Origin of the sequence: Paenibacillus sp. GYB003 (assembly GCF_036577625.1) — a bacterium.
GTDB lineage: Bacteria > Bacillota > Bacilli > Paenibacillales > NBRC-103111 > Paenibacillus_AB.
Window position 1 is genome coordinate 1 of record NZ_JARBDC010000088.1, and the last position, 57671, is coordinate 57671.

Here is a 57671-nt window from a genome sequence, read left to right on the forward strand (position 1 = left end):
CTGGTATCAGAACCAGTCCGTTGCGCTTTCTGAGACGGAAAAACCACATCGTCAGGCAACAGATGCAACAAAAAAAGCGAGTTCTGCGCCCCAACGCAAACCCGCCAGCCATCATCCGTGGAAAGCCCCGGACACCAACAAAAACAAGCGTACCACAAAATCAAGCGCCTTCCAAGAGGCTCTGTATTCCCAGCACAACACCTATCATGAGGCCTTCTGGTGACGGGCGGCCTCCACACTACAAAAAGTGACATTTTTACTGCTCAGTTAAGGTGACATTTTCACAGACGCTTGACATCGCCTCATTCGGTGCGCTTCGGCGCGCATGCGGCGGCGACCGTTCATGCGGCGGCCCGATGCGGCGTTCGCCGACCTGCGGCGCGACGGCCTAAACTCGGCCAAACAGGACAATCGCATGAGAACCGGCCCAGGCCAAGCTCCTATCGTTCCCCGCGTCCGTCCGGCCGCCCTGTCCTGGCGGGCTCGAATTAAACCGGATTACCTCAGGCTGTCGAGAACGAGTTTTTCAGGCAGATCCTCTTCCCGGATATCCGCACACATACAAGGTTGCCGCCTATTGCTGAAGCCGCGGTTTTGCAACAACCGGATTTCCTCCCGTTCTTTCGTTTCCGAATTGAGCCCACGTTCGATTGAACGGGAAAAGCTCCCGGTAAATCGGCTCAGCATCGGCAAAAAGCGCGGTCCGGGCTAAGTTATCGGGATGATTTCCCGTTAAAGTGTCCGAATGCAGGCAACCCGGCAAAATTAGCGGGAGGTTTTCAAGTTGTGGAGAAACTGACTTACAGATTCGCACCCGAAAACGGCGCAAGTTTCCGTATCGCTGCTTTTGCGGAAAGCAGGTTATCCCCACAGCTTCGGGTTGTTGCGAAACCGACTGGCGGATCCGTACCCGTATTTGTCCGCGGAAGGCATCGGAGGCCGCTTCATAAGGAGCGGAAAGCCTCGGCCGCTATTCGACCGCTAGTGACAAACGATTTCGATCATGTTACAATAAGTGCAAACTTTTTTCCGTAAAATTCCATTTGAAGCAATCCCGGAATCGAATATCGAAGGAGCCGCGAGCCTATGGATGAACTCGTACGGTTAAAGCAAACGCTGCTTGACGCCACGCACGAATTGATATCCGGATGCCGCTTCTGTGTGCAAATCGCTTCCGACTGCGACGACCGAACACCTGTACACTGCGTCAAATATTCCGGCTGCGCCATTCCGGTGCAGATCAATGTCGCGACATGCCTCTCCTGTCAAGAATACAAGAAGAACGTCAAACGAGCGGAAAAGGCGACGGTAGCGACTAGCGGCTAGAAGGCTGTTTGTCGATTCGGCGTGGAAGCGACGATTCGGCCGCATGGCCGGGACGCCCCGCATTCCGTTTTGAAAGCGCTGCCCGCTTACCCGCAACGCGCGATCGCCGACAGCATATGACCGGTCAGCCGTTCTCGCCGATCGTACAAAGTTTCCGCGACGGCTGCAAACCGCTCCCCTTCGACGACGCTTGTTCGAACTCGGCAATTGCAATCGTTCCGCGAACCGGGCGAACGTTTCCTCGGCCTCGGCGGACAAACCGCCCGGCAATTGGCTGCAGTCGGCGAAACCGCGCCACAGCGGCCATGCGCATTCCCGCGGATATCCTTTCGCGATCATTGCACGGATTCCTTGAACAGGATAGTCGCGTTTGACCGGCTGCGCGTCCGGACGCAGCTCCGACGCAAGCGCATACAGCTCGTCGAGCCGCCCGTTCCATCGCCCGACTTCCTCCGCGGACAGCGCTTCCGCCCCCAGGCAGCCCAAAATCGCTTCGCCGATATCGGACATGCCGCACGACGCGCATCCTTGCGCGATCTCCATCATCCCTTTACGCGCCGCCGCGCTCGGCGGTCTCAGATCGATCGAATCGAGCAAGCCCGTCGTTGCCGACGGCCGTTACCCGGTTCAGGGAAACGAGGGCCGGCAGGCGCAGCGTCCCGGGCTTCTGCGAAATTCCCCCAAAAATATGCGCCATTTCGGACTTTCGTTCGTTCTCCGCCATATCGTTAGAACACTAACTATCGCACAAAAAAATCGGACTAAGCTAATTCGATTCCGTCGGGAGATTGCCTTCGTGAAATTCTTCTCCCGGGGCGCCCGCGCGCCCGCGCGGTCCGGCCGAATTCGGCCGCCGGAATCTTTGTTGCTTTGCGGACTTTTCTATGTCAAGATAAAGAATATATATCGCAAGGGGCATAGGACGAAGATGAAACCGTTATTTCGATTGCTCACCGAGCTTTCATCGCGGAAATGGATTTCGCGCCTCACCGGCGCTTTCGCCAAATCGGAGGCTAGCCGCCGGCTCATCCCGTGGTTCGCCAAATCGTACGGCATTCGCATTGACGATGCGGAGAAAGCGATCGCGGAATACCGGACGCTCAACGAATTTTTTACGCGCCGGCTGAAGCCGGGGCTGCGCCCGATCGACGAAAGTCCGGACGCGCTGCTCAGCCCGGTCGACGCGCTCGTTACCGGAATGGGACCGATTCAGGCAGGCGCGATGCTGAACGTCAAAGGACAAGACTACACGGTGGAAGAGCTGCTGAATCGTTCTCCGCGAACGGTCAACTACCGGTGCGGCTTTTATTTCGTCCTTTATTTAAGCCCGACGGACTACCATCGCATCCATTCGCCGGCGACCGGCGCGATCGTCGAGAAGGAGCGCGTCAAAGGCAAGGTGTACCCGGTCAACGATTTCGGCCTGCGGCACATGAAGCGGGTGCTCAGCCGAAACGAACGGCTTATTACGTATATCGACCACGAATGCGGAGAAATCGCCGTCGTCAAAGTCGGCGCGATGAACGTCAGCAGCATCCGCTACGCCGAGCCGCTGCCGGACCGGGTCGAGCGCGGCGGCGACCTCGCCTACTTCGAATTCGGCTCGACCGTCGTGCTGCTGACGGAGAACGGCATTTTCGAGCCGCGCGCGGACTTGGCCGTCGGCAGCAAGGTGAAGATGGGCGAGCGGCTCGGACGGCTGCACGGCAAATAATCGGACGAGCGAAGCGCGAGCGTGCCCGTACGTCGACGAACGGCGATCAGGGCGTGCTTGTATACGGCAACCGTCTATCGGCGACGATCGAGGAAGAAGGCAGACTCTTGGATAAGTAAAAAAAAGCGGCCGGTTCCCTTGGCGGAATCGGTCGTTTTCAACGTTGGTTTCAAGAGCGGGCCAGCCGATCCAGCAGCTCCGCCAGCCGTTCCTTGGCGACCGGCTTGAGCAAATAACCGGCGATGTCCGGACGTTCCCCCTCCTGCGCGTATTTCTGATAAGCCGTTACGAAAACGATGCTCGCCTCCGGGCACCGTTCCCGAAGCAGGCCGGCGCCTTTCACCCCGTCGATTCCGGGCATTTCGATATCGAGAAAAATGAGATCCGGCTTCAGCTCGTCGACCGCCTCCAGCGCCGCGGACACTTGCGCAAAAGCGCCAAGGATCGTCACGCCTCCGATTTCCCGCAGCAAAATGTCCAAGACTTCCGAGGCCATCGCCTCGTCGTCGATCAAAATGGCTCTGCGCACAGGCTCCTCCCCACCAATCGGGATACAAACGTACCGCTTCGCCGATGATCGTACCACGGACCCACTCAACGTTTTCCAAACATGCGGCGGCGCTCCGCGAAACTGCCGCCGCCCGTTCGTATCCCGTACCCGAGCTTCTGTGCGGTTATCGCGCCGTCCGCGGACCGCTCCGTCAACGCGGCTCCAGGCCGAGGTCCTGCCCGAAGGCGAGCTGCTTCAGCCGCTCCACCTTGTCGACGGCGGCCAAGTCGCCCCGATCGATCAAATGCCGCAGCAGACGGTCGTAATAATGTTCCCGGTACGGGTCCAGCTCGATCAGCTTGCGCAGCAGCCGCTCCTTCTCCAAGCCCGACGCTTGCTCCGCCCATTGCTCCAGACACGACAGAAACGCGCCCCGGATGTCCGCTTTTCGGCTTGCCGCCCAATCGTAATGCTCGGTCTCCAAATAATCGCCGCGGTACAGCTCGAGCAGCTTCTCGGCGTCGCCCGGCCCGCCCTCCCGCTTCATCACCGCTTCCAGGCTTGCCAAATCGCTCGCGACGTGCGTCGTCCGCATCCAATACCGTTCGTCGCCGAACGCCACCATATCCGGGTGTCCGGCCGCCTTCAGCGCGCTGCGCAAATTGTACAGCGTCGTATGGAACAGCGCCTGGGCGCGTTCCGGCGGCGTATCCGGCCACAACTGGTCGATAAACTTGTACCGGTAAACGGGAGAGCCGCCGTGGTGCCACAAATAGGCGAACAGCTCCTTCGCCTTCTTGGTCCGCCAAGTAATCAACCGGCCGCCGGCGTCGTACAGCTCCATGCTCCCGAGCACAAACAGCGACAGCCTCCCATCGTTGCCGTCCCCATCGCCTTTGTCATTGCCTTTGTCATTGCCATTGCCGTGCCCGTTTCCGTTTCCGTCCGCGTTCCCGCCGCCGCCGCCGCCCGACCCTCCCCGCTCCCTGTCGGCGCTTCGCTTTGCCGCTTTCGCGTACAGGCCGGCATACCGCGACAGCGTCTTGACGAGCCGGTCGCTCGCGACCGGTTTGAGCAAATACCCGATCGCATTCGTATCGAACGCCTCCACGGCATATTGGTGATGCGCCGTCACATAAACGATTTCGGCATCCGGACAACGGGCGTACAGCGCTTCGGCGGCCTCCAGTCCGTTCGTTCCGGGCATCTCGATATCGAGAAAAATCAAGTCGGGCTGCAGCCCGGCGGCTTGCTCCATCGCCTCGGCGACGAGACGGAATTTGCCGACGACCGTCACCCCTCCGACCTCCCGAAGCTGGATGTCCAGCACGTCGAGCGCGTTTTCTTCATCGTCGATCAAAATCGCTTTCAGCATCGATGTCGGCCCCCTGTAGATGAAGCGTAACTTGCGTCCCTTTGCCGGGCTCGCTGCGAATCGTCAGCTTGCGCCCGCCGCTCATTTGCAGCCGGCGGTTTACGTTGTCGACCCCGATTCCGGAGGAGCCTCCGCTTTCCAGGGCGAGCAGCTTCGGACCGTCCATCCCGACGCCGTCGTCTTCCACGACGATGACCACGCCGCCGTCCCCGCGGCGAACGGCGATGTCGACGGTGCCGCCCTCGGGCTTCGGGCCGATTCCGTGCCGGACCGCGTTTTCGACGATCGGCTGCAGCGTCAGCGGGGGCAGCATGCACCGCGCCTCTTCGTCGACCGCGTAATTTACCCGCAGCCGGTCGCCGAAACGAAGCTGCTCGATCGCCAAGTACGCCCGGACGAGCTCCAGCTCCCGCTCCAGCGGCACGGCGGCGCCATGGAAGACGAACGTGAACTTCGCGCGAAGGTACGTGGTCAAATGATGGACCGTTTCGCGAAGCTTGCCGACGTCCTTGTAGCTGAGGGCGACCAAAGCGTTCAACGTGTTGTACAAAAAGTGCGGCGTAATTTGCGCCTGCAAAAAGTCCAATTCCCTGCGAACGGCTTGCTCGGACGAGCTTTTCATCGCCAGCAGCGACTGCACCCGCGCCTTCAGCTCCGCCAGCTCGAACGGTTTCTGCAAAATGTCGTTCGCCCCGGCCGCAAACGCCGCGACGATGTCGCCCGTCTGCCCCGAAGCCGTCAGCATCAGCACCGGCAGCTCCGCCAGTCCGTGCAGCGTGCGAATATGCCGGCACACATCGAGTCCCGATACCCCCGGCATCATCAGATCGAGCAAAACCAAATCCGGCTTCGGCGCGCCCCGAAGCGCCGCAAGCGCCTCCTCCCCGCCGCCGACGGCCGTATAGGCGCAGTTCAACGACGAAATCGCGTCCATCGCCACTTTCAGGTTGGACGGCTCGTCGTCGACGATCAAAATGCGGAACGGCGCCTCCCGCCCGTCCGGCGCGAAGCCGGAATACACCGGGGAAACCGGTTCGTCGCGGCGCTCGGCCGACGCGGCGGTCTCGGCCGCCCACGTTCGGGCGATCGGCAGCGTGAACGTAAAGCGGGACCCTCGTCCGACCTCCGATTCCATCTCCAGGCGCCCGCCGTGCAGCTCCACCAATTGCTTCGAGATGCTGAGACCGAGCCCGATGCCGTCACGCGAGCCGGCGCTCTCCCCGTCGTCGTATTGAAAGAAAGGCTGGAACAAGCGGTCCATCGCCTCGGGCGGTATCCCTTTGCCCGTATCCGCGACGGTGACGGCCAGCTCGTCTCCCCGGCGCGACGCCGATAAGGTGACCGTGCCTTTATCCGTATATTTCAGCCCGTTTTCCAGCAAATTGTGCAAAATTTGCCGCAGCCGGTTTTCGTCGGCTTGGACGAACGGAAGGGCGCCGGGCAGCTCGTTGACGAGCCGCACGTCCCGTTTGATCGGCGCGATCGACAGCGTCTCGATGACGAATCGGGCCGACATGCCCAGATCGACCGGCTTCGGATCGATCGAAAGCTGCCCGTGCCGAATCCGGTTCATGTCGAGAATGTCGTGCACGAGCCCGGCGAGCCTCCGTCCGATCAGATGGAGCAGCCGAATATTTTCGCGATGCTCCGCGGGCAAAGGCACGGCCATGTTGTCCAGCACCGTCTGCGATAAATTGATGATGCCGTGCAAGGGGGTGCGGAGCTCGTGCGACGTTTTGGCCAAAAACTCGTCCTTCTGGCGGTCGTACGCGATCAGCTGCTCGGAAAGCCGCTCGCTTCGCCGGAACGCCTCTCGCATCCGGTCCGACATGAGAAACGACTGCGAGAATACGAGAAGCAGCGGGGTGACGATCATATAGAACGGGTTGTCCAGGGCCATCTGGTACCGCGTTTGCGCATAAACCCAGCTGACGATCAGGAAAAACACGCCGAGCAAAATATAATGCGCCTGCACCCCGCCGCGCCTGCTGCGGAAAAGGGTCGCGAACATAAAGGCGAAAGCGACGATTTGCAAAAAAATGCCCGGCCAATACAGATCGAGCAAATACTCGTTCGGAACCGCGACGAGCAAAGCGAAAAAGACGTAGGATATCCGGCGCAGCCGCCTGAAAAACGGGCTGCTCCGCTCGCCCAAATACAAATACACGTATGTAACGAAAAACAGGATTATGAAATAGGGCAAAACGAACAGCAGCTTTTGCAGCACCGGAAACGGAAGCGACGGCAAAAAAGCCGACATCACGATTTCGTTGTCGATGCTGAAAAACAGTCCCGTCGCCAGGCAAAACAAGCAAAAACATAACAGATACGGCTCCTTGCGCCACTGCTTGAACATGCCGGCGAAATAAAAGCCGAAGACGAGCAGCGTCGTGATAACGATCGTATCCGCCAGACGGGCGTTGTCGCGTCTGGACAGCACGTCCGGCGTCAAGCCGAACTCCGGCGCCTGCACGAGCCCGCCTTCCATGTAGCGAAAGCTGGCCGTCTGCACGATGATGTCCACGGTTCCCGCTTCCGCTTCGACCGTCCCCAACAACGGCAAATTGCTCGGAACGAACCGGTCCGCCGTCAAATCCGGTTTTCCGTTGCCGCCGACGTCTTGCCCGCCCATATAAACGCGGCTCGACATGCGAATCTTTTTTCCCCTGAAGCTGTAAAGCGCCGGCTCGCTCACCTGCACCCGCAAACGGTACGTGCCCGCCCCGTATCCGCTGGCGGACGGGGAAATGCCTTTCCAGCCGCCCGGAACCCGCGTCAATTTGCGTTCGGCCTGCAGCGGCTCCCCGCCTGCGCGAAAATCGTCCGGGGTCAGCAGCCGATTCTCGTAAAACTCCCACTCCCCGCGCAGCGGAATTATCCCCTGCTCCGCAAAATTCCACTTCCGGGCGTCAAGCACCCCTCCGCGCGCCTCCGGGTACCGGTCGGAAGGGCGAAGCCAGTCGTAAATGAATGCGGACGTAACGACGGCGAATAAACCGATCATGCCGATCAAAACCGCCAGCTGTTTGTTCATGGCTCACCGCCGCCGGACTTCCGCCAATCGAATGTCAGTTCGCCGCCGATTGCGGCGCTCCGTTTGGCGGTTTTTGGCGAAAGCGCGCCTTGTCCGTCCCCCATGCCGTAACCGAACCTGCCCCTCTTCTGCGACTAGACGACTATGCGTTGCGAAACGATGCGTCTCCCTTCCTAGTTTAGGGGATTTCCCCGCGAAAAAACAGGGGGCGCCCATGAAGAAAAACCGAAGCCTTTCGATAAGGTGCGTCATGAACGAAAAGAGCGAGTGCCGGCGGTATCCGAACGCCGTACTCGCTCTTTTTTTCGAAACCATGTACCGTTTTGACGCTCGCAGCGACGGGGCGCGCGGAGCGGACCGCCGTTTCAGACATAGGCCTGCTCGTAAAATTTCCCTTTCACCCGGATGACCAGACTGGCGGCGCCATTGCTTTCGTTCGGCAAATTCGCCGCCAAGCTCGTCGCCGGTCCCGCGCCGCTGCGCAGCTCGATTTTCAGTACGGTCGAATAATTGGACAGCCGGTACGGAACCGCCTGCGCCGCATAAACGGCCGGTCTGGCCCATAGTGCGGCGTCGGACGCCCGCGATTCGACGACCGCCGTCTCCACCTCCTGATAGTCCGCCGAATTGTCGATCGCCGCGGACAAAATCAGGTTGTACTTCGCCTGGAACGATTTCTCGCCCAAATAGAGGCCGCGGGAAAAATCGTCGTACTGACCGGGAACGGGCGTCGGCGTCCACTGCCGGTAGTTCCAGCCCGCTTCCGAAATCGCATAGCGGAACAGCGCCTCCGCGTCTTTCGATCGGGCTCCCGCCTGAATCGCGTACGAATTCGCGATGCGGTGCTCGATGACGCCGCCGTTGTTGCGCAGCTCGATCCGGAATTCGTAGTCGAGCAAATGGATATGGCCGAGTCTCCGAAACGGCGGAACGATATAGGCGCCTTGGCAATGCTCGATTTCGTGGTAGATTGCATTCGTCCGGTTGTACGGAAACTCGCAGGCGATCAGCCGGGGCTGCGCCGTATGCTTGGTGGCGCGGATCGGACCGCTCTCGGCCCGGCAGTTTACGAACGTGGGCCGGATGACCCGGTCCAGCACGATCGAAGCGCTCTCCCGCGTCTGGATCGAGCAATTGACGAACCGCGGATTGTTGATCCGGTACGGCGACCCGCTGCCGATGAAACCGTCGATCTTGATCGGCGTGCTGTCCGGCTCGATCCGGCTTTGCCAGCCCGAAACGAAGCCGTTGGAATGATGGTCCGTGCCGGAGAAGAAGCAATTCGTAACGAACAGGTGGGACAAGCCGAATTGCCCCTCCGTAAGCGCGTCCCCCGTCGGCGGCGCAAAGCCGGTTTCGTCCGGCGGGTTTCCTTCGTCCCCGCCGAGCACCGCCATGCCGATTTTGCCCTGGAACAGGCAGCTGTCGATCGTCGCGTATTCGATCGCTCCGTATTCGCCCGTGGCGGCCAGCCGTCCCGATGCGTCGAGAAACAAGCCCGCTTTCCGCCAATACCCGACGACGGAGACGCGGGTCAGCTTCACGTGATCGGCGTTGTCGATCCACAGCCCGACGTCGAACATGGCGTGCTCGTCCGTAAGCTGCGTCGTAATGTTCCCCATGTCGTCGCGGATCCGGAAGTGGGACAATAATTTAAGGTCCGACAGCTGCGCCCCGTCGGCGTCGCTCTCCAACCGGACCGTGCACGTAAAGGCGGCGAATTCGGCGCGATTGCTCGAAAACGTTTGCGAGCCGTTGCCGTAAAAAGCGAGCACCGTGCCGCTCTCCATGTCCAATATGCTGTGCGGCAGCTCGTTGCGGCGCTGGCCGAAGGCGTACCACGACGAATTGCCCGAGCCGCGGACGAACGTATTGCGGGGAACGGTGATCGTATCGGTCAGCTTGAAGATGCCCGGCGGAAAAAACAGCGTCTTGCCCCGCGCCGCCGCCAGCGCGGCCCGAACCGCCGCCGTGTCGTCGGCCGCTCCGTCGCCTTTGGCGCCGAACCAGTCGACGCGTACGTTGCCGTCATGCAGCCTCTTGAAGCGAGCCCCGGTCCCGGAGACGAGCACGGTGCCGTCATTGTCCGCCGTCGCCGTATCCGCGGCATCGTACCGAAACGGGCCTTCCCGGCCCGGGTCGGTTACGTAGTACAAACAGTCCGGATTCGGGCTTTGCTCCGCCCGCAGCCCGTCGAACGTCACCGCCTTGACGTCGCCCGCTTCCGCGAGCAGCGGGTGGCTCGAAGGCTTGCCGCGGCCGTACACGGAGCCGTGCACGGAATCGGCTGCGGCCCGTTCCCCGCCGTTCGCCGCCCCGCCGATTCGTCCCGTCAGCGCGCCTTCCGCCGCCAGCGCGGCGCCCGCCGCTCCGATCGCGGCGAGCAGCTTGCGCCGGCTGATCGGACGGGCGCCGCCGGCGCCGTCCTCCCGCCCCGCCCGCTCCCCGCGCTCGCTGCCGTTCCCCATTTCCGATTTCATCGCGTTTCCCTCCCGTGGCGATTGTTCATCCGTCGGACAAAACCTTTACTTGTTCTGCTCCTCCCGGACCATCTTCTCGATCTTTTCGTCCGCGTCGCGGAGCGCCGTATTCATGTCGACCTGGCCCGTAAAAAAGCTTTGCATGCCCGCGTTGACGATATTGAACGCCTTTTGGTCGTATTTCGTACGGACGTAAGGATCGGCGACGCGAGTCCCGTAGATGGCGTTCAAATCGATTCCGCTCGCGAGCGGATTGCCTTCGAACAGCGCGTTCCGCACCTCCTTGCTCACAAGCGGCGTCACGAAGCCCATGCGGCCGAGCTCCTTCTGCGCTTCGTCCGACGTGTAGTACAGGATGATGCGGAAAGCCAGCTCCTGATGCTTCGTCGTCTTCGAGATCGCCATCCCGCCGCCGAACAATCCCGTGCCGACGCCCGGCTTGTCTTGGAAAACGGGATACGTCGTAATTCCGAACTTCAGCCCGCTTTGTGCGGCCTGCACGAAATCGGTATCGGTCAGCATGACGATATGCGGATACATCGCCAGCGTCTTGCTCTCGAGAAACGCTTTGCGTCCGTCCCCGTGCTTCGCCCCTTCGGGGAAGTTGCCGGGCACGCCGTAAATGTCGGCGTACGTCTGATAAAGCGTTTTCCAGCCGGGCGTCGAGCCGACGAGCGATTTGCCCGTCTTCGCGTCGATGAACGGCAGCGACAGCTGCTTTTGCATCCGGTTGACGTTCAGCCCGGCGTCCAGTCCGCGGTAAGCGACGCCCTGTTCGCTGCGGGCCAGCTTCTTCGACAGCTCGATCAAGTCCGGCCACGTGCTGTTCGCCTTCGGGTAAGGCACCCCGAACTTGTCGAACAAGTCTTTGTTGTAGTGCAGGACGAACGGCTGAACGACGAACGGGAGCATAAGAAGCTCGTTTTTGCCGACGGAATAGGAGCGGATATCCTGGATGACGTACGGGTCGAACCGGTTCAGGTCGACTTTGTGCTTCTGCACGAGCGGGTCGAGATTCATCGGCAGATCGACGTCGGTAATTTCCTCCAGGTTCGTAATGCCTTGATCGATAATGTCCGGCGGCGACGATGCGAGCAAATCCTGCAGCTTGATGTCGTAGCCGACACGGGTGAACGTGACGTTCGGAAATTTAGGCTTCAGCACTTTGCGGATTCGCTGCTCGAACGCCTCCTCGCTCATCCCGGTGCGGATCCGGATTTCCGCTTTCTCGTCGGAGCCCTGCGTCATATCGAGAGGCGCCTCGGCGGCGGGCTTTCCCGGCTCCGGCTTCGCTTCGTTCGCGGAGCTTCCGCCGCCTTGCGAGCAGCCTGCCGCCAGCGCCGCGATGACGGCGACCGTACATGTCGTTTTGATCAGCTTGTCGTTCATGCAAGCATCCCCCTTTTGTTTCACTTGTTCCACAATACGGAACATTGTTCTCGTATATAAGCGCAGAAAACCGTTCAATACGCCAAATCCCGAAAATCGCGAATGCGATGAAACGTTATCAAATTGCCGTTGTGCGCGCTCGACGCTCTTTCGTCCCCGGAGCGGCTCAGCACGAGCAAATCGTCCCCGTCGATCGCCATGCTCGCGTAATGCCGCGACTGCTTGGGCGACGCTCCCGCGCAGACAAGGCCGGCGAAGCACCAATCCACGCAGTTTTTGGAAAAATGCAATTGCAGCCGGTGCCGCTCGTTGTTCGGCAAATCGTATCGTTCCTTCGGCAGCCGATCCGGCCGCGTCATGCTGTCCGTCGACTGCGACGAAAGCAGCCAATACAGCTTCGTTACGTCGTCGTACACGATATGGAACTTCATCTGCCCGCCGGGACACGGCACGAACGCAACCCGTTTGCCGGACGGAACCGTCTCCAGCATCGTCGTCATGCGGCCTTCTTCATCCTCGACCACCTTGGCGACGGCGGCGAATCCCGTTCCTCCCGTATGCGCTCTCATCCACAGATGGAACGTGCGGCCGTGCGGATCGTACCAGACGTGGTCGGGGTCGACGAACTGCACGACGTTCGTCTCGAGCCAGCCGACCGGGGCGCAATTGATCTGGCCGCGCTTGTGATCCTGCATCTCCGTAAAGAACGGAACGCCGAAATAGTCGAGGTTGGCGGACGGGATCGCCTCGCGGGCGGTCAGCGGCGTGGCGTAAGCCCAGCTGTCCGGCTTCAGCAGATCGGCGTCTTCCCGCGCGCGCATCAGGATCGGTTCCATCAGGCTGACCGGCCAGAAATGGGCCTGATCGCCGTCCCGGATATTTTCCATCACCAAATAAATGCTGCCCTTTGCGTAATGCACGTTGCAGGGCGCTTGATGCCAATCGCCGCTCGACGTCAGCTTGACCGGCTCCGTCCACGTCTCTCCCCCGTCGTCGGAACGCATGATCATGATGTCGACGCAATGGCCGATCACGTAAACCGAATCGCCGGCCAAAAACGGACGCGCGTGCATAAACGGAAACGTTGCGCTGTGCCGCCACGTCTTGCCGCCGTCGTCCGACACGTACACTCTTCCTTGCGTGATATAGCCGTGACGCGAGCCTTTCGGCCCGTCCAGCTGGGGAACGCCCTTCCCGCCCAAGTCGATCGTGGCGAGCAGGCGGCCGCCCGGCAATACGGCGATGCCCGGGCTGAATCCGTAAATTTGGTCCGGATTCGGGGATTCGAATAAAGTTACGTACGAATCGGCAAGCGGCTTGACTTTGAAAGAGCCGCCGTTCTCCGTTCGCACCGTCGTGTTCGTCATTTGCTCTCACCTGCACCGATATATTGTTGGCGGAACCAACCTAATTTCCGTAAAATCGATCGTAAGACTCCTGCCGAATTTTCATCAGCTCCGCAAGCCCCATCCGGTTCAACTCGGCCACGTAATCGTCCCATTCTTCCTCGACTCCGCCTTGGACGATCCATTTCGCCTCCATCTGCCGGACGAACTTGTTGATATCCGCACCGAGGATGCTGACCCGTTTGTTCTGCTCGGGAGTCAGGTACAAGCTCGGATACGTCTCTTCTTCCTTGGCGATATACGGCTTGTAGACTTGGTAAAACCTTTCCCGCAACTGGTCGGTTTCATGGGGAATCACCTTGTCCATCCATTCCTTGGAAATCATCAGCGGAAGCGCCGTCGACGGCGTCACGCTGCCGATCCAATAGACGAGATCGGTCCCCGGCGGCGGATACAGCACTTCGATTTTGCCGTCGTCCCGCTCCTTCAGATGAGTCCCGAACGGCCCCTGCTGAAACTGCAGCACCGACTTCGGCTCGTTCATCTCGTCCACGAGACGGATCGTCGCTTCCGGATGCTTGTTCGCGGAAGTAATCGAGAAAAAGTTCGGGATGATCCGGTTGTCCTGCCTTCTCCACACCCGGTCGCCGTTCGGCCCCCGGAGCGGCGGCATCGGCTCGTAATGCTTCAGCCTTTCCAAATCCAGCTCGAACGTGCCGTTAAACGAAGCCAGCACGCCGACGATCGGCACGTCGTTTTTCGTCTTGGACAGAAGCTGCTTCGTGTCCTGCGTAAACGTCTCCCGGTCGATCAGCCCTTCGCCGTACAACCGGTGCAAATACCGGATCGCTTCCTTATACCGCGGTTCGGTCGCTTCGAATTTCACCTTGCCGTCCTTGACGTACAAATTGGTGACCGCATCGATGACGCCGAATGCGCCGAACAATTCGTAGTAGCCGTTCGTCGTCGCGTTGTAGCGGAACGTGGACGGAATTTCGTCCGGCAGTCCGTTCCCGTTCGGATCGTTCTCCTTAAACGCTTTCAATACCCGGTAAAAATCTTCCGTCGTCTCCGGCATCTTCAGCTGCAGCGCATCGAGCCATGTCCGGTTAATGAGATACGTGTTGCGGTATTCGAAAAATTGTTGTTCCTTGAACCACGGCAGCGAATAAATATGTCCGTCCGGCGCCGTAGCCGTTCTTCGAACCTGCGGATGCTCGGCGAGAATGCGGCTGATGTTCGGCGCATAACGTTCGATCAGCCCTTCGAGCGGAATGAGCGTGCCCTGCGAGCCGTACTTGATGACGTCCTGGGAGCTGAGTCCGACAAAAAACGCGTCGGGCAGCTCGCCGCCGGCCAGCATCAGATTGATTCGGTCTTTGAACCCCTCTACCGGTATCGGATTCCAATCGATGCGGATGTTCGTACGTTCCTCCAGCTGCCTGACGGTCGCCATTTTATCGAGATCGTTGAAGTAAGGCTGCTTGACCATCGGAATCCGCAACGAAATGGGCTTGTCGACGACAGGCAGGCCGGTCGGGCGGAACGTGTCCGCTTCCTTGCCGCCGCCGTCCGGATGCGCGCCCGGTTCGGCTTTGCAGCCGGCAAGCCAAACGAGAGCCGCAACCGCTACGATTTTTTTCATGAACCGTTATCCTCCCCGACTGCTGGATGTTGAACGATCGGCTGCCGCGAAACCGCTTCATCCGCCGGATGCCGCTTCATCGGATGACCGTTCTCGCCCGCACGGGCAGTCGAACGGGAATGGCGTCCCCCCTTTCGAGCAACACCTTAATGCAAAAAAGGGGATGCGTAAATAACCGATTTATGCGGTCCGTTCACCGGAACTTACATCGGGCGCTGACGGTTTTTGACCCGATTTGCCGTTTTTTACATCGCGCCGCAAAAGGCGCGGGAGCCGCTGCGGCAGCGCCGATCGGCAACGGGGACGCGGGCGTCGGTCAGACGTTTTTTTGGTGAAGGGAACGGAATTCCCCCGGCGTCATGCCTTCGATTTCCTTGAATTTGCGAATAAAGCCGGGAACGCTGCCGAAGCCGATTTGGCCTACGACGTGCTGCATGCTGTCCGTTCCTTCCAGCAGCAGCCGCTTCGCTTTTTCCATGCGCACGGAATTGACGTACTGCATAATCGTCTGGCCGGTCTGATCTTTGAAGTAGCGGCTCAAATACGATGGGGACATGCTCAAGTCGTCCGCCAGCGCCTGCACGGAAAACTGAGAGGATGCGTAATGACGCTCAATGTAATCGACGATTTGATCCCGCAGCCGGAAATTCGCGCTTTCCTTCTGCCCGCGAACAATCGAACAAATGTCGGCGCTGATCGTCCGGACCAGCTCGACCAATTCGTCGACCGTCTCGAACTCCGTCAACGACAGCACGTCCGGGTACCGCTTGTGCCGGTCGTCCGGCCGTATGTTCATGTCGTACATAATCGAGAAAATGACGTTGATCAGATCGAAGCAGATGCATTTGGCCGTAAAGAGCGGGACGCCGTCGCCTTTGATCGTGGCGATGATCGCGTCCAGCTGCGTCTCGATTTGCTCCGTATCGCCCTGGACCATGTACAGCTTCAGCCGGTTCCGGTCGCCCGACGGATAGCCGCTCTGCGGAACGTCCGCGCGGGCGACGGCTTCGCCGAAAAATATAATTTCGCCGTGACCTTTGATAAGCCGGTAATCGACCGCGCCGGTCGCCTCGATGTACGATTTGCCGATCTCGTCCGCTCCGGCGTACGGGTTGCCCACGCCGATCGTGGCGTTCAGCCCCCTCGTCCGGGCCACATGAAGGCGAAGATGCGCCAGCTTCTCGCCGAGCGCGCGCTCGTCGGCATTGTCGACTCCGATAATGAAGACGAGCTTGCTGCCGTCCAGGCTGTCCAGCCCGTAGCCCTCGAACCGCGAAGGCGTCTGCCGGGCGCCCGTTTCCGGGCTTGCGTGCCCGACGGCGAGCAGCCGCTCGATGTCCTCCACGACCGAAGCGCCGGTCGAGCCGCGCAAGTCGTCTTTTCTCGAGAATGCGAAAATGGCGACCCGGAACAGACGCTTCGTAAACCGAAGGTCGGCCGCTTCCCCTTTGTCGTTGAACGACCGGATATCGGAAAACTGCCCTTTGAGCAGTCCCGACATCAAATACGATTTCAGCGCCGGCTTGCTGCTGTCGAGCTTGCGATGCAGTTCGTCGTTGCTTTCCGACATGTAGCGGAAAGCGGAACGGATCGACTCCAGCTCGTCCGCATGGCGCGGCGCCCGGTCCAGCATGCTTTCCGCGAGCTGCTTCAGCCTGCGGATCGGCGAATAGTTCAGCGACATGACGCCGAAGATGGCGGCGGTTCCGAGGAGCAGAACAAGGATTAGGCTGTAGGCCGTCCTCGTTTTGACGAGCTCCACGCTTTTCATGACCGTGCTTTTGTTGACGAGCGATATATACGTCCAGCCGGTCGCAGCCGATTTCACGTACCCGGCGAAATATTCCTCCCCGTCGAACAGAACCGTTCCCGACCCGCTTTCTCCCTGCGCTCGGACCGTATCGAGCAACCTTCCGAGCGACGGGGACGAAACGGGGGCAAGCGACGTGATCGGCTCGTCCCGCTCGTTCAGGATGATCGCGTTGCCGCCGTAATCGCCGAACGTCGTCACGATCATATCGTTGATCGTTTTCGCCCGAATTTGAAACAGCACCGTGCCGTAAGGGGACGTTTCGCGATACGGGATCGGCACGATATACGTTATAAACGGTTCCGGATTGGGCGCCGATACGATTTCCGCCGGTCGGAGCAGCGGCGTTTCCAGCTTGTTGATGTCGCGGTAAAAATCGGCCGAGCTCCAGCTTTCGTAACGGAAAATTTTATCGGGATACGTTTGCGCGGCATATACGCTGTAGGGCGAGTACAAATAGCTCCTCCCGCGGAAATACAGCAGCATATCGTGAATGAACGAGTTGGCGCTCGCGTAGTTGCGCAGCTCGGCGCTCGCGTTCATTTCGTTGAACGCGTTTTTCGTCGCGGTGTACGGCGAAAGCTGCGGATTCGCGGCGATATGGACGGCGATGTTGCCGAGCTCGTTCATTTTCGTATCGATCGTATCTTTGACTTGGGAAAGAACGGTCAAATTGCTCCGGATCACTTCGTCCTTCATCAGCTTGATGAAGTAGCTATAGGCTACGAATCCGATCACCAGCACCGGGAGCATCAGCATGACGATATAAGATCCGATGTACTGATAAAACAGTCTGGAATTCGGTCTGAATTTGCCCATTGCCGTTCTCCTTCTGCGATACAAGAGGTGAAAACGTTTACACAAAACCTGCGGCAGCCCGCATAAGATGTCGAAGCGCGGTAAATTTGTATTCGCAATGTATGGATAAACTTTACAAATTTGTTGTATAATGAACGCATACGAGGAAGGAGGAACGCATACCATGACGCCTTTTGCCGCCAAGCTGATCGTTCTCGCCGTCGCCGCCGTCGCGTTTTATGTCATGAAGCTGATGTTCAAGGGTACGCTGAAAGGCGAAGCGGGCGCTTCCAACATTTTGTTCGTCACGATGACCCCGCTCATCGCCGCAGGGTGCCTGTTCGTCTTTTTCTTTTTATTCAAGGCCGTATACTATATGTTCGTCTGACGGAAAGAGCATCCGTTCGAGGCCGGGCCCGGCTTGGGCCGAATCCGGCTCGCGCCGCCCCGTCCGGAGCGCCGCGCCGCCGCTTATTTATGTCCCCGGCCCGTGATCAAATGCGCCGTCGCCGGAGTATCCTGCTCCAGAAGCGGATATATTCCTTCCGGGTATACCGGCTTGCGGCGCAGCTGCGACAGCGTCCGCCAGACGAGCTTGACCGACGTATGCTCCTTGTGCCACAGCGGCTCGGGAATGTCGTTCGTCACCTTCAGCTCGCACCGATGAATGAGCGTCACCTGATGATGCTCTTTGCCGTAATATTGAAAAAAATGCTCGTTGACGACGAGCAGGGGGCCGACGACCACTTCCAGGTCGTATTCCTCCATAAATTCCCGCACGATCGCTTCCGCCGCCGTTTCCCCGTACTCGACCGTGCCGCCGGCGAAGCGGTAAAACGATTCGTCGTCGTCGCACTGCACGAGCACTTGGCGTTCCGTTCCTTGCCGGGGATCGCCCTCGCCAAAATCGCGAATCATGACTCCGGCCGCTCTCAATTTCGGATTCATACGTCCCCCTTTCCGCCTCGTTTCGTCGGACATGCTTCCCTTGCCCGCGGCGGCATCATAATGATACAACGTTCATTTATTGTAACCGAATCCGGTGCAAAAAGAAAATCGGTCTTTGCTTTCCGCGCAATCGTCTTGTATGTTTGTATTGACGCATTCGAACCGTTCTATACATCCTTATGGCGTTCGCCCGCCTGCGATGAATCCCCTTCGAAGCGATTGCGTTGCCGATTTGCGCCGGACGCCTCGTACGTCGGCAAACGGAGCGCGAATGCGCTGCCTGCGTCCGAGCTGTGCAGCAGCAGCAGATCGCCGTTTTGGGCCTGCGCCAGCATCCGGCTGAACGTCAGCCCGAGACCGAGACCGCGATACCGCTGCCGTTTCGTTTCCCCGCGAAAAAACCGCTCGAACACGAAACGCCGATCCCGCTCGTCAATGCCGTGGCCGTTGTCGATTACGGCGATTTCGGCGTATCCGGCTTCCTCGCGCAGCGCGACCGTGATGCGGAGCGGCCGTTCGTCCGTCCGCGCCTGCTTCGAGTTGTTCAGCAAATTGACGACGATTTGCTGAATGCGCAGCGCGTCGCCGACGACGACAAGCTCCGGTAGATTCGCCTCCAGCCGCGCCTCGGGCTCCCCTTCCTCCTGCAGCATGTTCCATTGATGAACGATTTCCGATACGAGAGCGACCGCGTTCAGCCGGTCCCGCCGCACCTGGACGAACCCGGCGGCGAGCGCGTTATAGTCGAGCAGATCGGAGACCATCGTTTGCAGCCGGTCGGTTTCCTGGATCGCGATATCGAGAAACTCGTCCGCCTCCTTGTCCGCGACGACGCCTTCCCGTACCGCGTGCACGAGGCCTTTGACCGACGTTACCGGCGTTTTCAGCTCGTGCGTGACGCCCGCGAGCATGAGCGTCCGCCATTCCTCCAGCTGCTTCAACCGGCTCGACATGTCCTTGAACGAGGCGACCAGCTCGCCGATTTCCCGCTCGCGCCAGCCTTCCTCCAGCCGGACGTCGTACGAGCCCCGGCTCACCTGCCGGGCCGCTTCGGCGACCTGCCGGATCGGCCGCGACAGCTTGCGGGACAGCAAATAGATCGTCAGCCAGCCGAGCAAGGCGAGACCGATCAACAATACCGACAGCAGCCGGTACTCGTTCGGAATGTAAGTCAGCGCCTTTTTCGATTGAATGAGCGTCACGTGTCCGATCACCGTTCCCGACTTATCGACGACGTTAGCCGAAACGGTTACGAAATCCGGGTCCGCCGATTCCGACAAATCGTCGCTCAGCCGTTCCCTTGCCTCCTGCGGGGAAAGGGTGCGGTCGACGTACAGCATTCTCCCGTCGGCGGCGGAAATCGTCACGCACAATTCCTCGCTCAATTTGAAAAACCGTTTCCGCTTCTCGATCAAGTCGTCCAAATAAGGCGGAAGGACCGGAGCGTTTCCGTCGCTCGCCACCCGGTCGGCGATTTCCTGGGCCAAAAGTCCGGTCATCTGCATCCGGTTGTCCATCGTCGCCTGGCGCACCCAGACGACCGCGACGGAAGCGACCAGCAGCAGGCCGACGCACAGGATCAACACGTAGCGGAACGTCCAGTACGACAAGATCGAAGTCGATTTCATTCGCCTACCCAAAATTGATACCCCGTTCCCCGCAGCGTGCGAATTTCCCCTTCGGCGGTCGGCCAGTGGGAAAGTGCTTGCCGCAATCGTTTGATCGACAAATCGACGGCCCGGTCGCTTCCGTCGTAATCGATGCCCCATATTTGCTCGATCAGCTGCTCGCGCGTAAACGTCCGGTTCGGATATTCGGCCAGAAAAAGCAGCACGGACATATCGCGCGGGCTGAGCGGCAGCTCCGCTCCGTTCAGGCAGACGCGGCGCGCGGCGAAATCGACGGAGAGGCTGCCGAACATCCGCACCTCCCGCCCTTCGAGCCAGCGAACCGGCCGGCGCAGCACCGCGTTCACGCGCGCGACCACTTCCTCGGGCACGAACGGTTTGGCCATATAATCGTCGGCCCCCCGATTGAGCCCGTCCAGCATATCGTGAATGTCCCCTTTCGCCGTCAGCATAATGATCGGACAGCTGCTTTTCTCGCGAATGCGCCGCAGCACCTCCCAGCCGTCGACGACCGGCATCATGACGTCGAGCAGCACAAGCTCCGGCGCGGCGGCGTCGAACAGCCGCATCGCCTCTTCCCCGTCCGCGGCCCGCTCGACCGCGAAGCCGGCCCGCTTCAAATACGCGGCCAATACGCGAGCAATCGCTTCTTCGTCTTCCACCAGAAGAATCGTTCGCACTCGTCTCTTCCTTTCCCGATCAAGATTATTGTACAACAGCTTGTCCGGCTTTCGTCAATCGGGACGCTTTCCGGCGTGTCGACTTATTCCCGACATATTGAATTGGTACACTTGGAATGGCACGAAACCAAACCTAAGGCGATGGAGGGAATCGATAATGGGAAATAAACAGAGAAAACCGAAAAAGACCGTACTGTTCGCATCGGGATTGGCTTTTGTTCTACTCGCGGGCGGCTATGCGGCGTACGACTATTATGCGGGCAACCATGTGGAAATCGAGCGGGTCATCCCGGCCGGCGGACAAGCTTCGTCGGGACAAGCCTCGTCCGGCGGCGCGGCCGCCGTATCCGCGCAAAGCTTGAACGGTACGTGGAAGGTGGCGGCATCGTCGAAAGCGTACTTTTCCGTCACGACCTCGAAAGAAACGGTCAACTTTGTTTCGGATCAAGTTGCCGGACAATGGGACTTGAACGCCGCCGACCCGGCCCAATCGAAAGGGCAAGGAGAGGTCCCGATCGCCTCGATCAGCTCCGGCAACGGCCAACGGGACGGCCATATAAAAGGAAAAGATTATTTGCAGGCGGACGCTTTTCCGAAAGCGACGTTCCAGGTTTCGTCGTTCGAAGGGCTGCCGAAGGAATGGAAGGAAGGCGCGGCCGTTCCGTTCAAAATGAAAGGCAAGCTGAACGTGAAGGGTATCGACAAGGAAGTTACTTTCGAGTCCAACGCGCTCTACGAGCAAGGACAATTGAAGCTATCGGGGACGACCGTCGTGACGTTCGGCGATTTCGGCATGAAAAATCCGCATACCGTCGTGCTCGAAGCGGAAAATAACGTCACCGTCCGGCTGGAGCTCGTGCTGAGCAAGCAAGCGAACGGATAAGCCGGCTTCGGCGCGCCGGCCCGGCGCTTGCGGACGGATGCATCGGATGCGGCGACAACGTGAATTCGACGGGTGACTCGCCTTTGCCGAAATGGTATAATAAGGCGACCTGCGAAACATAACACGGTTTGGAAGGATGGACCAAAAGTGAACGAACTGGTGAAGCAACTGAATGCGACCATCGAACAGGAAAATCGTCACGTCTTCTCGATGCTGTCCAAGCTGGGCCAAGCGATTTACTTTCCGAAGGAAGGCATTTTGAGCCAATCCGCCGAAGCGAAGGCGAAAGCGAAAACGTTCAACGCCACCATCGGCACCGCGCTGGAGCAAGGCAAGCCGATGTATTTGAGGGCGATTCAGGATACGCTTGCGGCGTACGACCCGAACGACATTTACCCGTATGCGCCGCCGGAAGGCAAGCCGGCTCTGCGCAAAGCGTGGCGCGACAAAATGCTCGCCGAAAACCCTTCGATGCAAGGGAAAACATACAGCAATCCGATCGTCACGAACGCGCTCACCCACGGTCTCAGCATCGTCGCCGACTTGTTCGCGGACGAAGGGGACCCTGTCGTTTTCCCGGACAAAAACTGGGAAAATTACGAACTGTGCTTCGGCATCCGCCGCGGCGCGGAAATCGTCCATTTCCCGCTGTACGACGACAGAGGCCGGTTCAATTCGGCCGGACTGCGCGATGCCGTGCTGGCGCAAAAGGATAAAGGCAAAGCGATCGTCATTTTGAACTTCCCGAACAACCCGACCGGCTATACGCCGGACGCCGCGGAAGGCCGGGAAATCGTCGACGCGCTCGTCGCCGGCGCCGAAGCGGGCATCAACATCGTCGCCGTCACCGACGACGCGTACTTCAGCCTCTTCTTCGAAGATTCGCTGCACGAGTCGCTGTTCGGCCAGCTCGCCGGCGTTCACCCGCGCATCCTGCCGGTCAAAGTCGACGGAGCGACGAAGGAGGAATTCGTCTGGGGCTTCCGCGTCGGCTTCATCACGTACGCTTCGCCGAGCGAGCCGCTGCTCGCCGCGCTGGAGCAGAAGACGACCGGCATTATCCGCGCCACCATCTCGAGCGGACCGCATCCGTCGCAGACGTTCGTGCTGCGCGCCCTGCAATCGCCGGATTTCGAGGCGCAGCGGCTGGAGAAGTTCCACATTATGAAAGCCCGCGCCAACCGGACGAAGCAGCTGCTCGACAGCGGCAAATTCGATTCGGCCTGGACGTATTACCCGTTCAACTCGGGCTACTTCATGTGCCTGAAGCTGAAGACGGTCGACGCCGAGACGCTGCGCGTCCACCTGCTCGACCAATACGGCGTAGGCACGATCGCGCTCGGACCTACCGATTTGCGCGTCGCCTTCTCCTGCATCGAGGTGGAGCAGCTCGAGGAGCTGTTCGAGACGATTTACCGCGGCGTTCAAGATTTGGAGAAAGTCGGGGCGAAGTAATTCGCCTTGCGGGTATCACTGCGACGGCCGGATTGGCGACCATCCGCTATTTATCGAAAAAGGCCGTTTTTGCGATAAATTATGAGGTGGAAAGGTTCGCTAGTTTCAGCGAGTCGATGCTTCAATAAGAAAAAGCCGGGAAGCGGAACGGAACCCCGTTCGCCTCCCGGCTTTTTGCTTTCGCGATTAATTCCAGATGTATTTGATTTTGGTTACGGTAGTACCGGTGCCGCTCAATTCAACCTTTAACCCGTTGGCGAAAATGACGGACGAATTCGGGTTTTCGAATACCACATTCGCGCTCACGTCAAGCGGTCGAATGTTGATCGTATCGCCGTTCAGCGCCAAATTCATTTTCGTCAACTTGCCGTCCGTATTTTTTTCGAAGCTGTATACCGTTCCCGAATACGTGAACGCGTTGTTCTGGGTAGTGCCGACGGCCTCGACGACGCGGCCTACATTGTTAACCAATCGGATCCGCACCGTATCCCCGACTTGAATGCCGCTGGGCGCCACTTGCTGCTCCGAGTGTCCGTCATTGCGGAAAACCATGACGGACTGATCGAGCGCTACGGTTTTAACGCCGCTTGTTGTCGATATCGTCAGCGTATAACCGTTGTTGGCGGTTGCCGTTACCTTCCCTTTGACGACGTTATTTTCTTCGCCCGGCAATTGGTCGCTGACGCGATCGAGCAGCGCGGCGAGTTGGGCGCGCGTTACCGGCTCGTTCGGACGGAACGTGTTGTCGTCGAAGCCGTCGATCAGGTTGTGATCGAGCGCGACCTTCACGTAGCCTACCGCGCCTGCCGGAATTTGCTGCGCGTCCTTGAACGGCAGCGTCGCGTTCATGTTCGCTTTCACTTCGGCGTCGTATTGTCTCGTCGATTTGACGAGCAGCATCGTCGCCCACAGACGGTCGGCCGGCTTATCCGGCTGCACCGAGCTTTCCGTTTCGATAAACAGATCGTTTTTCAATGCGACGGACACGTACCCTACCGCCCAATCCGGAATTTTATCCGCGTCCTTGAAGTTGAGCTGCGCGTTCATCTCCTGCTGCGCCTGCGCTTCCAGCCCCATGTTCCGTACGGCCGCCACGATCGCCTGGATGCGGGTTACTTTTTCCCGCGGCCGGAACGTGCCGTCCTCGAACCCTTGGAACACGTTTTTGCCGGACAGGCTGGCGATATATTTGACCGCCCATTCGACGTCCGCGCCTTTCAGATCGCTGAAGCCTACGAAAATGTTGATGTCGCCTTTGTTTTCAAACTTCGGCCCGTTGCCGTTGTTCCAGCTTTGCGAGCTGCGTTTGTCGTCGTTTTTGTCGTTGCCTTTTCCTTTGCCGTCGGCAAGCGCCGTACCGGCTCCCCCTGCGAGCATAGCCAGCGTCAAAGTCGTCAATACCGTCGTTTTAAACACTTTTTTCATCCTGCTCAACTCTCCCCGATAATCGTTTTTTTATTTATGTAAGCGATTTCAAGCGGTCATTTGAACTTAAATGCCGGCTGCAGGATCGTCCGTTTTACTGATCAGGTAAACGGGGCTGCCGCATCCTCGCCGCCTCCAAGTCCAGAACCTTCGCGAAGTGTTCCCGGTACTGATAAATCCATTCGCTCCGGCAAAAACGTTTGTGGGGGTAAGCGAAAAAATGATAGACTTGTACTGAGTATCGGCATTTTCGAAAGGAGTTCAAGCATGCGCATCAAACGTAAGACGGCATTCGCCGCCTTCGCCCTTATTCTCGTCATAGCGGCGGCCGGCTGGGCGGCATACGCCTGGGGAGGCGGCGGCGTTAAGCCCGCCGCGGAGGACGACGGATCGGTTCGGGAGCAAACGTCGAATCCCGATCCGGCCCAAACGAAAACGCCGGACGCGACGGCGAAGCCCGCGCCGCCTGCGGAAAAAGCGATCCCGACGGAGAAGGTGGACGTCGTCCTGTTCGGCTCCGAGATGGAGGGCATGTATTTGGCCCGGGCGGCCGCGGACGAAGGCTTGAAGGTGAAGGTTCTCGACCCGCGGGATCGCGTCGGCGGGCAGCTCATACAAGGCGAGATGTTCTTTTTGGACGAAACGAAGGACGAGCAGGGCCGCTCCCTCGTGCAGGGCCGGATCAAAACGCTGTTCGACGGATTCAAAACGGCGAAAATCCGCAAAAAAGACGAGTACGTCCGCTACTTCGACGAGCTGCGCCGCGACATCCCGCTCGAATCGGGCATTTCGATCACGTCCGTCAAGACGGTCCCGCCCGCGAACGGCTCTTCCGACGCGACGGTCGCCTCGGTCGACTACAAGACGAAGGACGGCACGGACAAACGGATCGAGGCGTCGTATTGGGTCGAAAATACCGACTACGCGGCGTTCGCCTCCAGGCTGAACGTGACGCGTCTGCCCGGCCTGGAAGCTTTTTACGGGCATCCCGACAAAATCGAGTATATGAGCGCCGGGATGATGATGAATTTCAAAAACGTCGACTGGAAAACGTTCTCGGCCCATTTCAACGGGCTGTCCGCGGCGGAACGAAGCAAAAAATACGGCGGCGGCTACGTGAGCGATAGCTTCGCGATCGGGCTGACGGGGATGACGAACGCGTACAAGCCGACGAACGACCGGGTGTTTTTGCGCGGACTGAACGCGGTCAACCAGCGCGACGGCGAAGTGTCGATCAACGCGTTTCTGATCTACACCGTCGATCCGTCCGACCCGAAGTCGGTAGCCGAGGCGATGGAGCTCGGGAAAAAAGAAATTCCGCTCATCCTGAACCATTTCCGCAAATCGATCGTCGGCTGGGAGAAAGCCGAGCTGAACGGCTTCCCGGACTATTTGTACATACGCGAATACAACCACTACGAGACCGAATACGTGCTGAAGCCGTCGGACATGCTCGGCGCCCGCATGTTCTGGGACAACGTCAGCATCGCGGGCTATCCGCTCGATTTGCAGGGAACGAGCCTCAACAAATGGGGCATCGAGATGGGGCGGCCGGACAAATACGGCATGCCGCTGCGCAGCTTCCTGCTCAAACGGTACGCCAACGTCATCATGGCCGGCAAAAACGTCGGAGCGTCCGCGATCGCTTACGGCAGCGCGCGCATTCAGCCGAACACGGGGCTGGCCGCCGAATCGATCGGCGTCATCCTCGGGCAAATTCAAGGCAAGAAGAAGCTGAAGGAGCTGACCGAGGCCGACATGCCGGCGCTGCACCAATATTTGGAGACGAAGTACAAAATCAAGCTGACCGGCGTGAAAGGCACGAACAAACTGGCCGGCTGGACCGAGGACGAGCTGCGCAAGCTCGACACCGGGGAAATCGTGTACGCGCAGTACAAGCGGAAGTAAGCAAGCGGAAAGCGGTCAAGTCAATTGGTCGAACAACCGTCCGGTACGATCGCCGGACGGTTGTTTTTTGTGCGGGCGTGTATCGTTTCTACAATTGGAAAAAACGGTCGAGCGCCACCCTGCCGCTCGACCGTTTTTTCCCATCCGCTCAACGCTCGTTTTTGCCGTTCGACACATGAAACCGGACGGTTCCGGCAATTCCCTCGAACCGGGCGGAAATGTGCGCCGTTCCGCGATCGACGGCGGTAACGGTTCCGTCCGGCGATACGGACGCCACTTCGCCGTCGCTGCTCGTATACCGCAAATACGAGCTGTCGACGGGGAATACGGGCGTCCCGTTATACGCGGCCGTAACGGTCGTGCGGTACGACTGTCCGATCCGGGCCGACGGCGGCAGCCCTTCGACGATCAGGCCGTCCACCGCTTGCGGGGTGACGAACAGATCGGGAGAACGGACGGACTCCACCGTCCGGCCCGGGAGCAACCCTTTCCGCACCGTGCTTACGTTGATTTTGTACGTTTGGCCGTTCGCAAGTCCCGTCAGCCGATATCGATACGTATCCGCCGTCACGGTAACCGCGGAATCGGATACCGGCCGATCGTTCACGTAGACGGCATACCCGAGCGACGGCGACGCGACGGGGGTCCACTCCAGCATGGCGGAGCCGTCCCACGGCTGCGCCTTCAGCCCGCCGGGCGCGGCCGGCGCCTCCGGAACCTGACCCGGCAGAACGGCTCCCGGCGTCGGCGTCCGGTGAAGCGAATCCGGCTTCCTCCGTTCCATTTCGCGACTGTTCCAGTCGAGCGTCTCCGGAGCGAAATACGCCATGCTTTCGCCTTTCACGAAGTCGCAATCGACGCCTTTCGCGCACCGGCCGTTTCCGGCGTCGCCGTTGTAGCGGACAAACGTGTACCGGTCGTGGATTTTGTCCCCCTTCGGCCCGACGATCGCGAAAAACCGTTGGCCGGAAAAGGCGAACCCGCCGCCGTCGGTATAGACGAACTTGCTCTCCGGCAGATCGGTGCCGTAATGCCGGTTGAAGTCTTGAACGGTCTTCGTCCGTTCGTTCCGCATCCATACGATTTTCGTATCGAACGGCGGGATGATCGTGTCCGCCCCGTGGATCAAAAATTTGTCCACCCCGTACTCCCACGGGCTCGCGTATTTGGGCTCGAAGTAATAATAGATGCGGTGGCCGGACAAGTCGACCGGACTTCCGCTGTCGTTGTACAGCTCCACGTAACGGAACGCGCCGGCGGGGTCGGACGGCTCGACGACGACTTCCGTTATTTGCAAAGCTCCCGGTGCGACGGACGGCAGCGGGGGACCGGAGACGAGCTCCGCCATGTCGGCCGCGTATATGCGATCGATCGGGTAATCGCTGTTTAAATAATCGGCCGCCCCGGACTCGAACAGCACGTACAGCTTGCCTTCATGCGCGAACACCCCTTCCGACATCGGCGGCGCCATCACGCCGTGCGTCAGGTTGACGTCGTCCAGAAACCAGATCGGGACCGGCTGCCCGCCGAATTTGGCCGTCCGGGCATGCGGCTCCTCGTTCGGTCCGAGCCGGTAGACGAGCAGATCGCTGTCGTTCGATAGGCCGTAAGACTTGCTGAGCACGATGCGGTCTCCCGAGAACGCCATGCCCTGGATTTCGTCCGGGACGGACAAAATGCGATCGGGAATGACGACGCCCGATGCCGGATCGATTTTGGATTTGTCCAGGGTGTCGTCCGCATTCAGATCGTACCCCGCGACCCAGGCGGAATGCTTTTGCCGGTTCCGGTTTTCCATATGGTGCGAGCGGTCCGTCGCAAAGTCGTATCGGGCGAATTCCCCTACCCACAGCGTTCGGTCCGAAATGGAGAGAAAGCCGCCCAACGTTTCCGTTCGAATGTTGTCGCTGAACACAAGCTTATCCATATGGGAGGCGCGGTCCAAATCCTCGAGCTTGAACTGGTACACGCCCCGTCCCGAGGCGATCCATCCGTGACGGCCGCTGACGGCGATGCCGGCCGCATGCTCCGCATACGGGATGTCGGCCGTTTTGTACAGAAGCAGCGCCTTTACCATGCGGCCGTCCGCCATATCGACCGCGGACAGCAGACTCGGACCGCCGTCCTTCCGGTAATAGGAGATCAGCATCCAATGCTTCGCGGGATAGTAGGCGAGTCCTTGCGGGATGTAGTCCTGATGCAAGCCCGGAATGACGGGCCCTTCTTCGCTTATGCCGAAAAAACGATCGTAATTGATCGAGTCTTTCCGTACGACGTTCGTCAACGGCTCCTGGGTGACCGTCCCCGTCCCCGTCCCCGCCCCGGCGCCTGCGGCTGCTCCCGCTCCTTCCGAGCCGGCGGTCGGAACGGACGCCTGCAGCAAGATCGATATGGTCAATATGACAACGATTGCGATGTTTCGATTCATCGTCATCCTCCGCTTGTCAAATGGGCTGCGGCCCCCTTCTTGCTTCCTGCGGGAGGCCGCAGCTAAAGCGCTTAACCGCTTAATCCGTTATTTCGGCTTCTGTTCCGCTTCGATCATTATGTTGATCGCTTCGTCCGATTCCCGAAGCGCCGTATTGACGTCCTTCGCGCCGTTCGCGTACTCGACGAAGCTGTTTACGAGAATCCCTCTCGCTTTGCTGTAGTACATCGAGTAAGCCGGGGCCGGCGCCGGTTTGCTTTTGAAAATGCTTTGAATTTGCTTGCTTTGAAGCTCCGGCGTATCCTGCAGGTAGGCTTGGCTGAACTTCGGATCTTTCATGACCGGCAGCTTCCCCGCCTTCTTCGAGCTCATCAGCTGCACTTCGTCGGAAAACAGCACCTCCAGCACGCGCATCGCGTCTTCCTTATGCTTGCTCGTCTTGCTGATCGTCATTACGTGAAGATCGTACATGCCGTACTGGTTCGGACGCTCCTTGAAGCTCGGAAATTGCGCGACGTCCCAATTCAGATCGGGCGTTTGCCGGAGACGGTCCAAAATGTTGACCGTCGTAAGCATCGCCGCAACGCGGTCCTTCGTAAACCGGTCCGCGGCGCTTCCTTTCATGATTCCGCCGGCCGGCTTGTTGCCGGGAACGTCGTAGATCGCTTTGCCGATTTCGAACACTTTTCTGTACGGCTCGGTGTTGACGCTCGACTTGTTCGTCACGCCGTCCACGATGTTGAGCGACATCGGCGTCAGGAGGCGGGTCAAATAATCCGGATCCAGGCCGAGATACGCGGTTCCGCCGTCGGAGCGGGTCACCTTTTTCGCCAGCTCGATCGCATCCTCCCAGGTCATGCCGTCTTTCGGGTAAGGGGCGCCGAACCGGTCGAAAATGTCTTTATTGTAGTACAGCGCGTTAAACTGCAGCATATTCGGCAGGCCGATCAGCTCGCCTTTGTCTGAAAGCGCTTTAATCGAATCGAGCGCGCCTTGATCGAAGCGGGACAAATCGAATTTCTGCTTCGTTGCGTAAGGCGTAATATTGTCGAAAATGTCGAAGCTTTTATAGTACGGCATGTTCCCGTTCCAGACGGCGATCAAATCGATAGCTTCGCCCGCCGTCAACGCTTTCTCCACATCGCCCTTCGCTTCGAACTGCAGCGTAATGTGCGGGTACTTTTTTTGGACCGGCTCGATGATGAGATCGTTTACATCTTTCTCGGTCCAAAGCGCTTGGATCTGATACATCTTCAAGGTGACCGGCTCCGGCGGCTTGGCCGGCTCCGCGGACGTCCCCGCCGCGTCACCCCCTCCGCCGTCGCCCGACTTGGCGCAGCCCGCGGCGACGGAGGCGGCGAGCATGATCAGAAGCGCGCTGCTTACGGCGTTGTTCCTCATAAGCATCTTCCTTTTCATTGAAATGGCCTGGCATTCCGATAGTTCCGGAGACTTGGCTATTGTGCGCTCGCTAAGCGGTATATTACGATATGAATAGTATAGGTCGTGCATTTGCCGTTTTTCAATCTAATCATTTTCAAGAAATGTAACGATATTAAGATTATGGAGGCAAAGAATGGATGTCATTCGACATGGCAACGTGTACATGACGATTACCGATCTGGAGCGAAAGCTGCCGCTTTATTTGATGTGCGTCGGCGGATGGCGAAACCAGTACCGCATCGAACGAAAAGAAGGCTATCCCGACTACCAATGGATTCAATGCACGTCCGGTCAAGGCATCCTGGAAATCGGCGGGACCGAATATACGGTCGGGGCGGGACAAGGCATGCTTCTTTATCCGGACGAGCCGCACCAATACTTTGCGCGCATCGAGCCTTGGGAGGTGCGCTGGGCGGCGTTCAACGGGACGTCCGCGGAGACGCTTCTCCGTTCGCTCGAGTTATCCGGCTCGCGGGTCATTACGCTCGCTTCGCCCGATCCGGTGCTGAAGCTGCTGTACGACCTGATCTCGGCGGCGGAGTCGACCGACCCGCTCAAAAGCCTGCACTGCTCCTCCATTTTGTACAACATCGTGCTCGGCCTGTACCGGTACGGCTTCGATCTGGACTTGCGCTCCAAGCAGCATTATTTCGACCAAATGGCGCCCGCCCTGCGCTTTATCGAATCCAACTCCCACAAGCCGATCACGTTGGACGAGGTGGCGGGCAAAATGTCCGTAACTCCCCAGTACGCGTGCGTCCTGTTCCAGCTTGCGCTCGGGATGCGGCCGTTCGAATATATAACCGGCGTTCGGCTGCGAAAGGCCAAAGAAGCTTTGCTTCGCGAGCCGCAGCTGAGCGTCGCGGAGGCGGGCAGGCGGGCCGGGTACGAAAGCCCGAGCTATTTTATTAAAATTTTCAAACGGAACGAAGGCATGACGCCGCGCGAATTTCGCAAGCAGTTTCTGAACGCGACATAAGGCCGGCATACGAATATTGTTCGATTATGCGAAAATCGTCGGATTGCCCGGTTCATTTCCGGTATGATACATTTCTATCAACGCCAATCGCTTAGGGGGAAACGAAGGATGCGAATACGGATGATGACCGATTTGCATTATGCGCTGCATGCGGATCCGGTCGGGGATTCGTATTACAAGGAGTATTTGAAACGATTTTTCGGCGACGGCCCCGCAGCCGACCGGTACGTTTCGTTAGGCGATTTGACGCAAAACGGTACGGAGCGGGAATACCGCGCCGCTTTCGAAACGATCGATTCGCTCGGCCGCCGGGACGCGTTCCTCCATATTCCCGGCAATCACGATTTGCTGGAGGCGGACTGCCGGCAGACGGAACAATGGGGGAGCACGCCGCCCGTAAGCGAAGGGTTCGGGGCCGTGGAAACCGAATCGACGACGCTTCTGTTTCTGAACAGCTGCCAGGTCCGCAAGCCGCTCGATTGGGGCGGACGATTGGACGGCGCCCGGCTGCAGCTGCTCGGGAGCAAGCTGGCCGAGGCGAACGGGAAGCCCGTGCTCGTGTTCGCGCACCATCCGCTTCCCGACACTACGGCGTTGTCGGACCGGCCGATGATGCGGGTGGAAGAAGCGGCCGCGCTGACCGAGCTGATGAACGAGGCGACGGGGCCGTGCTTCTGGTTTAACGGCCACAATCACATTCAGTCGATCGTCCGCAAAGCTGCATGGACTTGCGTGCAAACCGCTTCGGCCCTTTGCTTGCCCTGCTACCGGGAAGTGATCGTATCCGACGACGCCGTCAAGGTGACGACGACGATTTTGAACGATCCGGCGTTGGAGGAGCTGGCGGAGCGAAGCTTGGACGGGTTTCCGAGCTTTCATCGGGTACCGCCGGCGAAAGCGGCGGGGTCGGCGCAGGACCAATCGATCGAGGTTCGTTTCGGGCCCCGGAACGTGTAGCGTCTCGACGGCCCGCCGCGCGTAATAAACGGACGCGTCGCATGAGCCGGATAACGCGCTGCGGCGGCTCGGAACCGCGATGTGCCCGACATAAACGTGACGGCAAACGCAAACAGCCTCCCGTTCCGCTTTACGGCGGTTCGGGAGGCTGTCTTTCCATTCGCGCGGGCATGCCGGATACGGTTCAGACTCCGACGCTCCGATGCGCCAGTGCCCGGTTCATCCGCTCCTCGATGCGGCGGCATACGTCCTCGGCCGTATCCATATTCGCCCACAGCATATGCAGCTCGTCGTGCATGATCGATATATATTTGTTCGTGATGCCGAGCTCCAGATGGGAGTAGCTGTGCTCGACCGCGTCGATGAACGTGTTGTAATGCTCGGGATGGATGTCCGGGTTGAGCAGCGAGTCGTCCTCCGCGACGGAACGCAGCGCCGGAATCGTGCAGCCGGTCCGCTTCAGAAGCGTCTGCGCCTCGTCCCCGACGAAATAATCGATGAAGCTTTGCGCCACCTTGATTTTATCGGAATGCTTGCTGACGGCGAGCGAGCCGCACAGGAGAAGCGTCGCTTTCTCGCGGTTTTTCGGCACCGGCAGGACGTCCCAGCGCAAATCCATGCCGCGGAATTCGTTCATGAAATAATAGGTCGACAAAATCATCGCGCATCGTTTTCGTTTGAAAATTTGCTCGGCCAAATAGCTGCTCGAATGCGAATAAATCGGCGAAACTTGATGCTTGTACATCAAATCGTTGCAAAATTGCAGCGCTTCGACGTTGCGTTCGTCGCCGAATACGGAGCGGGATTTGTCGTCCGAGACGAAACGGGCGCCGTTTTGCAGCAAAAACGCCGGCCAGCGGTTCGTCGACGACGAGAAGCAGAAGCCGTACTGGTCGATGACGCCGTCTTCGTTCGGCTCGGCCGTGCATGCTTTCGCGACTTCGAGCAAATCGTCCCACGTCCGGATCGGATCGCTCCGGTCGATGCCGGCCGCCTCGAACATGTCTTTGTTATAGCAGATGACGATCGGCGAGAAATGGATCGGCACCGATATGAGCGTTCCGTCGACCGTGAAGATGTCGAACAGCTTTCCGTAGCTTTGCCCCGGCGCAAATTGCGACGGCTCGTACGGCTCGATCAGGCCGAGCTTGTCGATCTCGTAAAACTGGCGGAGATGGGAATCCGACATGAAAAACAGATCGGGCCCTTCGCCCTGCTCGATCATGCTCGCCAGCTTGGTTACATACTGTCCGGACGTCAGAATGATCAGGTCGACCTTGACGTACGGATGGTTCGCCTCGAACCGCTCGATGATCGTCTGCAGCACGTCGTTCTCGTACGATTCGGAAAACCAGGCGAGCGTAATCGTCTGCCGGTCGATTTCCTCCGCGGGAGGCTTCACCCGGTTGCCTTTGCCGGCGATTTTCTCGATCAGCCCTTCCTCGACGAGCTGCGCCAGCACTTTGCGCACGGACACGCGGCTGATTTTGTACTTCTCGCTCAACGTGTTTTCGGGCAGTATAAATTCGCCCGGCTTCAAACTGCCGCTCAATATTTCATTTTTCAACTCGGTCAAAAAATGATTGTAACGCTCTTGAAAGAGGTTTCTTCTTCGCAGCAACGGATTTCTCTCCAATACAAGACTATTATTCCTATTCTACATGACTTGACATCGTTTGTAAATTCCGGCGTCTCCGGGCTTTCTACACATAGTTCAGACCGGCCGTGTACGGAAACGGAATCGGGAAAAGCGTTTTCAACCGCTCGGCGCCTTCGCCGCCCAGACCGGCCGCCGCCCCTTGGTCGAACAGCATCGCAATGAACGCGTCGCACGAGAGCTCCGCTTCGCCGCCTTCCCAGGCGACGATGAACGCGCCTTGCTCCGTCGGCGCGAATCGCAGCTTGCCGTACGCGTCGCCGTCGATCCGCCGCAAATACGGACCGAGCTGGTCGAGCAGCGCCTGCGGGTCCGTGATGGCGACCGTCCCGCTCTGCTTGCAGTCCTTGGCGGCGCAGCCGGCCCGGCGAAGCGTCTCGGCGAACGCCGTCTCGTGCCACGGCACGACCGCCCGCAGCGACTCCGCCCCACTCTCCGTCATGCCGCGCGCGGCGGCCGCCGCGGCAAGAGGCGGATCGCCGGCCCATTCGATCAGCGCCGGCTTCCCTCTCGGCGCGATCCGTCCCGGCACGGCGATCACCGCGAAAGCGGCCGGCCGCCCGTCCCGTTCGGCGACCCAGACGCGGTGGCGCAGCTTGCCGTTGCTGGCCGTCGGCTCGGCATAAATGAGCGAGGCCAAATCCCACAAGCTTTGCTCGTACCGTACGTCCCGGCCCGCCGCCAGCCTTTTCAAAGCGAACCAATCGTCGCTTTCCGACGGCCGAAGGACGGCTCCGCCCGCCGCCGGCCCTTCCGTAAGCTTCGCCGCCGCTTCGCGGTCGATCGAAAACGACGTCGCGCTGCCGAAGACGCGGCAGCCGAAACGCTCGTACAGCGGACGATTGCCCGAAACGAGAACGACCGGCGCTCCCGCCCGGATGCTGTGCTCGCGGATGCGGTCCAAAATGCGGCTGACGTAGCCTTTCCCGCGATAATCCGGATGGGTGCATACGGCGCCGATCGAATAGACGTTCAGCTCCGCTTCCCCGATGCGCACGACCGCCGGCACGAAACCGACGAACGAGACGAGCGTTCCGTCCTCGAACGCGCCGTACGATTGCGACAAGCTGGGAGAGAAAGCGTGCGGATAGGCGTCCCGCATCGATTTATGCTCGGCGTCGCGAAACACGAGATCGGCGAGTCGCGCAGCCTCCTCGAATTGTTCCGGACGGACGAGACGAATTTGTTCCATGTACGAGTCAACTCCGTTACCTTGTAGTATTTGCCGTATCTTACTACTATAAACGATACCGGTACGAACGCATAGGCGGGCTTCATCGATATAGCGAAATTTTCCATTTGCGCCAAATAAGAAACCAGCCGTCTACCCGAAGGTACGGCTGGTTTACGAATGCTTGTCGTCCGGCGTTATGCGCCGGCTCTCGCTTTGGCGAACGCGGCGCTGCCGACAACGCCGGCGTCGTCGTTCATTTCCGCCAGCTTGATGGCGACGCCCCGATACATCGGAAGAATGAGCGGCATAAGCGCTTCCCGCATCGGCGCGAGCAGACGCTCCCCGGCGTTGGCCGCGCCGCCGCCGATAACGACGACGTCCGGGCTCCACAGCGTGATCGCCCAGGCGAGCCCGCGCGCCAGATGGCGACCGACGAACCGCAGCACGTCGACGGCGAGCGCATCCCCTTCGTCGTAGGCGCGGGAGACGTCGGCCGCCGTTACGTCTTTGCGGCCGTCGCCCGGAAACCACTGCTGCAGCACGCTCGCCTCGCCCTGCTCCAGCCGCTCGCGGGCGATTCTCGCGATGCCGGTCGCCGAGGCGATCGTTTCGAGACAGCCGCGCATGCCGCAGCCGCACAGCGCGTTCTCGCCCTCCAGCGGAACGTGGCCGAGCTCGCCGGCGAGAAAGCCGCTGCCGTAATACAGCTCGCCCCGGCCTACCATCGCGGCGGCGATGCCGGTGCCGAGCGTGACGCCCATGACGTGGTCGTAGCCCCGTCCCGCGCCCCGGGCCGCCTCCCCGTACGTATACATGCGGACGTCGTTGTCGATGAACACCGGAATGCCGCCGAGCAAGCCGCCGAGCAGATCGCTGACGGGAACGTTTTCCCATTTCAAATTGGCCGACGACAACGATACGCCCCGGACCGGGTCGACGAAGCCCGGATTGCCCATGCCGACCGCCGCCACGTCGACGCGGGTCAGCTTTTCCCGCTCCAGCAGCTCGTCGATCATCGAAGCGATCAGGCGCAGCACGTAATCCGCGCCGTTCGACGCTCCGGTCGGCTTTTTCGTTTTGCGAAGCAAGTTCAATTGGTCGTCCAGCAGTCCGCACACGATGTTCGTTCCGCCGATGTCGACTCCGATATAAGCACTCATCCCGGATCTCCCCGTCCCCTTATTCGGAAAATAGAGACTGTCCTGCGGCAGTCCCGGCCGTTTTTACGGTCTTCCTGTATCGACTTGCGCTATTGGGCCACGTATACGCGTATGCTCCGTTTGCGAAGCTGCTCCCCGATCGGCCCGGCTAAAGGCGCGTCGGTAATGCAAGCATGAATCGAGTTGATCGGCGCGATCGTGAACAGCGATACGCGGTCCACTTTGGATCGGTCGAATACGGCGAACGTCCGCTCGGACCGTTTGATCAAAATTTTGGCGATTTGCGCCTCCGACTCGGAATGGGTCGTCAGCCCTTGCTCGAGCGCGAACCCGTCGATGCCGAGAAACATTTTGCCGATATTGAGATGCTCGACGACTTTCTCGGTCAGCGGCCCGCACAGCTCGTAGCTTTTGCGGCGCAATATGCCGCCGGCCACGACGAGCTGGATGCCGTCGCTGTCGGCCAGCTCCATCGCGATGTTGAGCGCGTTCGTCACGACCGTGATGCCCGTTCGCGTTTTGAGCTGCTTCGCGATCAAGTACGTCGTCGTGCCGCCGGAAAGCCCGACGATATCCCCTTCCTCGACGAGCGAAGCGGCCGTTACGGCGATCCGCTCCTTCTCCACCCAGGACAGCGACGTTTTTTCCTCGAACGACGCTTCCTTGGTCGCATGGTACGCGTCGTAAATCGCGCCGCCGATCGTCCGAATGACGGAATCCGTCTGCTCGAGCGCGTCCAAGTCTCTTCGGGCCGTCGCCTCCGAGCAGTGCAGCGTTTCGACGATATCCTGCACGGAAACGCGGCCCCGCTGCTTCAGCATGCCGAGAATCGATCGGCGGCGCTGTTCCCCTTTGGTTAGAGACTGTTCCGGCATGAATCGTTCACTCCATAAACTGCGGTCTGCAGGGTCAAATTCAAATTTTGACCACTTGGGTCAAGTTGCGCGGATGGTCCGGATCGACGTTCTTCTTCAGCGCCGTGTAAAAGCCGATATATTGCAGCACGGGCAAATACAGCACGCCGCGCGCTTCGTCGCTCACGTTCGCGCCGCCCGTTTCGAATACCGCGTCCGCGAAAGCCGTGTCGTCGCCCTTGCGCGCCGTAACGACGAGAACGGTCGCGCCGTACGCCTTCATCTCTTCCGCGACCTTCAGCTCGTACGAACGGGCCGACTCCGACAGCAGCAAGCAGACGAGCGTCCCCGGCTCGACGATCGATTTCGGGCCGTGGCGGAATTCCAGCGTTCCGAAGCTTTCCGTCCATACGTACGACATTTCCTTGATTTTCAGGCAAGCTTCCTGGGACAAGCCGTAGTACGAGCCCATGCCCAAATAAATGAATTTGTTCAGCTCATGCTCCTGCACGAACGATTTGGCGAACGCGTCCGCCGCTTTCACAACGTTGCCGTCGGCCTTGACGACTTCGGCCGACTCCGCCAGCAGCTCCGGCTTGCCCGACGCGATCGCGGCGGCCGCCTGCATCATGAACGTCATGCTGCTTAACGATTTCGTCATGACCGTGCTTTTTTCCTTCCCGAGCGGGGAAATTAAACATTCGGCCATTTGCGCCATTTTGCTGTCTTCGTGGCACGTAATGCCGCACGTCGTCCAGCCTTGGACGCCCTTCACCGATTCGAGCGCGAGAATGACTTCCGTCGATTCGCCCGAGCGGGACACGCCGACGAGCAAATAATTGCGTCCCGGAACGGCGGCCGCGTCGCGGAACAAAAAGATTTCCGACGACGGGTGCGCGCTCGCCGGACGTCCGACCCATTTTTTATACGTCGCGGCCATCGTTTGCGCCTGATAGTACGAGGAACCGGAGCCGATGAATAGGATTTCGTCGAAGGCGGGATTGCCGATGTAGCGGCTCACCCAATCTTTTTGCCGCTCCAGCTGCTCGAGCGCCGCGGCCAAAGCTTCCGCCTGGGCCGATATTTCCGGGTAAGTCAACTGTCCGAAGCCGTTCGTCATTGCGAATTCACTCCTTGGATGTGATGGATGGCTGCCGAACGCGGCGGCAGCGGTACTATTCGAAAATTGCTGCTTTCAGTATAAGCTTTCTTTTTGATCGTTTCAATCATCATTTTTGATCGTTTCAATCATTTTATGCGCAAACGCGGCGGCGGCCCGAGTACGATTTTGCGACATTTTTTACGCAGCTTAATCGTGTCCAAAATTTGAATATTTTCATGCAAAGTGAAATGCCGTTGTGCTATAATGTTTTTTGAGTTTTTTCGTACATGCTCGAAGGGGCGCTGCACTGAAAGCGTTTCATAAAAAGGTTTCCATTCGGGAGGAGCGTATTGTTATGGAGAAGCAAGCGGACATCGTCAAAGCGACAGCGACGGACGCGAACTTGAAAAATTACGAAGAAGCCCGCCGCACATTCGACTGGACCGAAGTGGAGAAACAATTTTCCTGGTATACGACGGGGAAAGTAAACATGGCGTACGAGGCGATCGACCGCCACGTGGAAGCCGGCCTCGGCGACAAGGTCGCTCTCTATTACAGCGACGCCGCTCGCGATGAAGCGGTTACTTACAAGCAAATGAAAACGAATTCGAACAAATTCGGCAACGTGCTCCGCAAGCTCGGCGTAACGAAGGGAGACCGCGTCTTCATCTTCATGCCGCGTTCGCCGGAGCTGTATTACGCGCTGCTCGGCACGATCAAAATCGGCGCCATCGTCGGCCCGCTGTTCGAAGCGTTCATGGAGCAGGCGGTGCGCGACCGTCTGGAAGACAGCGAGGCGATCGCGATCGTCACGACGCCGGCTTTGCTGCCGCGCGTGCCGGTAGCCGCCCTGCCGCACCTGAAGCATGTCATTCTCGTCGGCGACGATGTCGAGCTCGGCGAGCGCGGAGTCGATTTCAACAAAGAAATGGCGGCCGCGTCCGAGGAGCTGGCGATCGAATGGGTCGACCGCGAAGACGGCCTCATTTTGCACTATACGTCCGGATCGACCGGCAAGCCGAAAGGCGTTGTTCACGTTCACAATGCAATGATCCAACATTATTATACGGGCAAAATCGTACTCGATCTGAAGCCGAACGACGTGTACTGGTGTACCGCCGACCCGGGCTGGGTAACCGGCACGAGCTACGGCGTGTTCGCGCCGTTCCTGAACGCGGCCACCAACGTCATTCGCGGCGGACGGTTCAGCCCGCAGGACTGGTACGGCACGATCCAACGCTACAAAGTCACGGTTTGGTACAGCGCTCCGACGGCGTTCCGCATGCTGATGGGAGCCGGCGACGACACGGTGAACCAGTTCGACCTGTCCAGCCTGCGCCACGTGCTCAGCGTCGGTGAACCGCTTAACCCGGAAGTCGTGCGCTGGGGGCTGAAAGTGTACAACCAGCGCATCCACGATACGTGGTGGATGACCGAGACGGGCGGCCAGCTCATCTGCAACTACCCGAGCATGGACATTCGTCCGGGCTCGATGGGCAAGCCGATTCCGGGCACCGACGCCGCCATCGTCGACGACAACGGCAACGTCCTGCCGCCGAACCGGATGGGCAACCTGGCGATCAAGACGCCGTGGCCTTCGATGATGCGCAAAATTTGGAACAACCCGGCCAAGTACGAGGAATATTTCCGCCTGAAAGGCTGGTACGTCTCCGGCGACTCCGCCTATATGGACGAGGACGGCTACTTCTGGTTCCAGGGCCGCGTCGACGACGTCATCAACACGTCGGGCGAGCGCGTCGGACCGTTCGAGGTCGAGAGCAAGCTCGTCGAGCATCCGGCCGTCGCGGAGGCGGGCGTCATCGGCAAGCCGGACCCGCTGCGCGGGGAGATCATCAAGGCGTTCATTTCGCTGCGCGCCGGCTTCGAGCCGAGCGAGGAGCTGAAAGCCGACATCGCCAAGTTCGTCAAAGTCGGCTTGTCCGCCCACGCGTCGCCGCGCGAAATCGAGTTCCGCGACAAGCTGCCGAAGACGCGCAGCGGCAAAATTATGCGCCGCGTGCTGAAGGCGTGGGAGCTCGGCCTGCCGACAGGCGACCTGTCGACGATCGAAGATTAATCGCATCGCATGCGACCGCGTCCGCGGAGACGACTGCAAGTCGGCTCCCGCGGACGCTTTTTTTGTAGCGCGAACGCTTATGGTGCAACTTTCCATCGCCTTGCCCCGTCCATGCAGTATCAAGCGCGATTGTCATATTGGAGGGTTGCAGTCATGGCCGGTACGAAAGAAAAACGCGGAACGCTTATCGTCAGAATGGCCGCGACGGTCGGGATCGCCGCCGCCGCGTTCGGCATGCTCGGCGCCGCCGCGGGGTGCGGCGAAGCGGGAAAGCAAAGGCCGAACGGCCGGATTCAGGCCGCGTCGGATGTCGATAAACGGCTCGTCGAGTCGTTCAACGGTTTCGGGTTCGAGCTGTATCGAAAAACATCCGCCGCCGCTGCCGACGGCGACAATATGTTTATGTCGCCGGCAAGCGCGGCGATCGCGCTGACGATGACGATGAACGGCGCGGTCGGCCCGACCCGCGACGGCATGGCCCAATCGCTGGGCGTGCAGGGACTGACGCCCGAGGAAGTGAACGGCGGGGCAAGCGCGCTGCTCGGCGTTTTGCAGCATGCCGATCCGCAGGCGGAGCTGACGGTCGCGAATTCGATCTGGGCCCGCAAAGGGCTGACGTTCGACCCAAGCTTTATCGCCGCGAATAAAACGTATTTCGGCGCGGAGACGAAAACGCTCGATTTCGCGAGCCGCAAAGCGGCCGACACGATCAACGGCTGGGCGAAAAAACAAACGAAAGGCCGCATCGACAAAATCGTCGCGGACCGTTTCGATGATCAATCGATCATGGTTTTGCTGAATGCGGTTTATTTCAAAGCCGATTGGACGAGGCCGTTCGAGAAAACGGCTACGCGGGATCGCCCGTTTACGCTCCAAAACGGAACGCAGGCGAACCGTTCGATGATGGCGAGCGCAGGCACGTTCGAATATGCGGATCGCGACGGCTATACGGCCGTCCGGCTGCCGTACGGCAACGGGAATACGGGGATGGTCGCGCTGCTGCCCGACGAAGGAACGAAGCTGTCGGCGCTGGTCGACCGGCTGAACGCCGCCGAATGGAACGGCTTGATCGGCGCGCTGCACGAGCAGCAGGGCGAAGTCGTCATGCCCCGCTTCAAAATGGAAGTTGGGACGACGCTGAACGAGCCGCTGATGCAGCAGGGCATGTCGCTCGCTTTCGATCCCGAACGCGCCGACTTCAGCAAGCTGCTGGCGCCGCCGCCGAACGCCTATATCGGCGACGTGAAGCAGAAGACGTTCGTGCAGGTCGACGAGAAAGGAACGGAGGCCGCCGCCGTTACGAAGGTCGAGATGAAGGCTACGTCGGCGCCCTCTGTCACCGGCTTCCGGTTCGAGCTGAACCGGCCGTTTCTGTTCGCCATTCACGAGCGGCAAACCGGGATTGTGCTGTTTATCGGGTCGGTCTACGATCCGCAGCCGTAGCGGCGATCGCGGAAATGTTCCGGTCGTGCCGGGACAAGAGCGAAGCGACTCGGTTAACCCGCTCTTCTCCCGGCTTCCGCGCCTTCGTCACGGACGTTTATTTTTGCCGCTCCGCCTGAACGAATTTTTCCGCCTGATCCTGGGCTTCGCGCAGCGCCGAGTTGAGGTCCGTTTGCCCGGTGACGACCTTCAGCACGACGGGCGAAAGGTGCTTTTGCAAAATATCGCCGTCATAAATGCTCTGGTACGATTTCGGCGCAATCTGATTATAATAGACCGCTTTCCAGTTTTTGTCCTTGAACTGGCTTTCGCTGCCGATCAGCTTCTTCACGTTGTCGTCGTTCAGCACGGTCATGAAGCCTTGCTTGGAAATTTCCGTCTGCACGTCGAGGGACGTAAGCTGCTTGATCACTTCCATCGCAGGTCCTTTGTTTTTCGCCGTGCCGGTAATCGCAAACATGCGCGGCGAAGCCTGCGACCCGAGCCTCGGTTTGTCCTTAAGCGTCGGCAGCGATACGAGATCCCAATCGATATCTTTGACGTATTGCGGCCCGTCGAACGGAAACTGCGAGTTGAACACCATCATCGCCAATTCCTGCGAAGCCGTCATTTCCGTGTAGTACGGCAGCTTTTTCTTTGCCGTCGCCCAAGTTTTGTAGTTGCCGGTCGCTTCGTTCAGGAAATACGTTTCGATGGCGGTTTTCCACCGCTCGTCGGTCAGCATCGGCTTATTCGTCTGCGGATCGTAGATCGGTACCGACATCTGGTTCATCCGCAAAATATGGTTCGGCGAAGCGGAGTAGCCCATATAGTTGATGCCGCTTTCATTTCGGGTCAGCTTCTGGTTCAGCGCGTGCACGTCGTCCCAAGTCATGCCGTCCTTCGGATAAGGTACGCCGAGCTTGTCGAATATCGTTTTGTTGAAAAACAACACCTGCACCATCGTAGTGACCGGCAAATAATAGATTTTGCCTTCGCCCATCGTTCTTACGGCGTCGATCGTCGTCTGCTCGAATTTGCTCAAGTCCACGCCGTGTTCTTTAATTAATCCGGTCATGTCGAACTGCTGACCGGCGCCGAGAAGCGGGCCCGAAATCGTTTCCAACGAGGCGTATACGATATCGACGTTTTGACCGGATACGGTCAAATCCTGCAGCCGCGTCCCTTCCTTGCTTTGTATGAACGTGATTTTAAAGTTCGGAAATTTTTTGCGAATGTATTGGCCGAACGATTTTTCGAACGGCTCGTCGGAGCCTCCCGCCAAATCCTGAATGACGACCTCGTATTCGCCTTTCGTGTAATCGACCGACGCCCCGGGCTTATTGTCCTTGCCGGTTGCGCCTTCGCCTTCGTTGCCGCCGTCCGACTTGCCGCAGGCCGATACGATGACGGCCGCTGCGACCCCCGCCGCAGCGCTCTTCCACAACAATCGTTTTACCATGAGTTGAGCCCCCTCGTTTCCTTGTTCCGACTCGTTCCTTATTCCTCGCCTTATGACGCGAAGCGCGAAGCGAGTCGGCATCGCACGCGCTTGATGACAGCGCTTTAGCAATCGATTGCTATACGTTCAAACCGGAGCCTTGCGCCGGCTCCGCTGGCGATGCTTGCAAACGCGCCGAGCTTATTTTCCCGATGGCGCTCGCCTTCCTCACCTCCGGATCCGTTTGCCAGAAATCGATTACTGAAAATTTGCAAATCGAATTCGCCGGCAATGACCCGACGAATTATGACTCAAGCAATGTGCTTGTGCGCTTATTATAGTATACGTATTCTTTATTTGTAAACAAACTTTTATAAAGGACCGGGAGCCTCCTTCGTCGATCGGCGAACGGTCAAATCCGGTTCGACGATCAGCCGGACGGTGCCGGAGGCAGTCCGCTCCATGCGTTCCGGACCGGATGCGCCGGAACGTTCCCCGGCCAACGTATCGACCGCCTTTTTGGCCAAATCGCCGATATTCGGGCCTACGACGGTCAGCGGCACGTCCAGCACATCTTCCAGTTCGGGCACGTCATCGTATACGATCAGGGACAAGTCGTCCGGAACGGCGACCTTAAGCTTGCGAAACCATTTCAGCATTTGAAACAGCACGCCTTGGCTGTCGATGATCAGCGCGGTCGGCCGTTCCGCCCCGGAATCGGAAAACAGCTTCAGTATCGCCTCCTCCGGAACTTTGCCCCGTTCGTCGCGACGAATGAAGTAGTCCGGATGGTGCTCCATGCCGAATTCGAACATCCCTTGCAGGAAGCCGTTCAGCTTGTCGGACGTTCTCCCGACGAACGTAATTTTGCGATGACCCAGCTCGGCCAAATGACGCACCGCTTTATAAATGCCCCGCTTGCGGTCGATTTCGATGCGATGCGCCCCTTCCATGTTCGCGCCGCCCATGAGCAGCAGCTCGCCGTGAAACGCCTCGACTTCTTTAATGAACGGCGCGTTCGGCACCCAGTCGGACGACTGCCAGAACAAAATCCGGTCGACGAAATGCTCGTTAAATGTACGGACGGCCGTCGCCGGGTCCGCGACCGAAATCAGAAAAGTCAGCCCCCGCTTCGTCACCTCCCGCTCGATGGCATGACAAAGGTGATAGTAAAACAATCCTTCCGTCTTCGGCCATATTAAGCCGATACAGTTCGACTCCCGAGTCACAAGGCGCTTCGCGGCCAAATTAGGGACGTAGTTCAATTCCTTGGCGATGCTGAGAATACGCATTCGCGTTTCTTCGCTTACGCCCGGTTCGTTATTAAGCGCCTTCGATACGGTCGGTTGAGTGACGCCGGCGATTTTCGCTATATCTTTTACCGTGACTCTCATGTGCGGCCTCTTTTCAAGTGTAGTTGCGACTACGTATACTATATCGCATCCGCCGCCCTTTTGCACGGCAAGCCGTCCGGCAAATCCAGCCCAAGAACAACCTGAGGCTCTGCCTCAGGTCTTTGGCGTATCCGTTTCGTTTGCGCGTTTGGAGGGCATGGGGAAAGGCTCCGTCTGCAGTTGAAATCGTATTCCTTGGATTGTCATGGTTTGCAGTTGGAATCCGATTTCAAAGGCGGACGTTGACGCTTCTCCGCTCCTTCCCCATCCCCTCTTCCGACATTCGCTTGTGGAGTCACTCGATCCGTACGCTCCGCGTCCGGTTTTGCGGGCCGTATATGTTCGATCCGGTATTCGTATCCGGAATCGGCGTGGTTACGATGAGGGCTCCTATTTCATGCCGCTCGACCTCTAATCGGTCATCCAGCCGAAAATAAGAGGGCCCAAGCGTACGTTCATCCGCGCGCCATCGGTTCAAATAACAGCCCCAACCGTTCGCTATTCTCCGAGCTTGCCCATCAGGAGCGGTCTGATCCCAAGCTCCGCGGCGCGCAGCGAGCGGCATCCGCGCTGACAGACGGCATGCTGCGACTCGTATGAACAATCCGGCATGTCGCTTTAGTACGGTGAAGAACTTAAACCTTCTGCTATTACAAGAAAATCGTCTATCGCCGTATTTCGAAGATGAGCGAAAACATTCGGTACCAGAAACGTAACGGACACCACGGAGCTTATTTCGCAAAAATCGGCCGTTTTCCAATCGTAACGGACACCATGGCGCTTATTTGCTCCGAACCGCCGTCCAAAAGGGGTTTTTCGCCAAATAAGTGCGCCTGTGTCCGTTAGAAAAAAAAGTTTGCCAAAATGAGGCTCATTAGCGGCCGCCATGTCCGTTAAACATTTGGAATTTCGGGAGTCCGTCCCGCCGCCGCCCCATGCCCGCCCCCCGCTCCAACTCCCGACGACGCCGTGAAGGTTATCCGAGCCGGTATCGCCGTTTCCCGCCGCCTGCAGCGGGAAACCCGCTCCGGCTTCGGCGCCGTGCGAAGGGCGGGACGGACGGTCTTTTCCGTGCAAAGGTTGCACCGAAACGGCGGCGAAGCGGGAAGCGAGCTGGAAATGGTCCCGCTATTTTCGGGCGTTTCCCGTTTCTGGGCAAAGCAACGGGAAAACGTCCCGCTAATTTTGACCAAACCGCGCTTTTCGCCGATACCGCGCCAGTTTACCCGGAGCTTTTCCAGATATTTCGATACGATGCCTATACGAGAGCGAATTAACCGGAGCTTTTCCCGTTCGTTCGATTCCGGCGGCCCGGCAGAATTCGGATCCGTCGGACGCAAAAACGAAAGGCGCTGCTTGCTGCATCCTTTCGCGTACATGTTCAGTCATCCGGGCCACGGGATCATCAAAATGGAGCCCGAAAAGATAGCAAAAATGAAGCGCGCCGCTTCCTTGCGGAAACGACGCGCTGTTTCGACTGCAGCCAATGCTTTTCCCGTCCGTATCGTCGTCACGAACGTACGATCCGGCCGCCGTCAGTTCCGATCGGCGTCATCCAGCGTATCCTTGAGCTTGACCGTAAACGTACGGCCCAGCGAGCCTTCCGTGTCGATTTCGACGCGAAGCGATTGTCCCGATTGGACCGCCTGCACGGCCGGATCCCCGCTCAGCACGGTCAAGCCCGGCCGGTTCAGCTCCAGCCGGATCGAGCTTTGCGATTGAGTCGGGTCGGAAACGGCCAGCGTCCATTCTCCGCGATTTTTTTCCAGCAGCACGGACGCCGGCTGATGCGAGACGATCTCCTCGACGGTACCCGGATTCCAGAAATTGACCGCCGTCAGATGCAGCCTTTTCTCCTTCACCGCCTGAACGTCCGCGCTGTTTTCCAAAACGATCGTATCCGGATGCTTGCTGTAAGCCATCGTTTCCGCAGCGTTTTTGCTCGGAAGCAGAATGTAGGAGTAGGTTGCGTCGTGCGGGCGGGATCCGTGATCGAAAGCGAGGCTCAGAAAATCGTTCGCGACCGGTTCGGCGGATCCACCGGCGTTAATCTCTTTCCAGGACCCGGTGCGGGATTCGCGCAACCCGTAAATATCGGCGCCTTTCGGAAACACGTACCCGATATCGGATCCCGGCGCGTTTCCTTCGAGGTTGGCCCATTTGACGTCGCTCATCGTTTCCGACCAGCCGGGCCGATCCGGCTTCGTTTCGCCGTCGACGATCAAGCGGTTGTCCCCGCGATCCCGAAGCTTGCGGTTTTCGACGATCGTCTCAACCTTCCGATCGTCGGAGCCGGTTATGCCGGCGCCCAGAGCGACAATTTCATCGTCGAACAAAAACCACGACTTTTTCCCCTGCAGGCTGCTGCCCGTCGTTTCCGCCAGCGAGAAATCCATGCCGGCGGCTCCGTATGTGCCGTTCAAAGAGGATCCGCCCACCCAGCTTCTCGGGTTCCGGTAAAATTGCCAGTCTTTCAGGGCGCCCCGGGAACCGTCCGTCGTCGTTCCGGGCAACCGGAAGCTGTCGACCGTCGGCCAATAGCCGCCGCCGTATTGGGTCAGGTCGTTCGTATACAAGGTGACGGCGCCTATCCCCGTATACCAACCTTTGGCGTTTTCGCCGTTGCCGTATTCGAAAGCCGATATGCGGTCGGAAAACATGCCGATGCCGACGCCGAAGCCGGGGCGCAAATGCACGATCCGGTCCATCCCCGCGAATACTTGATTTTTGACCAATTCGCCGCGCGGAACGATGGAGGAATCGGCCATCAACGCCTTGACGAGGCGGATGTCGTATAACGAAAGTCCTTCGGTATATTCGCGATACGTCGTATCCGATCCGATCCATTCCTTCGCCATCCGTTTGATCCGCAGCGCCGTCTCCGGAGGCGCCCCTTCGGCCATGCGCAGCACCGACAAAATCGCGGACCGGCCGACGACATGGTCCTCCGCCGCCGAACGGGAAATTTCTCTGCCGCGCACCATGTCCATCATGGCTCCCTTATAGATCACGGGCTCGAACGAATCGCTCACCCAATCGAAGGCGCGGTTCAGCCGCGGATCCGTCACCTGCCACGGCGAGCCTTGCAGCATGTACAGCAAGTCCGCCATGCGGCTGACCAGCGACAATCCGTATCCGCCCGTATAGGCGACTTGCGTATGCTGAACGAACGAACCGTCCCGATAAAAGCCGTCTCCGGACTCGACATACGCAAGCACGGGGACGATCGCGTCTCTCCCTTCGGCCGCCTTCGCGTCGATATTGCCGATTATCCCGCGCAATGCCGTGACCATGGCCTTGTCCAGCAAATTGGCGCCCGTTTCGACGGTATTGTTGATCGTCCGGTAATACGGAGTCGGCACAAACCGGTCCACCGCACGCATGTAGGATTGAATCTGGTTGGCCGAAAGCGCGTCGTACATAAGGACGACGACGTCGTTCAAAGCCTGGGGCCCGCTGATTTCCCAATGAAACCAGTTGCCGTATTCGGTCGACAATTCATTGTAGCGGTTCGCATACATCCAGTCCAAAGCGCTCACGATATCCGCGGCCAGCTCCGCGTTACGATACCCGATCGAGCCGGGCGTATGGTACGCCAGCGCCAACGTTTTCAGCCGGCCGTAGCCGACCGGAATTTCTCCGGAGAGAGTCGTGCTGGCCAAATCGCTCCACAAATAGGTTCGGTCGGCGGCTCGGTTCAACGTATCCCAGAGACCGGTGCCTTGCGCATTTTGGACGCTTTCGTTCAACTTGTCGATATAAGCCTTCACGTGGGGATCCGCCCGATCCGCGTTCCCGTCCCCGACCAGCTTCTGAAACCATTTTTGCCGAAGCTCGGCGAAACGGGCGAACGTCTCGGACGATTCCACCGAAACTTCGCATTCGGCGGTAAACCGGCCATCCGGCGTCGTCGCGGTAATCGTCGTTGTTCCTTCTTTCCTTCCGGTTACGATTCCGTTGTCCACCTCGGCCACCTGCGGATCGGAGCTCGACCAGATCACCGTCTTGTCTTCGGCTTCGGATGGAATGAAGATGGGACGAATGCTCTCGGAACCGCCTGCCGCAAGCGCCAAATAGCTTCGATTCAGAAGCAGGCCCGTCAAGCCGCGATACGGAGCCAGCTCGACGCCGTCGTACCATGCGCTGCCGGTGCCGGTTTCGAAGAAAGGCTCGATTTTCAGTTGGCCGGCGTTGCCGGGCACCCGGATCAGCATCTCCTTCCTGACCCAATCGTGCGTTCCGGTCAGCTTGTCCGTATACATGAGATTTCCGACTTTTTTGCCCGCGGCGTCCAGAAACTGCGTGCGTGCGAATACGCCTCCGGCGGAAGACTGAACGTTGTCGGTTTTCATCCAAACGCCGAACCGGTACGTTTGACCCGGTATTACGCTCACCTGGGTCGATACCGCCCCCCGGCCCCCGCTCGCCGATTCGAGCCGAAGCGATCGGCTCCCCTCGCGATAAACGGCCGAATCGACGGTAGCCTTCAGGCTTCCCGACGCATACCATTCCGACCACCCGACCGGTTCGACGTTGTTCGTCCATTTATTGCGGCTCGTGACGCGCGTATCCTCGAAACCGCCGTTGGGCACGACGTTCGTGTCCTGCGCGCCATTCGCCTGTACCGCCCCTTCCGCCTCGGCCGTACCGGTACTCGCGGGACCCGCCGGGAATCCGCCGAGCGCCAGGCATACGATCAATCCGATCACCGCACCGGTCCAAACGATGCCATTTTTCCGCATCCAAACACCCGCCTCGTTCCATAATTTGGTTTTGGCCAAGCCATCCCTCGTGTCGCTGCCTCCAAGAAGTCTTCTTGATTATAAAAGAGCGAATCGCCCGCCTCCACGATCCGTGCGGCAGACGGCCAACCGCTTTTCTCATTCCGGATAAACCGTTTGCAAACGGACAAACCGTTTTTAAGACCCGGACCCTTTCGCAAAAAAACTGCCGCGATGTTCGGCAAAAAAAAGAAGACTGCCGGCAAAGGCAGTCGTTCGAGGTATGTCCGATATGCGGTTCGCCGCTTATCCGTTCGCGCCGCTCGTCGCCATCTCCGCAGGCAGCTCGAACCGGCCGTAGCCGGCCATGCTGAACGGCTTCGTCGGCACGGCCCACGGGAACGGGTACTCGGCGTACAGCTTCCCTTTGTCCGCGGCGTCCTTCATCCGCTCGGACAAGCCGGGCAGCAGACGGACGGTCGTGCCCTCCTCCTCGCGCTCGACGACATACTCCATCGGAATCGTCCGCACGGCGCGGGACGATTCGTACGCCCCGTTGGAGGCCAGCACGAAGCTGCGGCACGCCTCGATCGAAGACAGCAGCGGCGAGCCGGAGCCGGAAATCGCCTGCATCAAATTCAAATACATGTTGCGCACCAAATTTTCCGGCCCGTACGATTTCGACTCTTCCCCGTTCCGGCCTCGAATCGTCAGCTTGTTCTGGTAGTTCCAGTGCGCCTCCCCTTCCGTTCCGCGAACGGTAATCGAAGGGACCGTATGCTCGTGATGGGACAGCATCGCGTAAAAATGGACGGTGACGCCGTTAGCCGTCCCGACGCGGATCGCGGAAACGTCGTCCCCCTCGATCTCGTTTACGTGATACAGCTCGGCCTGCACCCAATCGGGCGCCGCCGAACGGGCGTCGCCGCTTCCCGCCGTAATGAGGCAGTTGTTCAGCAAATGGGCGAGCGGATTGTTGAACGTGCCGTCCAGCACGTATTGGCCGTCGCACATCAGTTTGCCGGCCCAGCGGGTTCTTTCGTAATACGAGCGCATCCGCTTCCACATGCCGACGCCGGTTACGTGCGTCACCCGGCCGACCGCTCCGGCCGCCAGCTGGTCCAGCAGCTCGCGGAACGCGCGTCCCGACGTATTTTGAAAATTGACCTGGCACAGCTTGCCGGTTTCCCGCTGCGCGGCGATCATCTCGTCCAGGTCCTGGATCGTGACGGCCGGCGGCTTCTCGACCAGCACGTGGAAGCCGAGCTGCATGACGCGGACGCACATCGGCTTATGGGCGGCAATCGGCGTGGCGATGACGACGAAATCGATTTCCGGATGCTCCCGCAGCATTTGCTCGTAATCGGCATAATGCGCGGCGCCGAACGAAGTAAGCTGGGCAAGCTGTTCCGCGTACGCTTCCGCCCTGACGTCCGCGAAAGCGACGATGTGCAGCAGTCCCTCGCCCGCCAGCTCCGTCATTACTTTGACGTGGTGGGCGCCGAACCCGCCGATGCCGATAATCGCGGCACGAATACTTTTCACAACGCGTCCCTCCAACTGCGAATAGGATAGGCCCGGAGAGACGGGCTCTCCGGGCAAAACGGAAACCGCCGCGGGCGTGCCGGCGCGCGAGAACGCGAAGCGCTTACACGTGCTCCAGGTAGCGCTCCTTGATCAGCGCCAGCGCCTCGTCGCCCGGCATGTCCCATACTTGCCGGTTGAAAATTTCGACCTCGATCGGTCCGTCGTAGCCCGCCGCTTCGACGGCGTGGCGCATCCGGCGCAGCTCGATGACGCCGTCGCCCATCATTCCGCGGCCCATGAGCAAATCCGGCACCGGCACGATCCAATCCGACACGTGGAAGCCGAGGATGCGGCCTCGCGCGCGCTCGATTTGCTTGTACAGCTCCGGGTCCCACCAGACGTGAAACGCGTCGACGACGACGCCCACGTCCCGCGCGTCGAACCGCTCCGCGAGCGAATTCGCCTGCGCCAGCGTATTGATGACCGACCGCTCGGCGGCGTACATCGGATGAAGCGGCTCGATGCCGAGCTTCACGCCGTGCGAGCGGGCGAACGGCGCAAGCTCCTCGATCGCTTCGGCGACCGTCTTGCGCGCGAAGTCGATGTCGCGGTCCGGCGCCGGTCCGCAGACGAGCACGAGCACGTCGGTGCCGAGCTCGGCCGCCTCCTCGACGGCGCGGCGGTTGTCGTCGAGACGCTGCCTGCGCTCCTCCGCCGTCGCCGCCGGGAAGTAGCCGCCGCGGCACAGGCTGGAGACGCGAAGGCCCGCGTCGCGCACGAGCCGTTTGCTCTCGGCGAGCCCGGCCTCGGCGACTTTGTGCCTCCACAAGGCGATCCACGGCACGTCGGCGCGAACGGTCGCTTCGACCGCTTCCTTCATGTTCAGCCGGTCGGTCGTAATTTGGTTCAAGCTCAATCTATCGATGGAACGTAAAGGCTCCATACGGCTTCCCTCCCGTAAATGTACTTCATCCGCACGCAATCGGGCAAGGCCCATATTCGGCGAAAAATAGCGGCGCGGACAACCGGACCGGTCGCTCGCCGGCCGCGGTCGCCCGTCCGCCTTCCTTCGCCCGCCTTACACGATCCCGGCGACCGCCAGCACGCGGTTCATCCGCTGCACGGCGAGCTCCGGATCGGCGAGAAGCCCCGCCTTGTCGGCTAGCGTGAACAGCTCGGCCAGGTGGACGATCGAACGCGCGCCCTCCGCGCCGCCGATCATCCGGAAGTGCGGCTGATGCCCGTTCAAGTAAGCCATAAACACGATGCCCGTTTTGTAGGCGTACGTCGGTCTTTGGAAGATGTGCCTCGACAAGGCGACGGTCGGCTCCATCACCGCCTCGTAGCGGGCGAGGTCGCCCCGATCGAGCGCATGGAGCGCCTCCGCGGCGGCCGGCGCGATCGCGTCGAATATGCCGAGCAGCGCATGGCTGTACCCTTGCTCGTCGCCGCGGATCAGCTCCGGATAATTGAAGTCGTCGCCCGTGTACATGTTGACGCCTTCCGGCAGCAGACGCCGCATGCGGATTTCTTTGTCCGCGTCGAGCAGCGATATTTTGATGCCGTCGACTTTGTCCGCGTTCGCGCGAATGACCCGCAAGCAGACGTCCATCGCCGCGTCCAGGTCGTCTTTATGGCCCCAATAGCCGGCGAGCGCCGGATCGAACATGTCGCCCAGCCAGTGCAAAATGACCGGCCGCTTCACCTGCCCCAATATCCGCGAGTAGACGCGCTCGTAATCGTCCGGTCCTTTGGCGCATGCCGCCAAAGCGCGGCTCGCCATCAAAATGACTTGACCGCCCTCGCCCTCGACGAAGCCGACCTGCTCCTCGTAGGCCGCCTCCACGTCTTCGAGCGTCACGTTCGGCCCCGGCGCCAAATGGTCCGTGCCCGCTCCGCTGGCGATGCGTCCCCCGACCGTCCGCGCTTCCGCGACGGACCTGCGAATCAGCTCCTTGGAGCGGTTCCAGTCGAGCCCCATCCCGCGCTGGGCCGTATCCATCGCTTCCGCGACGGCGAGGCCGAGCTTCCATAAATGATGCCGGTATGCGAGCGTCGCGTTCCAATCGATCTGCGCGTTGTTCAGCGGATCGGCGTCCGCGAACGGATCGCAGACGACGTGCGCGGCCGAGAAGGCGACGCGACCCCGGAAGGGGCCCGCCGGCGCGGCGAATCCTTTCGCCTCGCCCGGCGCGTATTCGTAAAGCTGTCCCCCGGCGCGGGGGAGTAGCAGTTTGGCCATCGGTCCCTCTCCTCCTTACAGGCTCAGCTTCGGCACGTCGATCCAGCGGCGCTCCTGCCACGATTGCAGGCCGAGATCGGCGAGCTGGGTCCCTTTCGCCCCTTCGAGCAAATCCCAAGGGAACGGCGCGTCGACGACGACATGCTTCAGGAACATTTCCCACTGCACTTTGAAGGCGTTGTCGAACGTTTGATTGTCCGGCACTTGCACCCATTGGTCGCGGAATTTGAACGGATTCGGAATGTCCGGATTCCAAACCGGCTTCGGCGTATTGACGCGATGCTGCGTCTTGCAATCGCGCAGGCCGGCCACGGCGCTGCCTTCCGTGCCGTCGACGGTCAGCGTCAGCAGATCGTCGCGGTCGACGCGCACCGCCCAGGACGAGTTCGCCTGCACGATGATGCCGCCTTCCAGCTCGAACGTCGCGTAAGCGGCGTCGTCCGCCGTGCATGCGTACGGAACGCCCTGCTCGTCCAGCCGCTGCGGAATGTGCGTCGCGGCGAGACACGATACCGACTTCACTTCCCCGAACAAATTATCGAGGACGTACCGCCAATGCGCGAACATATCCACGATAATGCCGCCGCCGTCTTCTTTGCGGTAGTTCCACGACGGGCGCTGTCCCGGCTGCCAGTCGCCTTCGAACACCCAATAGCCGAATTCCATCCGCACGGACAAAATGCGTCCGAAAAAGCCGGAATCGATCAGCCGCTTCAGCTTGAGCAGTCCCGGAAGGAACAGTTTGTCCTGCACGACGCCGTTTTTCACCCCGGCGCTGCGGGCGATGCGGGCCAGCTCCAGCGAGCCCTCGAGATCGACGGCCGTCGGCTTCTCGCAATAAATGTGCTTGCCGGCGGCGATCGCCTGCTTGATGCTTTCCGCGCGGCGAACCGTCGTTTGGCTGTCGAAATAAATTTCGTTGTACGGATCGGCGAGGCATGTCTCGAGATCGGTGCTCCAGCGCGCCACGCCGTGAGCTTCCGCCAGCGCCTTCAGCTTGTGCTCCTGTCTGCCGACGAGAATCGGGTCGGGCATAATGACGTCGCCGTTCGGAAGCGACACTCCGCCTTGACTCCGAATCGCGAGAATCGAACGGATCAAATGCTGGTTCGTTCCCATCCGTCCCGTAACCCCGTTCATAATGATGCCGATATTGCGAATGGCCATGATCATTAGCTCCCTTCGTTTGTATACCCGTATTGTAATGCAGGCGTAAGCGCTTTTTCTTACAACTCCGGGAACCGGATTCTTAATTTCGGAAGCGACATTCGCGGCGCGCCGAAAAGCGCCCTCCGTCTTCCGGCCGAAGACAAAGGGCGCCCGGTCGCATTATTTTCGCGGGATGACGAAGCTGACGGTCGTCCCTTCGCCCGGCACGCTGCGAATCGTCAGTCCTTGCCCGTACAGCCGCTTGAGCCGCCGGTTCGTATTGGACAGCCCGATTCCGCTCCGGCCTCCGGCCGACGGTCTCTCCTCCAGCAGCGTCTCGATTCTCTCCCGCGTCATTCCGTCGCCGTCGTCCTCGACCGCAACGAGCGTCGCGTTGTCCCGGCGTTCGATCCGGATGCGGACCGTCCCGCCCTTTTTCCGCACGAGCAGGCCGTGCTTGACCGCGTTTTCGACGAGCGGCTGGATCGTCAGCGGCGGGAGAAACGGATCGACGCCCGGTTCGACGTTCCATTCGACGGTCAACCGGCTCCCGAACCGTTCCCGCTCGATATACAAGTAGGCGCGGACAAGCTCCATTTCGTGCGACAGGGGGACGAGCTCGCCGGCGTTCAAAAAGTCGAAGCTGATCCGCAAAAACGACGCGAACGCATGGCCCAGCTTGCGCATCCGCTCCGTGTCGATATCGCTCAGCGCCATGATCGAGTTCAGCGTATTGAACAAAAAGTGCGGATGAATTTGCGCCTGCAAATAGGCGGCCTCCAGCCGCAGGCGCTGCTCGACGGACCGCTTCAGCGTCGTGAGCAGCCGAATGCGAGCCTTCAGCTCGAGCGCGTCGACCGGCTTGGCGACGTAATCGTTCGCTCCGGCGTGAAAGCCTGCATAAATGTCGGCCGGCTCGCTGCGAGCCGTCAGCAGCAAAACGGGAAGCTCCGACACGGAGAAACGCTCCCGCACGATTCGCGTCAGCTCGTAGCCCGACATATGCGGCATCATGACATCGACGATAAGCAGGTCCCACGGCTCCTCGTCGAGCAGCTCCAACGCTTCGCGGCCGGATGACGCCGTCCGCACGCGGCAATCGTCTCCCGCCAGCATGCCGGTCAGCACCTTCAAATTGACGGGATCGTCGTCGACCGCCAAAATGCTCGTCCGCTCTCCCGCCATAACGTTCGCCGGGGCCGCGTTCCCGGCCGCCGCCTCGTTCGCGGACGCTTCCGCCGAACCGGCCGTGACGGCTTCGGAAGCCGCTCCGGCGCCCGCATCCGTTTCCCCCGGCGAAGCCGGCGAAATCGCCAAAACGGGTACCTCCGCCTCGACGGCGTCCGGCGCCGTTTGCGCGAGCGGAAGCCCGAAATGAAAGACGGTGCCTTTGCCCGGCTCGGAATAAGCTTCCAGGCTGCCGTCGTGCAGCTCGACGAGCTGCTTGCATATGCTGAGGCCGAGTCCGATTCCTCCGCTTTCCCCGGCTCCCTGCTCGTAAGGCAGGAAGATGCGCGACAGCGTTGCTTCGTCCATCCCGGCTCCGGTATCCGAAACTTCGATGACCGCCCGGCCGCCCCGGACAACGGCGGAGACGGTCACGTTTCCTTTGTCGGTAAATTTGATCGCGTTATGGACGAGGTTGAACAAAATTTGCACGAGCCTTTTCTCGTCGGCCAAGACGGGAGGCATCGAAGGCGCGATGCGCAGCTCCAGCTTGACCGGCCTTCCTTCGACCATATAGCGCAGCATGCTGAACACGCCGGCTACGACCGCATCGAGACGCAGCGGCTCCCGACGCAGGACGATGCGCTTGTCCTGCAGGCGAGCGATGTCGAGCAGCTCGTCGACCATATGCGACATGCGGCGGCTGATCGTGATGAGCAGCTCCAAATTGTCGGCGCTGTCGCGGCCGATCGTCCGTTTTTCTTTGTCCGCCACGGTCTGGGCGATATTCATGATGCCGTGAAGCGGCGTCCGAAGCTCGTGCGACGTATTGGCGAGAAATTGGTCTTTCAGCTTGTCGGTCATGCGAAGCTGCTCGTTCAGCTTGGCGTTTTCCGCCGTATTCCGGAAATACCGTTTGAACCAGTACGACGAAAACCCGACGATGGCCGCAATAATATCGAGCGGGTAATAGACGTTCACTTCGACGATGCCTCTGCTTTTCAGCGAGCCCCAAACGACGCTGGAAACGATGCTCGCCGCGGTGATCATCAGGAAGCCGGCGTCGTTCCTGTTGCGCACAACCATGCGGCCGATCAGGACGCTGAACCAGATCAACGGGAAGACGAACGTAAGCGAAAATATTTTGGCTTCCGTGGAATAATAGACGAGCGTCGCCGGAGCCGCCAACACGAAGGCCGAGTACAGGGCGAGAAACGAGACGTAGATGCGGAACAGCTTGGCGTTCAACCCGAAGCCTGAAAATTTTCCGGCAAGCAGCAAGATGAAAAAGGCGAGCCATTCATAGGAGAGCAGCCTGATTTTCATCATCCAGGTGAAATTGAGCGGCAGCCATTGCAGCAAAATGAGATCGTCGTCGGATACGATCGTCAGGCTCGCCGTGAAAAGCAGAAGCATAAACACGATAAACGATTTTTGCCGCATGTCGAACAAATACAGAATGCCCGCATATATACCGTGCAGCAGCAGGATCACAAACGTCACGAGCTGGAAGCCGATGGAATACCAGCGCTGGGAATCGATCGCCGTCTGCGAGCCGAAGCGGATCGATTCGGCGATGCCGCCGACATTCGGCTGGTCGAAGTTGGCTACGCGGATGAGCAGCTCGATTTGCGTCGCGTCGCCGGCCGTATAGGCGGCGGTGTAGGAAACGTTTTTCGGACGGTACGATTCGGCCCGTTCGGCGACTGTGCCGAATTCCGCGGCCAATTGGCCGTTTATTTCCACGGCCGAGGAAGCTTGAATGTCTTTGATCCAAAACGTATACGGCTGATCCGGACCGGGGGCGACCCGAATCGTCAGCCGGTACGTTCCGTAGCCGAACGACGTATTCGGCTCGCCCGGGAATGCATCTCGCCAATCGCCGGGAACGCGGACATAACGCATGCCGTCGGCGGGCTGCCGCTTCAAATCGTCGTGCGTGACGAAGGCGCCCGGATAAAACTCCCACTCGCCGTCCAAATTGACGGGAAGGGAGCTTCCCATATCCAGCCCGCGCAGATCGAGCACGCCTTGTACGGCGCCCGGATGTTCGGTCGAAGCGAACAGTTCCGACCACGCCCATCGCATGCCCAGCAAAAAGGCGAGAAACAGAACAAGCGCCGCGATATGTTTGGTTATGGAGTAGATTCGAATTCGCATATCCTATATAATTTGACCTCGTCCCTCCTTTTCCTTCTTGCATCGTCGCCGATTCGCTGCCAAATGTAGGACCGGTTCGGGGCCGCAAGTTCGAACGCATTCAGCGATCTCGTTTGACGGCGCTCATCAGTCCCTTCCGGTCGCCCCTTTTCGCGCGCGCGAATTTTTGAAAAAAAACGCTAAACATTTTGTCGGCTCGTGTCGAATAATACGGTATACGCAAAGAGAGGGCGAAACGACATGAACCGAATCCAAAACAGCATCGCGGCCAAGCTGATCCTGA

At 59.5% G+C, this 57671-nt stretch carries 38 protein-coding genes and 1 pseudogene (1 of these 39 running past the window's edge); 11 read left to right on the plus strand and 28 right to left on the minus strand.

Annotated features, from left to right (window positions below; translation table 11 throughout):
• Nucleotides 1-223 (plus strand): annotated as a pseudogene (locus PV407_RS27700) (ISNCY family transposase); the annotation flags it as partial.
• An 881-nt stretch (nucleotides 224-1104) separates the two neighbouring features.
• Here the strand turns inward: PV407_RS27700 and PV407_RS27705 are convergent.
• Nucleotides 1105-1923 (minus strand): hypothetical protein, encoded by an 819-nt coding sequence (locus PV407_RS27705; protein WP_332093243.1) that lies wholly within the window; start codon nucleotides 1921-1923, stop codon nucleotides 1105-1107.
• A 331-nt stretch (nucleotides 1924-2254) separates the two neighbouring features.
• Between PV407_RS27705 and asd the strand changes: the two genes are divergently transcribed.
• Nucleotides 2255-3040 (plus strand): archaetidylserine decarboxylase, encoded by a 786-nt coding sequence (gene asd, locus PV407_RS27710; RefSeq protein WP_332093244.1) that lies wholly within the window; start codon nucleotides 2255-2257, stop codon nucleotides 3038-3040.
• A 169-nt stretch (nucleotides 3041-3209) separates the two neighbouring features.
• On the opposite strand, the gene PV407_RS27715 is transcribed toward asd, so the two are convergent.
• From PV407_RS27715 to PV407_RS27750, 8 genes are all read right to left on the minus strand, one after another.
• Complete coding sequence (locus PV407_RS27715; protein WP_332093246.1) at nucleotides 3210-3569, minus strand: LytR/AlgR family response regulator transcription factor; 360 nt, start codon at nucleotides 3567-3569, stop codon at nucleotides 3210-3212.
• A gap of 172 nt (nucleotides 3570-3741) precedes the next feature.
• On the minus strand, nucleotides 3742-4905 hold the full coding sequence (locus tag PV407_RS27720; RefSeq protein WP_332093247.1) for a response regulator: 1164 nt from the start codon (nucleotides 4903-4905) through the stop codon (nucleotides 3742-3744).
• Nucleotides 4877-7939 (minus strand): ATP-binding protein, encoded by a 3063-nt coding sequence (locus tag PV407_RS27725; protein WP_332093248.1) that lies wholly within the window; start codon nucleotides 7937-7939, stop codon nucleotides 4877-4879. Before PV407_RS27725 ends, PV407_RS27720 begins: the two co-directional genes overlap by 29 nt.
• Before the next feature lie 365 nt (nucleotides 7940-8304).
• Nucleotides 8305-10419: a glycosyl hydrolase family 28-related protein gene (locus PV407_RS27730; RefSeq protein WP_332093249.1), complete on the minus strand. Its 2115-nt coding sequence runs from the start codon at nucleotides 10417-10419 to the stop codon at nucleotides 8305-8307.
• 45 nt (nucleotides 10420-10464) lie between these two features.
• Nucleotides 10465-11808: an ABC transporter substrate-binding protein gene (locus PV407_RS27735; RefSeq protein ID WP_332093250.1), complete on the minus strand. Its 1344-nt coding sequence runs from the start codon at nucleotides 11806-11808 to the stop codon at nucleotides 10465-10467.
• Between the two features lie 74 nt (nucleotides 11809-11882).
• On the minus strand, nucleotides 11883-13175 hold the full coding sequence (locus PV407_RS27740) for a sialidase family protein (protein WP_332093251.1): 1293 nt from the start codon (nucleotides 13173-13175) through the stop codon (nucleotides 11883-11885).
• 40 nt (nucleotides 13176-13215) lie between these two features.
• Nucleotides 13216-14799, minus strand: a complete 1584-nt coding sequence (locus tag PV407_RS27745) for an extracellular solute-binding protein (RefSeq protein ID WP_332093252.1) — start codon at nucleotides 14797-14799, stop codon at nucleotides 13216-13218.
• A gap of 316 nt (nucleotides 14800-15115) precedes the next feature.
• Nucleotides 15116-17428: a helix-turn-helix domain-containing protein gene (locus tag PV407_RS27750; protein WP_332093253.1), complete on the minus strand. Its 2313-nt coding sequence runs from the start codon at nucleotides 17426-17428 to the stop codon at nucleotides 15116-15118.
• 163 nt (nucleotides 17429-17591) lie between these two features.
• Between PV407_RS27750 and PV407_RS27755 the strand changes: the two genes are divergently transcribed.
• Nucleotides 17592-17795, plus strand: coding sequence for a hypothetical protein (locus PV407_RS27755; RefSeq protein WP_332093254.1), 204 nt, complete (start codon nucleotides 17592-17594; stop codon nucleotides 17793-17795).
• Between the two features lie 83 nt (nucleotides 17796-17878).
• Here the strand turns inward: PV407_RS27755 and PV407_RS27760 are convergent, their stop codons facing one another.
• The 3 genes from PV407_RS27760 to PV407_RS27770 all read right to left on the minus strand — a co-directional run bounded on the left by PV407_RS27760 (nucleotide 17879) and on the right by PV407_RS27770 (nucleotide 20663).
• A complete protein-coding gene (locus PV407_RS27760; protein ID WP_442951719.1) occupies nucleotides 17879-18355 on the minus strand; it encodes an NUDIX hydrolase in 477 nt (158 codons plus the stop codon).
• Nucleotides 18356-18522: 167 nt separating this feature from the next.
• Nucleotides 18523-19983: a HAMP domain-containing sensor histidine kinase gene (locus PV407_RS27765; RefSeq protein WP_332093255.1), complete on the minus strand. Its 1461-nt coding sequence runs from the start codon at nucleotides 19981-19983 to the stop codon at nucleotides 18523-18525.
• The gene (locus tag PV407_RS27770) at nucleotides 19980-20663 is read right to left on the minus strand and encodes a response regulator transcription factor (RefSeq protein ID WP_332093256.1); all 684 of its coding nucleotides are present in this window, start codon (nucleotides 20661-20663) and stop codon (nucleotides 19980-19982) included. The genes PV407_RS27765 and PV407_RS27770 overlap by 4 nt, the downstream gene beginning before the upstream one ends.
• Nucleotides 20664-20820: 157 nt before the next feature.
• On the opposite strand from PV407_RS27770, the gene PV407_RS27775 reads away from it, so the two are divergent.
• Both PV407_RS27775 and PV407_RS27780 read left to right on the plus strand, forming a co-directional pair.
• On the plus strand, nucleotides 20821-21546 hold the full coding sequence (locus PV407_RS27775; RefSeq protein ID WP_332093257.1) for a YceI family protein: 726 nt from the start codon (nucleotides 20821-20823) through the stop codon (nucleotides 21544-21546).
• Nucleotides 21547-21693: 147 nt separating this feature from the next.
• Nucleotides 21694-23001, plus strand: coding sequence for an aminotransferase class I/II-fold pyridoxal phosphate-dependent enzyme (locus PV407_RS27780; protein ID WP_332093258.1), 1308 nt, complete (start codon nucleotides 21694-21696; stop codon nucleotides 22999-23001).
• A gap of 186 nt (nucleotides 23002-23187) precedes the next feature.
• Here PV407_RS27780 and PV407_RS27785 read toward each other — a convergent pair whose 3' ends face one another.
• Nucleotides 23188-24426, minus strand: coding sequence for an S-layer homology domain-containing protein (locus PV407_RS27785; RefSeq protein ID WP_332093259.1), 1239 nt, complete (start codon nucleotides 24424-24426; stop codon nucleotides 23188-23190).
• A 267-nt stretch (nucleotides 24427-24693) separates the two neighbouring features.
• On the opposite strand from PV407_RS27785, the gene PV407_RS27790 reads away from it, so the two are divergent.
• Nucleotides 24694-26334 (plus strand): FAD-dependent oxidoreductase, encoded by a 1641-nt coding sequence (locus PV407_RS27790; protein WP_332093260.1) that lies wholly within the window; start codon nucleotides 24694-24696, stop codon nucleotides 26332-26334.
• Nucleotides 26335-26482: 148 nt separating this feature from the next.
• Here the strand turns inward: PV407_RS27790 and PV407_RS27795 are convergent, their stop codons facing one another.
• Both PV407_RS27795 and PV407_RS27800 read right to left on the minus strand, forming a co-directional pair.
• Nucleotides 26483-28762 (minus strand): lamin tail domain-containing protein, encoded by a 2280-nt coding sequence (locus PV407_RS27795; RefSeq protein WP_332093261.1) that lies wholly within the window; start codon nucleotides 28760-28762, stop codon nucleotides 26483-26485.
• Between the two features lie 87 nt (nucleotides 28763-28849).
• Nucleotides 28850-30163 (minus strand): ABC transporter substrate-binding protein, encoded by a 1314-nt coding sequence (locus PV407_RS27800; RefSeq protein ID WP_332093262.1) that lies wholly within the window; start codon nucleotides 30161-30163, stop codon nucleotides 28850-28852.
• Between the two features lie 175 nt (nucleotides 30164-30338).
• On the opposite strand from PV407_RS27800, the gene PV407_RS27805 reads away from it, so the two are divergent.
• Together PV407_RS27805 and PV407_RS27810 are read left to right on the plus strand one after the other, a co-directional pair.
• Nucleotides 30339-31184 (plus strand): AraC family transcriptional regulator, encoded by an 846-nt coding sequence (locus tag PV407_RS27805; RefSeq protein ID WP_332093263.1) that lies wholly within the window; start codon nucleotides 30339-30341, stop codon nucleotides 31182-31184.
• A gap of 108 nt (nucleotides 31185-31292) precedes the next feature.
• Entirely contained in the window at nucleotides 31293-32141 is an 849-nt protein-coding gene (locus tag PV407_RS27810; RefSeq protein WP_332093264.1) for a metallophosphoesterase family protein, read from the plus strand.
• A gap of 184 nt (nucleotides 32142-32325) precedes the next feature.
• Here the strand turns inward: PV407_RS27810 and PV407_RS27815 are convergent, their stop codons facing one another.
• From PV407_RS27815 to PV407_RS27835, 5 genes are all read right to left on the minus strand, one after another.
• Nucleotides 32326-33762 carry an extracellular solute-binding protein gene (locus PV407_RS27815; protein WP_332093265.1) on the minus strand — a complete coding sequence of 479 codons (1437 nt, stop codon included), beginning with the start codon at nucleotides 33760-33762 and terminating at the stop codon, nucleotides 32326-32328.
• 82 nt (nucleotides 33763-33844) lie between these two features.
• Nucleotides 33845-34990 carry a GNAT family N-acetyltransferase gene (locus tag PV407_RS27820; protein ID WP_332093266.1) on the minus strand — a complete coding sequence of 382 codons (1146 nt, stop codon included), beginning with the start codon at nucleotides 34988-34990 and terminating at the stop codon, nucleotides 33845-33847.
• Between the two features lie 176 nt (nucleotides 34991-35166).
• A complete protein-coding gene (locus tag PV407_RS27825) occupies nucleotides 35167-36132 on the minus strand; it encodes an ROK family protein (protein ID WP_332093267.1) in 966 nt (321 codons plus the stop codon).
• A gap of 89 nt (nucleotides 36133-36221) precedes the next feature.
• Complete coding sequence (locus PV407_RS27830; protein WP_332093268.1) at nucleotides 36222-37007, minus strand: DeoR/GlpR family DNA-binding transcription regulator; 786 nt, start codon at nucleotides 37005-37007, stop codon at nucleotides 36222-36224.
• Nucleotides 37008-37047: 40 nt separating this feature from the next.
• Entirely contained in the window at nucleotides 37048-38106 is a 1059-nt protein-coding gene (locus PV407_RS27835) for an SIS domain-containing protein (RefSeq protein ID WP_332093269.1), read from the minus strand.
• Nucleotides 38107-38443: 337 nt separating this feature from the next.
• Between PV407_RS27835 and acsA the strand changes: the two genes are divergently transcribed.
• Both acsA and PV407_RS27845 read left to right on the plus strand, forming a co-directional pair.
• Nucleotides 38444-40165 (plus strand): acetate--CoA ligase, encoded by a 1722-nt coding sequence (gene acsA / locus PV407_RS27840; protein ID WP_332093270.1) that lies wholly within the window; start codon nucleotides 38444-38446, stop codon nucleotides 40163-40165.
• 153 nt (nucleotides 40166-40318) lie between these two features.
• Complete coding sequence (locus PV407_RS27845; RefSeq protein ID WP_332093271.1) at nucleotides 40319-41608, plus strand: serpin family protein; 1290 nt, start codon at nucleotides 40319-40321, stop codon at nucleotides 41606-41608.
• 97 nt (nucleotides 41609-41705) lie between these two features.
• Here the strand turns inward: PV407_RS27845 and PV407_RS27850 are convergent, their stop codons facing one another.
• From PV407_RS27850 to PV407_RS27885, 8 genes are all read right to left on the minus strand, one after another.
• Nucleotides 41706-43049, minus strand: a complete 1344-nt coding sequence (locus tag PV407_RS27850) for a hypothetical protein (RefSeq protein ID WP_332093272.1) — start codon at nucleotides 43047-43049, stop codon at nucleotides 41706-41708.
• 350 nt (nucleotides 43050-43399) lie between these two features.
• Nucleotides 43400-44422, minus strand: coding sequence for a LacI family DNA-binding transcriptional regulator (locus tag PV407_RS27855; RefSeq protein ID WP_332093273.1), 1023 nt, complete (start codon nucleotides 44420-44422; stop codon nucleotides 43400-43402).
• A 1535-nt stretch (nucleotides 44423-45957) separates the two neighbouring features.
• Complete coding sequence (locus PV407_RS27860) at nucleotides 45958-49164, minus strand: polysaccharide lyase family 8 super-sandwich domain-containing protein (RefSeq protein WP_332093274.1); 3207 nt, start codon at nucleotides 49162-49164, stop codon at nucleotides 45958-45960.
• A 285-nt stretch (nucleotides 49165-49449) separates the two neighbouring features.
• Nucleotides 49450-50688, minus strand: a complete 1239-nt coding sequence (locus PV407_RS27865; RefSeq protein WP_332093275.1) for a Gfo/Idh/MocA family protein — start codon at nucleotides 50686-50688, stop codon at nucleotides 49450-49452.
• 103 nt (nucleotides 50689-50791) lie between these two features.
• Nucleotides 50792-51613: a sugar phosphate isomerase/epimerase family protein gene (locus tag PV407_RS27870; RefSeq protein ID WP_332093276.1), complete on the minus strand. Its 822-nt coding sequence runs from the start codon at nucleotides 51611-51613 to the stop codon at nucleotides 50792-50794.
• 135 nt (nucleotides 51614-51748) lie between these two features.
• Nucleotides 51749-52912 (minus strand): dihydrodipicolinate synthase family protein, encoded by a 1164-nt coding sequence (locus tag PV407_RS27875; RefSeq protein WP_332093277.1) that lies wholly within the window; start codon nucleotides 52910-52912, stop codon nucleotides 51749-51751.
• A 15-nt stretch (nucleotides 52913-52927) separates the two neighbouring features.
• On the minus strand, nucleotides 52928-54079 hold the full coding sequence (locus PV407_RS27880) for a Gfo/Idh/MocA family protein (RefSeq protein ID WP_332093278.1): 1152 nt from the start codon (nucleotides 54077-54079) through the stop codon (nucleotides 52928-52930).
• Between the two features lie 162 nt (nucleotides 54080-54241).
• On the minus strand, nucleotides 54242-57388 hold the full coding sequence (locus PV407_RS27885; RefSeq protein WP_332093279.1) for a hybrid sensor histidine kinase/response regulator: 3147 nt from the start codon (nucleotides 57386-57388) through the stop codon (nucleotides 54242-54244).
• 240 nt (nucleotides 57389-57628) lie between these two features.
• Between PV407_RS27885 and PV407_RS27890 the strand changes: the two genes are divergently transcribed.
• Nucleotides 57629-57671, plus strand: the 5' end (the start) of a protein-coding gene (locus tag PV407_RS27890) for a methyl-accepting chemotaxis protein (RefSeq protein WP_332093280.1). 1706 nt of this gene lie beyond the right edge of the window; the window shows 43 of its 1749 coding nt (coding positions 1-43); it begins with the start codon at nucleotides 57629-57631; its stop codon lies off the right edge, out of view.

Excerpts from the sequence above, each read along its gene's own strand:
- asd (WP_332093244.1), top strand. The coding sequence starts at position 2,255 with ATGAAACCGTTATTTCGATTGCTCACCGAGCTTTCATCGCGGAAATGG.
- PV407_RS27720 (WP_332093247.1), bottom strand. The coding sequence starts at position 4,905 with ATGCTGAAAGCGATTTTGATCGACGATGAAGAAAACGCGCTCGACGTG.
- PV407_RS27725 (WP_332093248.1), bottom strand. The coding sequence starts at position 7,939 with ATGAACAAACAGCTGGCGGTTTTGATCGGCATGATCGGTTTATTCGCC.
- PV407_RS27730 (WP_332093249.1), bottom strand. The coding sequence starts at position 10,419 with ATGAAATCGGAAATGGGGAACGGCAGCGAGCGCGGGGAGCGGGCGGGG.
- PV407_RS27735 (WP_332093250.1), bottom strand. The coding sequence starts at position 11,808 with ATGAACGACAAGCTGATCAAAACGACATGTACGGTCGCCGTCATCGCG.
- PV407_RS27740 (WP_332093251.1), bottom strand. The coding sequence starts at position 13,175 with ATGACGAACACGACGGTGCGAACGGAGAACGGCGGCTCTTTCAAAGTC.
- PV407_RS27745 (WP_332093252.1), bottom strand. The coding sequence starts at position 14,799 with ATGAAAAAAATCGTAGCGGTTGCGGCTCTCGTTTGGCTTGCCGGCTGC.
- PV407_RS27750 (WP_332093253.1), bottom strand. The coding sequence starts at position 17,428 with ATGGGCAAATTCAGACCGAATTCCAGACTGTTTTATCAGTACATCGGA.
- PV407_RS27755 (WP_332093254.1), top strand. The coding sequence starts at position 17,592 with ATGACGCCTTTTGCCGCCAAGCTGATCGTTCTCGCCGTCGCCGCCGTC.
- PV407_RS27760 (WP_442951719.1), bottom strand. The coding sequence starts at position 18,355 with ATGAATCCGAAATTGAGAGCGGCCGGAGTCATGATTCGCGATTTTGGC.
- PV407_RS27765 (WP_332093255.1), bottom strand. The coding sequence starts at position 19,983 with ATGAAATCGACTTCGATCTTGTCGTACTGGACGTTCCGCTACGTGTTG.
- PV407_RS27775 (WP_332093257.1), top strand. The coding sequence starts at position 20,821 with ATGGGAAATAAACAGAGAAAACCGAAAAAGACCGTACTGTTCGCATCG.
- PV407_RS27785 (WP_332093259.1), bottom strand. The coding sequence starts at position 24,426 with ATGAAAAAAGTGTTTAAAACGACGGTATTGACGACTTTGACGCTGGCT.
- PV407_RS27790 (WP_332093260.1), top strand. The coding sequence starts at position 24,694 with ATGCGCATCAAACGTAAGACGGCATTCGCCGCCTTCGCCCTTATTCTC.
- PV407_RS27795 (WP_332093261.1), bottom strand. The coding sequence starts at position 28,762 with ATGAATCGAAACATCGCAATCGTTGTCATATTGACCATATCGATCTTG.
- PV407_RS27800 (WP_332093262.1), bottom strand. The coding sequence starts at position 30,163 with ATGAGGAACAACGCCGTAAGCAGCGCGCTTCTGATCATGCTCGCCGCC.
- PV407_RS27805 (WP_332093263.1), top strand. The coding sequence starts at position 30,339 with ATGGATGTCATTCGACATGGCAACGTGTACATGACGATTACCGATCTG.
- PV407_RS27810 (WP_332093264.1), top strand. The coding sequence starts at position 31,293 with ATGCGAATACGGATGATGACCGATTTGCATTATGCGCTGCATGCGGAT.
- PV407_RS27820 (WP_332093266.1), bottom strand. The coding sequence starts at position 34,990 with ATGGAACAAATTCGTCTCGTCCGTCCGGAACAATTCGAGGAGGCTGCG.
- PV407_RS27825 (WP_332093267.1), bottom strand. The coding sequence starts at position 36,132 with ATGAGTGCTTATATCGGAGTCGACATCGGCGGAACGAACATCGTGTGC.
- PV407_RS27830 (WP_332093268.1), bottom strand. The coding sequence starts at position 37,007 with ATGCCGGAACAGTCTCTAACCAAAGGGGAACAGCGCCGCCGATCGATT.
- PV407_RS27835 (WP_332093269.1), bottom strand. The coding sequence starts at position 38,106 with ATGACGAACGGCTTCGGACAGTTGACTTACCCGGAAATATCGGCCCAG.
- acsA (WP_332093270.1), top strand. The coding sequence starts at position 38,444 with ATGGAGAAGCAAGCGGACATCGTCAAAGCGACAGCGACGGACGCGAAC.
- PV407_RS27845 (WP_332093271.1), top strand. The coding sequence starts at position 40,319 with ATGGCCGGTACGAAAGAAAAACGCGGAACGCTTATCGTCAGAATGGCC.
- PV407_RS27850 (WP_332093272.1), bottom strand. The coding sequence starts at position 43,049 with ATGGTAAAACGATTGTTGTGGAAGAGCGCTGCGGCGGGGGTCGCAGCG.
- PV407_RS27855 (WP_332093273.1), bottom strand. The coding sequence starts at position 44,422 with ATGAGAGTCACGGTAAAAGATATAGCGAAAATCGCCGGCGTCACTCAA.
- PV407_RS27860 (WP_332093274.1), bottom strand. The coding sequence starts at position 49,164 with ATGCGGAAAAATGGCATCGTTTGGACCGGTGCGGTGATCGGATTGATC.
- PV407_RS27870 (WP_332093276.1), bottom strand. The coding sequence starts at position 51,613 with ATGGAGCCTTTACGTTCCATCGATAGATTGAGCTTGAACCAAATTACG.
- PV407_RS27875 (WP_332093277.1), bottom strand. The coding sequence starts at position 52,912 with ATGGCCAAACTGCTACTCCCCCGCGCCGGGGGACAGCTTTACGAATAC.
- PV407_RS27880 (WP_332093278.1), bottom strand. The coding sequence starts at position 54,079 with ATGGCCATTCGCAATATCGGCATCATTATGAACGGGGTTACGGGACGG.
- PV407_RS27885 (WP_332093279.1), bottom strand. The coding sequence starts at position 57,388 with ATGCGAATTCGAATCTACTCCATAACCAAACATATCGCGGCGCTTGTT.